The 55,124-nt window shown below is 65.5% G+C and carries 54 protein-coding genes (2 of these 54 only partly in view); 28 read left to right on the top strand and 26 right to left on the bottom strand.

The genetic code is table 11. The annotated features are described in order from the left end of the window. Both N3C64_RS13450 and N3C64_RS13455 read right to left on the bottom strand, forming a co-directional pair. Nucleotides 1–169 carry the 5' portion of an exodeoxyribonuclease III gene (locus tag N3C64_RS13450; RefSeq protein WP_260014848.1) on the bottom strand. 620 nt of this gene lie to the left of the window's left edge, so the window shows 169 of its 789 coding nt (coding positions 1–169); its start codon is at nucleotides 167–169; the stop codon falls past the left edge of the window. A 120-nt stretch (nucleotides 170–289) separates the two neighbouring features. Further along, nucleotides 290–1,726 (bottom strand): aldehyde dehydrogenase family protein, encoded by a 1,437-nt coding sequence (locus N3C64_RS13455; RefSeq protein WP_260014849.1) that lies wholly within the window; start codon nucleotides 1,724–1,726, stop codon nucleotides 290–292. A 155-nt stretch (nucleotides 1,727–1,881) separates the two neighbouring features. Here N3C64_RS13455 and N3C64_RS13460 point away from each other — a divergent pair, with 155 nt between their 5' ends. After that, entirely contained in the window at nucleotides 1,882–2,535 is a 654-nt protein-coding gene (locus tag N3C64_RS13460; protein WP_218630441.1) for a peroxiredoxin, read from the top strand. 158 nt (nucleotides 2,536–2,693) lie between these two features. Beyond that, nucleotides 2,694–3,581 carry a glycosyltransferase family 2 protein gene (locus tag N3C64_RS13465; protein WP_260014850.1) on the top strand — a complete coding sequence of 296 codons (888 nt, stop codon included), beginning with the start codon at nucleotides 2,694–2,696 and terminating at the stop codon, nucleotides 3,579–3,581. Nucleotides 3,582–4,345: 764 nt separating this feature from the next. Here N3C64_RS13465 and N3C64_RS13470 read toward each other — a convergent pair. From N3C64_RS13470 to rbfA, 8 genes are all read right to left on the bottom strand, one after another. Further along, a complete protein-coding gene (locus tag N3C64_RS13470) occupies nucleotides 4,346–5,263 on the bottom strand; it encodes a glycosyltransferase (protein ID WP_375546119.1) in 918 nt (305 codons plus the stop codon). Nucleotides 5,264–5,408: 145 nt separating this feature from the next. Beyond that, a complete protein-coding gene (pnp, locus tag N3C64_RS13475) occupies nucleotides 5,409–7,553 on the bottom strand; it encodes a polyribonucleotide nucleotidyltransferase (RefSeq protein ID WP_218630437.1) in 2,145 nt (714 codons plus the stop codon). Nucleotides 7,554–7,778: 225 nt separating this feature from the next. Further along, nucleotides 7,779–8,540 carry a phytochelatin synthase family protein gene (locus N3C64_RS13480; RefSeq protein ID WP_260014852.1) on the bottom strand — a complete coding sequence of 254 codons (762 nt, stop codon included), beginning with the start codon at nucleotides 8,538–8,540 and terminating at the stop codon, nucleotides 7,779–7,781. Nucleotides 8,541–8,671: 131 nt separating this feature from the next. Continuing rightward, nucleotides 8,672–8,941: a 30S ribosomal protein S15 gene (gene rpsO, locus N3C64_RS13485; protein ID WP_218630435.1), complete on the bottom strand. Its 270-nt coding sequence runs from the start codon at nucleotides 8,939–8,941 to the stop codon at nucleotides 8,672–8,674. Between the two features lie 153 nt (nucleotides 8,942–9,094). Continuing rightward, nucleotides 9,095–10,087 (bottom strand): calcium-binding protein, encoded by a 993-nt coding sequence (locus N3C64_RS13490; RefSeq protein WP_260014853.1) that lies wholly within the window; start codon nucleotides 10,085–10,087, stop codon nucleotides 9,095–9,097. Nucleotides 10,088–10,183: 96 nt separating this feature from the next. Further along, nucleotides 10,184–10,705 carry a DUF1643 domain-containing protein gene (locus N3C64_RS13495; protein ID WP_260014854.1) on the bottom strand — a complete coding sequence of 174 codons (522 nt, stop codon included), beginning with the start codon at nucleotides 10,703–10,705 and terminating at the stop codon, nucleotides 10,184–10,186. 37 nt (nucleotides 10,706–10,742) lie between these two features. After that, nucleotides 10,743–11,642: a tRNA pseudouridine(55) synthase TruB gene (gene truB / locus N3C64_RS13500; RefSeq protein WP_260014855.1), complete on the bottom strand. Its 900-nt coding sequence runs from the start codon at nucleotides 11,640–11,642 to the stop codon at nucleotides 10,743–10,745. Nucleotides 11,643–11,705: 63 nt separating this feature from the next. Beyond that, nucleotides 11,706–12,140 carry a 30S ribosome-binding factor RbfA gene (gene rbfA / locus N3C64_RS13505; protein WP_218630431.1) on the bottom strand — a complete coding sequence of 145 codons (435 nt, stop codon included), beginning with the start codon at nucleotides 12,138–12,140 and terminating at the stop codon, nucleotides 11,706–11,708. Nucleotides 12,141–12,240: 100 nt separating this feature from the next. On the opposite strand from rbfA, the gene dapB reads away from it, so the two are divergent. Further along, nucleotides 12,241–13,050 (top strand): 4-hydroxy-tetrahydrodipicolinate reductase, encoded by an 810-nt coding sequence (dapB, locus tag N3C64_RS13510; protein ID WP_260014856.1) that lies wholly within the window; start codon nucleotides 12,241–12,243, stop codon nucleotides 13,048–13,050. 62 nt (nucleotides 13,051–13,112) lie between these two features. Here the strand turns inward: dapB and N3C64_RS13515 are convergent, their stop codons facing one another. After that, nucleotides 13,113–13,292 (bottom strand): DUF1674 domain-containing protein, encoded by a 180-nt coding sequence (locus tag N3C64_RS13515; RefSeq protein WP_260014857.1) that lies wholly within the window; start codon nucleotides 13,290–13,292, stop codon nucleotides 13,113–13,115. Between the two features lie 75 nt (nucleotides 13,293–13,367). Here N3C64_RS13515 and N3C64_RS13520 point away from each other — a divergent pair, with 75 nt between their 5' ends. The 10 genes from N3C64_RS13520 to N3C64_RS13565 all read left to right on the top strand — a co-directional run bounded on the left by N3C64_RS13520 (nucleotide 13,368) and on the right by N3C64_RS13565 (nucleotide 25,448). Further along, entirely contained in the window at nucleotides 13,368–14,633 is a 1,266-nt protein-coding gene (locus N3C64_RS13520) for an RsmB/NOP family class I SAM-dependent RNA methyltransferase (protein ID WP_260014858.1), read from the top strand. A 93-nt stretch (nucleotides 14,634–14,726) separates the two neighbouring features. Beyond that, on the top strand, nucleotides 14,727–16,481 hold the full coding sequence (locus N3C64_RS13525; RefSeq protein ID WP_218630427.1) for a heparinase II/III family protein: 1,755 nt from the start codon (nucleotides 14,727–14,729) through the stop codon (nucleotides 16,479–16,481). A 16-nt stretch (nucleotides 16,482–16,497) separates the two neighbouring features. After that, nucleotides 16,498–18,084: a bifunctional phosphoribosylaminoimidazolecarboxamide formyltransferase/IMP cyclohydrolase gene (purH, locus tag N3C64_RS13530; protein ID WP_260014859.1), complete on the top strand. Its 1,587-nt coding sequence runs from the start codon at nucleotides 16,498–16,500 to the stop codon at nucleotides 18,082–18,084. A gap of 69 nt (nucleotides 18,085–18,153) precedes the next feature. Further along, nucleotides 18,154–18,633, top strand: a complete 480-nt coding sequence (gene lspA / locus N3C64_RS13535) for a signal peptidase II (RefSeq protein WP_218630425.1) — start codon at nucleotides 18,154–18,156, stop codon at nucleotides 18,631–18,633. Nucleotides 18,634–18,702: 69 nt separating this feature from the next. Continuing rightward, nucleotides 18,703–19,257: a DUF3035 domain-containing protein gene (locus N3C64_RS13540; RefSeq protein WP_218630424.1), complete on the top strand. Its 555-nt coding sequence runs from the start codon at nucleotides 18,703–18,705 to the stop codon at nucleotides 19,255–19,257. 74 nt (nucleotides 19,258–19,331) lie between these two features. Next, a complete protein-coding gene (locus N3C64_RS13545; protein ID WP_260014860.1) occupies nucleotides 19,332–20,666 on the top strand; it encodes a M16 family metallopeptidase in 1,335 nt (444 codons plus the stop codon). Further along, nucleotides 20,663–21,979: a M16 family metallopeptidase gene (locus N3C64_RS13550; protein WP_218630422.1), complete on the top strand. Its 1,317-nt coding sequence runs from the start codon at nucleotides 20,663–20,665 to the stop codon at nucleotides 21,977–21,979. Before N3C64_RS13545 ends, N3C64_RS13550 begins: the two co-directional genes overlap by 4 nt. Nucleotides 21,980–22,030: 51 nt before the next feature. Then, complete coding sequence (gene mutL, locus N3C64_RS13555; RefSeq protein WP_260014861.1) at nucleotides 22,031–23,890, top strand: DNA mismatch repair endonuclease MutL; 1,860 nt, start codon at nucleotides 22,031–22,033, stop codon at nucleotides 23,888–23,890. After that, nucleotides 23,887–25,044, top strand: a complete 1,158-nt coding sequence (locus tag N3C64_RS13560) for a DNA recombination protein RmuC (RefSeq protein ID WP_260014862.1) — start codon at nucleotides 23,887–23,889, stop codon at nucleotides 25,042–25,044. The genes mutL and N3C64_RS13560 overlap by 4 nt, the downstream gene beginning before the upstream one ends. Before the next feature lie 59 nt (nucleotides 25,045–25,103). Then, entirely contained in the window at nucleotides 25,104–25,448 is a 345-nt protein-coding gene (locus tag N3C64_RS13565; RefSeq protein ID WP_260014863.1) for a DUF3775 domain-containing protein, read from the top strand. 30 nt (nucleotides 25,449–25,478) lie between these two features. Here the strand turns inward: N3C64_RS13565 and N3C64_RS13570 are convergent, their stop codons facing one another. Continuing rightward, nucleotides 25,479–26,165: a response regulator transcription factor gene (locus N3C64_RS13570; protein WP_218630418.1), complete on the bottom strand. Its 687-nt coding sequence runs from the start codon at nucleotides 26,163–26,165 to the stop codon at nucleotides 25,479–25,481. Nucleotides 26,166–26,315: 150 nt separating this feature from the next. On the opposite strand from N3C64_RS13570, the gene ribA reads away from it, so the two are divergent. Both ribA and N3C64_RS13580 read left to right on the top strand, forming a co-directional pair. Continuing rightward, nucleotides 26,316–27,395, top strand: a complete 1,080-nt coding sequence (gene ribA, locus N3C64_RS13575; protein ID WP_260014864.1) for a GTP cyclohydrolase II — start codon at nucleotides 26,316–26,318, stop codon at nucleotides 27,393–27,395. Beyond that, nucleotides 27,395–27,952: a L,D-transpeptidase family protein gene (locus N3C64_RS13580; protein WP_260014865.1), complete on the top strand. Its 558-nt coding sequence runs from the start codon at nucleotides 27,395–27,397 to the stop codon at nucleotides 27,950–27,952. Before ribA ends, N3C64_RS13580 begins: the two co-directional genes overlap by 1 nt. 3 nt (nucleotides 27,953–27,955) lie before the next feature. Here the strand turns inward: N3C64_RS13580 and N3C64_RS13585 are convergent, their stop codons facing one another. The 3 genes from N3C64_RS13585 to N3C64_RS13595 all read right to left on the bottom strand — a co-directional run bounded on the left by N3C64_RS13585 (nucleotide 27,956) and on the right by N3C64_RS13595 (nucleotide 30,676). Next, nucleotides 27,956–28,615 (bottom strand): YggS family pyridoxal phosphate-dependent enzyme, encoded by a 660-nt coding sequence (locus tag N3C64_RS13585; RefSeq protein ID WP_260014866.1) that lies wholly within the window; start codon nucleotides 28,613–28,615, stop codon nucleotides 27,956–27,958. Nucleotides 28,616–28,706: 91 nt separating this feature from the next. After that, a complete protein-coding gene (locus tag N3C64_RS13590; protein ID WP_260014867.1) occupies nucleotides 28,707–29,564 on the bottom strand; it encodes a porin in 858 nt (285 codons plus the stop codon). Between the two features lie 203 nt (nucleotides 29,565–29,767). After that, nucleotides 29,768–30,676, bottom strand: coding sequence for a porin (locus N3C64_RS13595; protein WP_260014868.1), 909 nt, complete (start codon nucleotides 30,674–30,676; stop codon nucleotides 29,768–29,770). Nucleotides 30,677–30,957: 281 nt separating this feature from the next. Between N3C64_RS13595 and N3C64_RS13600 the strand changes: the two genes are divergently transcribed. The 6 genes from N3C64_RS13600 (at nucleotide 30,958) to N3C64_RS13625 (ending at nucleotide 38,204) form a co-directional block, all read left to right on the top strand. Next, nucleotides 30,958–31,455, top strand: coding sequence for a DUF3576 domain-containing protein (locus N3C64_RS13600; protein WP_218630412.1), 498 nt, complete (start codon nucleotides 30,958–30,960; stop codon nucleotides 31,453–31,455). 140 nt (nucleotides 31,456–31,595) lie between these two features. Beyond that, a complete protein-coding gene (leuS, locus tag N3C64_RS13605; protein WP_260014869.1) occupies nucleotides 31,596–34,163 on the top strand; it encodes a leucine--tRNA ligase in 2,568 nt (855 codons plus the stop codon). Beyond that, nucleotides 34,150–34,644, top strand: coding sequence for an LPS assembly lipoprotein LptE (gene lptE, locus N3C64_RS13610; RefSeq protein WP_260014870.1), 495 nt, complete (start codon nucleotides 34,150–34,152; stop codon nucleotides 34,642–34,644). Before leuS ends, lptE begins: the two co-directional genes overlap by 14 nt. Continuing rightward, on the top strand, nucleotides 34,641–35,663 hold the full coding sequence (gene holA, locus N3C64_RS13615) for a DNA polymerase III subunit delta (protein WP_260014871.1): 1,023 nt from the start codon (nucleotides 34,641–34,643) through the stop codon (nucleotides 35,661–35,663). The genes lptE and holA overlap by 4 nt, the downstream gene beginning before the upstream one ends. A 61-nt stretch (nucleotides 35,664–35,724) precedes the next feature. After that, nucleotides 35,725–37,038 carry a mechanosensitive ion channel family protein gene (locus N3C64_RS13620; RefSeq protein ID WP_260014872.1) on the top strand — a complete coding sequence of 438 codons (1,314 nt, stop codon included), beginning with the start codon at nucleotides 35,725–35,727 and terminating at the stop codon, nucleotides 37,036–37,038. Beyond that, nucleotides 37,035–38,204 (top strand): TIGR03862 family flavoprotein, encoded by a 1,170-nt coding sequence (locus N3C64_RS13625; protein WP_260014873.1) that lies wholly within the window; start codon nucleotides 37,035–37,037, stop codon nucleotides 38,202–38,204. Before N3C64_RS13620 ends, N3C64_RS13625 begins: the two co-directional genes overlap by 4 nt. Nucleotides 38,205–38,213: 9 nt before the next feature. Here N3C64_RS13625 and lpxK read toward each other — a convergent pair whose 3' ends face one another. From lpxK to N3C64_RS13640, 3 genes are read right to left on the bottom strand one after another with little or no spacing between them, the layout of a single operon-like run. Next, a complete protein-coding gene (gene lpxK, locus N3C64_RS13630) occupies nucleotides 38,214–39,206 on the bottom strand; it encodes a tetraacyldisaccharide 4'-kinase (RefSeq protein ID WP_260014874.1) in 993 nt (330 codons plus the stop codon). Then, a complete protein-coding gene (locus tag N3C64_RS13635) occupies nucleotides 39,206–40,438 on the bottom strand; it encodes a 3-deoxy-D-manno-octulosonic acid transferase (RefSeq protein WP_260014875.1) in 1,233 nt (410 codons plus the stop codon). The genes lpxK and N3C64_RS13635 overlap by 1 nt, the downstream gene beginning before the upstream one ends. 16 nt (nucleotides 40,439–40,454) lie before the next feature. After that, the gene (locus N3C64_RS13640; protein ID WP_260014876.1) at nucleotides 40,455–40,712 is read right to left on the bottom strand and encodes a DUF4170 domain-containing protein; all 258 of its coding nucleotides are present in this window, start codon (nucleotides 40,710–40,712) and stop codon (nucleotides 40,455–40,457) included. Nucleotides 40,713–40,855: 143 nt separating this feature from the next. Between N3C64_RS13640 and zapE the strand changes: the two genes are divergently transcribed. Then, nucleotides 40,856–41,935, top strand: coding sequence for a cell division protein ZapE (zapE, locus tag N3C64_RS13645; RefSeq protein ID WP_260014877.1), 1,080 nt, complete (start codon nucleotides 40,856–40,858; stop codon nucleotides 41,933–41,935). Here the strand turns inward: zapE and N3C64_RS13650 are convergent. The 5 genes from N3C64_RS13650 to N3C64_RS13670 all read right to left on the bottom strand — a co-directional run bounded on the left by N3C64_RS13650 (nucleotide 41,932) and on the right by N3C64_RS13670 (nucleotide 47,022). Further along, nucleotides 41,932–42,951, bottom strand: a complete 1,020-nt coding sequence (locus tag N3C64_RS13650) for an LLM class flavin-dependent oxidoreductase (protein WP_260014878.1) — start codon at nucleotides 42,949–42,951, stop codon at nucleotides 41,932–41,934. The two genes, zapE and N3C64_RS13650, sit on opposite strands and share 4 nt — an antisense overlap. Before the next feature lie 97 nt (nucleotides 42,952–43,048). Then, nucleotides 43,049–44,323: a bifunctional folylpolyglutamate synthase/dihydrofolate synthase gene (locus N3C64_RS13655; RefSeq protein ID WP_260014879.1), complete on the bottom strand. Its 1,275-nt coding sequence runs from the start codon at nucleotides 44,321–44,323 to the stop codon at nucleotides 43,049–43,051. 72 nt (nucleotides 44,324–44,395) lie between these two features. Beyond that, complete coding sequence (accD, locus tag N3C64_RS13660; protein ID WP_218630400.1) at nucleotides 44,396–45,304, bottom strand: acetyl-CoA carboxylase, carboxyltransferase subunit beta; 909 nt, start codon at nucleotides 45,302–45,304, stop codon at nucleotides 44,396–44,398. Between the two features lie 72 nt (nucleotides 45,305–45,376). Continuing rightward, a complete protein-coding gene (locus N3C64_RS13665) occupies nucleotides 45,377–46,267 on the bottom strand; it encodes a CPBP family intramembrane glutamic endopeptidase (RefSeq protein ID WP_260014880.1) in 891 nt (296 codons plus the stop codon). Further along, a complete protein-coding gene (locus N3C64_RS13670) occupies nucleotides 46,264–47,022 on the bottom strand; it encodes a sulfotransferase family 2 domain-containing protein (RefSeq protein WP_260014881.1) in 759 nt (252 codons plus the stop codon). The genes N3C64_RS13665 and N3C64_RS13670 overlap by 4 nt, the downstream gene beginning before the upstream one ends. A gap of 122 nt (nucleotides 47,023–47,144) precedes the next feature. On the opposite strand from N3C64_RS13670, the gene N3C64_RS13675 reads away from it, so the two are divergent. Then, complete coding sequence (locus N3C64_RS13675) at nucleotides 47,145–47,903, top strand: TSUP family transporter (RefSeq protein WP_218630499.1); 759 nt, start codon at nucleotides 47,145–47,147, stop codon at nucleotides 47,901–47,903. Here the strand turns inward: N3C64_RS13675 and N3C64_RS13680 are convergent. Further along, the gene (locus N3C64_RS13680) at nucleotides 47,900–48,889 is read right to left on the bottom strand and encodes an asparaginase (protein WP_260014882.1); all 990 of its coding nucleotides are present in this window, start codon (nucleotides 48,887–48,889) and stop codon (nucleotides 47,900–47,902) included. The genes N3C64_RS13675 and N3C64_RS13680 overlap by 4 nt on opposite strands. A 169-nt stretch (nucleotides 48,890–49,058) precedes the next feature. Here N3C64_RS13680 and N3C64_RS13685 point away from each other — a divergent pair, with 169 nt between their 5' ends. After that, nucleotides 49,059–49,583: an invasion associated locus B family protein gene (locus N3C64_RS13685; RefSeq protein ID WP_218630396.1), complete on the top strand. Its 525-nt coding sequence runs from the start codon at nucleotides 49,059–49,061 to the stop codon at nucleotides 49,581–49,583. A gap of 109 nt (nucleotides 49,584–49,692) precedes the next feature. Further along, nucleotides 49,693–50,874 (top strand): dual-specificity RNA methyltransferase RlmN, encoded by a 1,182-nt coding sequence (gene rlmN, locus N3C64_RS13690; RefSeq protein ID WP_260014883.1) that lies wholly within the window; start codon nucleotides 49,693–49,695, stop codon nucleotides 50,872–50,874. An 89-nt stretch (nucleotides 50,875–50,963) separates the two neighbouring features. Here rlmN and N3C64_RS13695 read toward each other — a convergent pair whose 3' ends face one another. Beyond that, a complete protein-coding gene (locus N3C64_RS13695) occupies nucleotides 50,964–51,770 on the bottom strand; it encodes an LOG family protein (protein ID WP_218630394.1) in 807 nt (268 codons plus the stop codon). Between the two features lie 117 nt (nucleotides 51,771–51,887). Between N3C64_RS13695 and dapD the strand changes: the two genes are divergently transcribed. The 3 genes from dapD (at nucleotide 51,888) to N3C64_RS13710 (ending at nucleotide 54,540) form a co-directional block, all read left to right on the top strand. Next, on the top strand, nucleotides 51,888–52,715 hold the full coding sequence (gene dapD, locus N3C64_RS13700; protein WP_218630393.1) for a 2,3,4,5-tetrahydropyridine-2,6-dicarboxylate N-succinyltransferase: 828 nt from the start codon (nucleotides 51,888–51,890) through the stop codon (nucleotides 52,713–52,715). A 124-nt stretch (nucleotides 52,716–52,839) separates the two neighbouring features. Then, nucleotides 52,840–53,193, top strand: a complete 354-nt coding sequence (locus N3C64_RS13705) for a DUF8846 family protein (RefSeq protein ID WP_218630392.1) — start codon at nucleotides 52,840–52,842, stop codon at nucleotides 53,191–53,193. A gap of 78 nt (nucleotides 53,194–53,271) precedes the next feature. Further along, nucleotides 53,272–54,540, top strand: a complete 1,269-nt coding sequence (locus N3C64_RS13710; RefSeq protein ID WP_218630391.1) for a lytic murein transglycosylase — start codon at nucleotides 53,272–53,274, stop codon at nucleotides 54,538–54,540. Here the strand turns inward: N3C64_RS13710 and N3C64_RS13715 are convergent. Then, a protein-coding gene (locus N3C64_RS13715; protein ID WP_218630390.1) for an NnrU family protein crosses the window boundary here: on the bottom strand, nucleotides 54,537–55,124 show its 3' portion. It continues 99 nt past the right edge of the window; only the last 588 of its 687 coding nucleotides appear in the window; its start codon lies off the right edge, out of view — the gene reads right to left on this strand; the stop codon is at nucleotides 54,537–54,539. The genes N3C64_RS13710 and N3C64_RS13715 overlap by 4 nt on opposite strands.

A 55,124-nucleotide genomic window follows, 5' to 3' on the forward strand; every position in this document is an offset into this window, starting at 1 on the left:
TCCAGTTGTAGCCAAGCGCGCGGAACCGCTCGAGCGGGATCTTCTCGACCGGGCTCTTGCATTCCTGAAGGCAAAGGACGTCGGGCGCCTCCTCTTCCATCAGCTTGCACACCAGCGACTCGCGCAGGCGGACCGAGTTGATGTTCCAGGTGGCGAGGGTGAAGGTCATGGGCGTCTCCTTTGATCGGCGCGATACTGGCCCGGCCCCCGCCAAAGGGCAACCCGAAGCCTGCCCGAAACGAAAACGGCGGTGGAGCCTGCCACCGCCGTTTCAAGGTTTTCGGCCTGCTTACTCGGCCCAACCGCCGATCGACTTGACGCAGCAGAACTCTTCGATGCCCCAGCGGCCACCCTCGCGCGCAAGGCCCGAGGCGCCGATGCCGCCGAAGGGCGCGCCCGCGCCACGGCTTTTTCCGTTCATCTGCACCATACCGGCATTGAGCGACCGCGCCAGACGGTTGCGGCGCGCACCGTCCATGCTCTGGACATAGTTCGTCAGACCGTAAGGCGTGTCATTGGCCAGCGCGACGGCCTCTTCCTCATTGTCGAAAGGCATGATCGACAGCACCGGACCAAAGATTTCCTCGCGCACGATGGTCATCTCGGGGGTGCAATCGGCGAAGATCGTCGGGCGGACGTAGTAGCCCTTGTTCAGCCCCTCGGGGCGGCCAAGACCGCCCGCGATCAGCCGCGCACCTTCTTTGATACCGGACTCGATCAGGCCCTGGATCTTTTCGAACTGCGCCTTGTTGATCACCGGGCCGATGTGGCGGCCTTCCTCGCGCGGGTTGGCCACGCGGGTCTCGGCAGCGGTCTGCGCGGCGATCTCAAGCGCCTTCTCGTAATAGCTGCGCTCGACCAGCATCCGGCTCGGGGCGTTGCACGACTGCCCGGTGTTCTCGAACATGTGGCGCACACCGCGCTTGACGGCCTTTTCGTCGCAATCGGCGAAAATCAGGTTCGCACCCTTGCCCCCCAGTTCAAGACAGACGCGCTTGAGCGTCTCGGCGGCGGCAACCGAGATCGCCTTGCCCGCGCGGGTCGAGCCGGTGAAGGAGATCATCGCGATATCGGGGTGCGACGAAAGCTGCGAGCCCACGCCCATGCCGTCGCCATTCACCAGATTGAACACGCCTGCGGGCACGCCCGCCTGATCGATGAACTCGGCAAACAGCATCGAGGACAGCGGCGCCTCTTCCGAGGGCTTGAGCACCATCGTGCAGCCCGCGATCAGCGCCGGAATGACCTTGAGCGTGACCTGGTTCATCGGCCAGTTCCACGGCGTGATCAGGCCGACAACACCAATCGGCTCATAGGCGATCATCGCGCCGGGGGTGCCATCGCCGAGCGGGTGAACCCATTCGAAATCCTTCGCCGCCTTGATGAAGTTCGAGACGTGCCAAGTGCCGGAGGAGGCCTGCTCCTTGCGGGCCAGATCAATGGGTGCGCCCATCTCAAGGCTGATGGCCTGGGCCATTTCCTCGAACCGCTCCTCGTAGATCGCGAGGATCTTCTCGACATAGGCCAGACGGGTCTCGGGCGCGGTCGCGCGCCAGGCGGGAAGGGCAGCTTTGGCGGCGGCAACCGCCGCCTCGGTGTCGGCGCGCGCGCCTAGCGAGATCACCGCGCAGGGATCTTCGGTGGCCGGGTCGATGACCTGATAGTCACGTGCCGCAGCCGGGGCGACCCATGCGCCGTTGATGTAGAAATCGCGCTTTTCGATCATGGAAACCTCCTGTTGGCGCGCAGCGTGGCATCGTGCTGCGGTAAGGGCAAGGCGACGCATTGGAAAAGCCCTGCGCAAAATGGCGCACCCGTCTGGCAAGGCCTGACCAAAGCGCCTATATGGCTGATCGACATAGTTACCGACCGGAGAATGAAATGGCCCTGCGCATTAACGATATTGCCCCGAATTTTACCGCTGACTCCACTGCCGGCGAGCTGAACTTCCACGACTGGATCGGCGACAGCTACGCGATCCTGTTTTCGCACCCGAAAGACTTTACCCCGGTCTGCACCACCGAATTCGGCGCCGTCGCGCAGCTTGCCGCCGAGTTCGAGAAGCGCAACACCAAGGTCATCGGCGTGTCGGTGGACTCGGTCGAAGAGCACGTGAAATGGAAAGCCGATATCGAGGCTTTCGCGGGCGCTCCGGCGAACTTCCCGATCATCGACGATACCTCGCTCGCCGTGTCCAAAGCCTATGACATGCTGCCCGCCGACGCCTATCTGCCCGATGGCCGCACCCCGGCAGACTCGGCCACCGTGCGCACCGTGTTCATCGTCGGCCCCGACAAGAAGATCCGCCTGATGATGATCTACCCGATGTCGGTGGGCCGCAACTTCGCCGAGATCCTGCGTGCGCTCGACGCCGTTCAGGCGACCGATGGCGTGCCCTTCGCCACCCCGGCCAACTGGGTCCCGGGCCAGGATGTCATCGTCGCGCTCTCGCTCTCGACCGACGACGCCAAGGCGAAATTCGGCGAGGTGGACGTCAAACTGCCCTACCTGCGTTTTGTGAAGCGGTCTGCCTGACAGGGGCACTGCCCGCCATGAATTGCAAAGCCCGGCCATTTGGCCGGGCTTTCGTTTTGCGCAGACGGGCGAAGATTCACGTTCACGCGCTTTGCGATTGACCGTTCCGGGCACAAGGCACAAGTTCCGTTCCATATTTTTCGCATTCGCAACGAGCCATGACCCCGACAATCGTTACCCTGAGTTCGATCCCCCCGCGCTTTTCCGAGTTGGGCGAAACGCTGGAATCGCTTCTGACCCAAAGCCTGCCGGTGCAGGAGATCCGGCTTCACATCCCCGAGCGCTACCGCCGCTTTCCCGACTGGGACGGGACGCTGCCTCAGGTTCCAGCGGGCGTGACGATCCATCGCTGCGCCGAAGATCTGGGCCCGGCCACAAAGATCCTGCCCGCCGTTCGAGTGCTCAGGGGACACGAGGTCGACCTTCTGCTTTGCGATGACGACAAGATCTATGACCGCGACTGGCATCGTCGCTTCAAGGAGCAGGCGCGCAAAAGGCCGGGCACCTGCATCGTGGAGGTCGGCGAGACCTTTCCCGATATCGCCGAGACGCACCGCGCCCCTGACCGCCTGCCGCGCGGGCGCCGGCTCGCACGCAAGGGGATCGGCTATCGCCTCAAGCGGCTGCTCAGTCTTGGGTGGTACAAGCCCCATTTCTTCACTCAGAGCGGCTATGTCGACCAACTTTCGGGCTATGCAGGTGTTCTGCTGCGCCCCGACTGGTTCGACGAAGCGGTGTTCGACATCCCCGATATTATCTGGACGGTCGATGATCCCTGGCTTTCGGGTCACCTGGAGCGGCGCGGCATCCCGATATGGCTGAACGCCAAAGGCAGGTTCCCGCTAATGCGCGAGAGCGGCAATCGTCATGCCCTGCTCGATCTGGTCGAGCAGGGGCATGATCGCGTCATGGCCGACCTAGCCGCAATCGACTACTTCCGTCAGACCTATGGCATCTGGCAGCCTGGCGGCGCGGTTGAGCCCACCAATCCGCGTATGACCACCTCGATGATCGAATTGCGGCGCCGCGCGCTGGCTAAGGGCTGAGGGGCGTGGGAACCCGATAGCGCGCGATCCTCGCGGCGATGACAAGGTCGTTGCGGCCCCGCCCCAACGTTATGCAGCTTCAGCGCCTCGCCCTGCGTGCCGGGCCATTTCACGATTCGTCCTCGGCGCCCGAGCAGACACGGAGCGCTACCGTTCAGCCGGTGCATCCAGCAGAGCCAGACTTCATCCGCATCGGGCTACAGTCGTCAGAACGCGCGCATCACAGAGTGCCCCTAGGGCGGAAACAGCCGCGCAGAGCAATCCTCGGGGCTAATCATGATCCGGTGCGCCCGATGACAAACCACCGCGTCTGGGTACAGCTCAAGCGTCGGAATGATGTTCCTGAACGAGCGGGTATCGTCGGTCTCTCGGATGACAAGTCCGAACCGCTCCAGATTCAGCACCTCGTCCCGCAGGGTCGCGCGATCCCCCCATGCGAGCTACAAGATGATCTCGCCGCGGGACAACGCTTGAAACAAGAGGCACTACAAATCCGCGCAGGCGTTTCGAAGCGCTTTGGATAGCTGGTCAGTGAGACAACAAGGCGACGGTTCAACCCATGCGACGACAGCCGAGAAGCTCCGATTGCGACGCGACGGCGTAACTCGGATCGTGCCCGTAATAGCCGAAGCCTAAGCTTCCAGTTCTACCAATACCGCGACAGCGCGGGTAGGCGCCGCATCACACAACCCCTTCTCTAAGCTAACTTTGCAACACCTTGCTTCCGTTTACGGTACGGCACAAAGGCCGCGACACTGCAGTGCTCAGTGGCCCGTAGTATTGAAATAATGCTTGGAACGCCGCCCCATCAGCGCCCCCAACCGCCCTGCAATCCAGCCCGCGGTCCGCGCGAATTCCAGCAGCGTTCCACCGCGCGTGAGCGGAAGCGCAACCGCCAGAATCAACGCGCCGACCATCTTCGCAGGAACCGACACGAGCAGCCCCCAACGCTTCGTCGGCTGCTCCTCGATCTTGCGAACGAAGTGGGTGATCGCCTGATCCCGGGCACGGCCATATTGATAGCCGAACGTCAGCCGCGCCTTCGGCACGGTCTCATAAACATAGGCATCCTTGACCCAGCCCGTCCTGAAGTCTTTCTGCCGCACTTCGTCGTAGAATTTCGAATCCTCACCCCCGGAGTAGCGCGTTGCCTCGTCGAACCAGATTCCTTCGCGGGAAAACAGCGACGTTTCGCCCAACCAGTTATTCGTGACAATCGTAGTGCCATTCGTCGCGTGCAGCGTCGCGCGGGCGGCTGCGCGCTCCTCTTTCTTACGGTAGCGTGCGCCGACATTGTCGTGCATCAGCCGCTCCCAGAAGCTAAGCCCCTCGACTGACGGATCGATCCTTAGCGGCGCGCCCAGCAAGACAGCCTCGCTACGCCGATAGCCGTCGATCATTCGCACGAGCCAATCCCGCGCCACCGTCTCGTCATCGTCCACGAAAGCCAGTAGATCGGCGCCCTGCGCGATCGCTTCTCGTGCGGCGCGGTTGCGCCCGAACGGAATGCCGGGTTCGGTTTCAAGGACGTAATCGATCCGCGCACCATTCCCGAGCGGTTCGGCCGCCTCCACAACCCCACGCGAAGCGGGCTGAGAATCATTCTCGACGATCAGGAACCGGACATCGCAGTTTTCCGGCAGGTCCATCTGCCCCCAGGAACGAATCAGTTCGGCGAGCATCCGTGGCCGACCACGCGTCAATGAGGCGACAACAACCTTAAGATGTGCATCGCGAGTCCGCATACCCACCCAAACTCCCATGGCGCACAACAACAAAAAACCGCCCCGCTATGATAGCGGGGCGGTTTGCAGGGTCCAGAGAGACTTACTCTGCCTTTTCGTCTTTCTTCTCGGGCGCGATTTCCTCGCCCGTTTCCTGATCGACCATCTTCATGCCGAGGCGCACCTTGCCGCGGTCGTCGAAGCCGAGCAGCTTGACCTTCACTTCCTGACCTTCCTTGAGCACCTCGTTGGGGTGGTTCAGGCGTTTGTTGGCGATCTGGGACACGTGGACCAGACCGTCACGCTTGCCGAAGAAGTTCACGAAGGCGCCGAAATCGACCAGCTTCACCACCTTACCGGTGTAGATCTTGCCCTCTTCCGGTTCGGCCACGATCGAGTAGATCATGTCGTAGGCCTTCTTGATCGAGTCGCCATTGGCCGACGCGATCTTGATGATGCCGTCGTCGTTGATGTCGACCTTGGCACCCGAAACCTCGACGATCTCGCGGATGACCTTGCCGCCCGAGCCGATCACTTCGCGGATCTTGTCGGTCGGGATCTGCATGGTCTCGATGCGCGGGGCATGGGCCGAGAACTCCTGGCGGCCGGCCGAGAGGGCCTTGGCCATTTCACCCAGGATGTGCATCCGGCCGTCCTTGGCTTGCGCCAGGGCCTGCTCCATGATCGCGGGCGTGATGCCGGCAACCTTGATGTCCATCTGCAGCGAGGTGATGCCCGCTTCGGTGCCCGCAACCTTGAAGTCCATGTCGCCGAGGTGATCCTCGTCGCCAAGGATGTCGGTCAGAACGGCGTATTTGCCGTCGTCTTCCAGGATCAGACCCATGGCGACACCCGCCACCGGAGCCTTCAGCGGAACGCCCGCATCCATCATCGACAGCGAACCGCCGCAGACCGAGGCCATCGAGGACGAACCGTTCGACTCGGTGATCTCCGAGACGACGCGGATCGTGTAGGGGAAGTCGGTCGCCGCCGGCAGAACCGCCTGCAGCGCGCGCCATGCCAGCTTGCCGTGGCCGATCTCGCGACGGCCGGGCGAACCCACGCGGCCCACTTCGCCGACCGAGTAGGGCGGGAAGTTGTAGTGCAGCAGGAAGTTCGAGCGGTAGTTGCCGTTCAGCGCGTCGATGATCTGTTCGTCATCGCCGGTGCCAAGCGTGGTAACCACGAGGCCCTGCGTCTCGCCACGGGTGAACAGCGCCGAGCCGTGGGTGCGCGGCAGAAAGCCCACTTCCGACACGATCGGACGCACGGTCTTGGTGTCGCGGCCGTCGATACGGGCACCACCGTTGATGATGTCACCGCGCAGGATGCTCGATTCAAGCTTCTTGAACGCCGAGCCGAGGTTGGCATCGGCCAGATCTTCTTCGGTCAGCTTCGACTTGATCAGGTCACGGGCAGCTGAGATCGCATTGGTGCGCTCTTGCTTGTCCTTGATCGCGAAGGCGGCGCGCATTTCGGCCTCGCCCGCGGCTTTGACCTTGCCATACAGCTCCGAGTAATCCGGGGCCGAGAAGTCGAAAGGCTCTTTGGCGGCGTCTTCGGCCAGCGCGATGATCAGGTCGATGACCGGCTGCATCTGCTCGTGACCGAATTTCACCGCGCCCAGCATCTCGGCCTCGGTCAGCTCGTAGGCTTCCGATTCCACCATCATCACGGCGTCCTTGGTGCCAGCGACGACGAGGTCAAGGCGCTGCTCGGGGTTGTCGCGCAGCTTGGTCATGTCGTCCATGGCCGGGTTCAGCACGTATTCGCCATCGACGAAGCCGACGCGCGCCGCACCGATCGGGCCCATGAACGGAACGCCCGAGATGGTCAGCGCCGCCGAGGCCGCGATCATCGCAACGACATCGGGGTCATTGACCAGATCGCACGACAGCACGGTCGCCATGACCAGAACTTCATGCTTGAAGCCCGGAACGAAGAGCGGACGGCACGGGCGGTCGATCAGACGCGAGGTCAGCGTCTCTTTTTCCGACGGGCGCGCCTCGCGCTTGAAGAAGCCGCCCGGGATCTTGCCGGCGGCGTAGTATTTTTCTTGGTAGTGCACGGTCAGCGGGAAGAAGTCCTGCCCCGGCTTCGCTTCCTTGGCGAAGGTCACGTTGGCCATGACCGAGGTCTCGCCCAGAGTGGCGATGACCGAGCCGTCCGCCTGGCGGGCAACCTTGCCCGTTTCCAGGGTCAGCGTCTCTTCGCCCCACTGGATCGATTTTTTCGTAACGTTGAACATCAGCGTATCCTATCTGGGAGCACCCACGGGCCCTTCCCGTGTCTCCCGTTTGCGTGGCGGCCCCATTGCCGCCGCCCCTATCCTTTGCATGTGGCCCGGGGCACGGCCTCACGTCGCAGATGCGCGGGCCATACAGGAAACACGCCCATTTGGAAAGCGTTCTGTGCAAGGCCAAACCCCGCCCGAAACGCTTTCGGGCGGGGTTTGGCTACCTCGTGGCGCGCATCAGCGCGTGATATGCACAAATCCGCCGGTCTCGCCCTCAAGCGGGCCATGTTCGGCGGAGGTGGGCTTGAGCATCGCCTCAAGCAGGACGGGCGTCGGCGTCCAGTAGGGCACATACCATTCCTGATCGACCTCAAGGATCAGGACGCGATCCTGCGCCGCGTCATAGGCCCCGATCAGCGAGACATGCGGGCCATCCCAGTCGCCGGTGACCACACCCTGGTTGAAGTAGAGCAGAAGCGCATCCGAGGCGCTTTCCTCGTTTGCCGCAAGCATCTGGCGCACCGCGTCAAGCGATGCGGCGGAGTTGTCGGCGGGCTTGAAGGTCTCGACCGTCGCGCCCTCAAGCCCCGCCGCAGTAACGGCGGCCTGCGTGAACTCGGCCAGCTGGTCGAACTTGACCCCGTCCCCGCCCTCAGCTGAAAGCGCCGACCAGTCCGCGCTCGCGACAAGATCAAGCATCTCGGGCTGCGTGGTCACGGTGTCCTCCGAATTCGCCGGAAGCCCGCGCAACCCGTTCACCGCAGCCGTCACCGCCGCGATCGAACAGGCCGAGGTGGTAAACTGCGGCTTCACGAAGGGCGCAAAAGCCCAGTAGTCGGGCGCCGGGGCGGTGCGCAAAAAGGCGTAATCCTCGGTCACCGAGACCGCGTCGGGGCCAAGCTTGGGAAGCGGCGCCTCGTCCGCAACGGCAGCTCCTGCCAAGGTGAAGGCCGCGCCGAGTACCGCCGCCGCAGAAACAACAATACGTGTGGGTGTCATTTGAATACCTGAATGGATGATACCCAGTCACGCTACCTAACGGCATCCATCTGTCAATCGTGACACGAGGGCAGCCAAAACAAAACGCCCGCCTCTTGCGAGACGGGCGTCTTCATCCCTTGCGGGAATTCTTAGCGGCGGATGCCGAGGCGCTGGATCAGCGACTGGTAACGCGCTTCTTCTTTCTTCTTCAGGTAGTCCAGCAGCTTGCGGCGCTGAGCGACCAGCATCAGAAGGCCACGACGCGAGTGGTTGTCCTTCTTGTGCTCTTTGAAGTGCTCGGTGAGGTTCGAGATACGCTTGGTCAGGATCGCAACCTGGACTTCCGGCGAACCGGTGTCGCCTTCCTTGGTCGCGTATTCCTTGATCAGGGCGTTCTTGTCTTCAACGGTGATCGACATCGGGATCTCCTTTGGTCAAAGGGTTGGGGCCGTAGCCGGGATGTCGTCCAGCAAGGTCCATAGGTCTCCGCCAGATTCGGCAGATGCGCGCATATACGGAAAATCGACCCTGAAGGGAAGCCAAAATTGGCCGCACTGGCCGCGCGAGGCCCTTTAAAGATTGGCGAATTCCTCGGGGCTGAGCAGCAAGATATCAGCGGGCGAGAGGCCCTCGGCGTTCAGCACCTCGGCCAGTCGCTGCGCGCCCAGGTAAATCGCAACCGCACCGGGCGTGTCCTGCGAGGGCTCGATACGCAGCTCGGCCTCGTCGTCATCGGGGTCGCGCAACAGGGCGATCCGGTCGAGGCCGGGTTCAAAATCCGCCAGAACGGCAGGGTTCTCCGGGTCGATCCAGTCGCCAAGCGCGAAGAGATCGCCCTCTTCATTGCCCGACACCCAATCGCCCGAGCCTGCCAGCAACCGATCCTCCCCGGAGCCGCCATTCAGATAGTCGGTCTCCGCGTCGCGCCCGTCGAGCAGGTCGCTGCCCGCCCCGCCGAACAGCTCGTCCTGGCCTGCGCCGCCGATCAGCACATCGTTGCCATCGCAGCCCTCAAGCGCATCATCCCCTGCGCCGCCAAGCAGCAGGTCCTGACCCGCACCACCGATCAGCCGGTCGGCGCCCTCCGCCCCCGCAAGCGTATCGTCCCCAAAACCGCCCGCCAGCACGTCGTTCCCCGCGCCACCGTCGAGCCGGTCATCGCCGTCCTCGCCCGCCAGCACATCGTCGCCCGTGCCGCCCTCCAACTGGTCGGCGCCCGTGCCGCCGGTCAAACGGTCGTCGCCTTCGCCGCCCAGGATCAGATCGTCGCCCTCATAGCCGTTGATCTGATCGTTGCCGCCCTGGCCGTCGATGACGTCATCCCCCGCTTCGCCCCACAGGATATCGTTGCCCTCCGTGGCCTCGGGCGACGCCGCGCGCTCGGGCGTTTCGACGCCGGGCATCGTGGTGACGGTATCGCCACCTTCCAGCAAATCGGCCCCGGCCTCGTCCTCGGCCTCCTCGGGCGACTCGTCCTCATCCTCATCCGAGGTCACATCGTCGGGCAGCAGCGCAAAGGACGCGCCGGCGACCAGCAGCCCCATGATTCCAGTCAGAAACAGCATGACGTGCCCCCTTCATTCACAGGGACTGCTTAGCGCAAAATTCCCTGCAAAAGCGCCAACGCCGCCAGCTATTTTGTCAGTTGGTTAACACCGCGATTACAGCGCCCAGGGCTCGGGCTGGCGGTCGTAACCGATGTAAAGCGGGTGCTTCGGCGCGCCCGATTTGGTCAGCCCAAGGTGATGCAGATCGCGACCCGACGCCCGCAGCAGGCGCTCGACCGCCGCCCCGCGGTCAAGATGCGCGCCATGGCTGCCCCACGCACAAATCACCCGATCCCCCACCCCCGAGGCCCAATCGAGGCTCTCGCGAATCGCGGCGTCATTGCCCGGCCCCACCGGATCGGGTTGCGCGCGCATCACCTTGGGGTCAGTCGCGCGATAGGCAAAGATATTGGTCACCCGGAAGCCGCCAAAGCCAAGCGCCCGTGCGCGCCGCTCGCACCGCTCGACGGTCGGGTCGTTCTGCACCTCGGTCGCGGTCGAGGGGTTGAGCATGATGAACAGCGCCTTCGGCGCGCCCTCCTGCCAGATGCGGGTCAGCAGGTAACGGTATTTCTCGCAATCAGAATAGACCGCGACGGATTGGGCATCGCCCTTGAGATGCGAACGGCTGATCATGACCCCTCCCCCGGACAGGCGCAGAGTAGCGGCGGGCCTAAAGATTGAACACCCGGCTCGGGTGCAGCTCGCTGCCCATCAGGCGGCCGACGGCGACGGGCTGGCCGTCGAAACTCGCCCAGACCTCGCTGCCATACTCGGCACTGCCGATGACCATGCCGGGGTTTCCATGGCGCAGACGCACCGCACCCTCCGCCGTCGCGCGCACCTCAGGCAGATCGGCCAGCCCCATCTCGAGCGGCTTGATGCAGGCTTCAAGTTCCGGCGTGCGGGCCATGCGGTCGATATCCTCAAGGCTCAGCCCCTCGCCCGCCTCGAACGGACCCGACCATTCCCGCCGCAGCCAGAGCACATGCCCAAGGCAGCCCAGCTTCTCGCCCAGATCCCGCGCGATCGAACGCACATAGCCGCCCTTGCCGCAGACCATCTCGAGCTCGACCGTATCGGCATCGGGGCGCGCGATCAGCGTCAGGCTTTCGACGAACAGCGGGCGCGCGGCCAGTTCCATCACCTCGCCCTCGCGCGCCAGATCATAGGCGCGCTCACCCTCGACCTTCACGGCGGAAAACTGCGGCGGCACCTGCATGATGTCGCCCTCAAAGACGGTCAGCGCGGTCGCGATCTCGGCATCGCTCGGACGCGTATCGCGGGTGGCGATCACCTCACCCTCGGCATCGTCGGTATTGGTCGCAGCCCCCAGACGTACCTGGAAGCGGTAACACTTCATCGCATCGGTGATGTAGGGCACGGTCTTCGTGGCCTCGCCAAGCGCGATCGCCAGCACCCCCGTCGCCGCCGGATCGAGCGTGCCCGCGTGGCCCGCCTTCTTCGCATCCAGCGCCCAGCGGACCTTGCCCACCACGGCGGTCGAGGTCACGCCCGCGGGCTTGTCCACGATGATCCAGCCGGAAATGTCGCGTCCCTTCTTGCGGGCCATGCCTGCCTCCTTCGTGCGAGAGCGCGCCTGCTAGCAAAGCCGCGCGGACAGGTCAACGCGCGCTTACGCCTCGTCGTCTTCACCGTCGTCGCGATGCGCGATATCGCGCTGCACGGTCTCGTCCGAGAACATCCGCCGCGTCTCGTCGAGACGATCGAAGGTCTCGTCGATGCGAAACCGCAGCTCGGGCGCGAATTTCAGCGTGAGTTCACGCGACACCAGATGGCGCAGCTCGGCCGTGTTGCGGCGCAGCGCCTTCAGCATGACCTCGGCATCCTCGCCACCCAGCGTCCCGCCAAGCGGCGCGACATAGACGGTGGCGACCTTCAGATCGGGCGAGGTGCGCACTTCGCCCACGGTGATATACATCCGGCCCAGGTCCGGATCATGCACATCTCCCCGGATCAGCACATCCGAAAGGGTGCGCCGGATCAGCTCGCCGACGCGCAGCTGACGTTGCGAAGGGCCATCGCCCGAATGAAAGCGGTTCTTTGCCATGGCCCGCACATAGTGCTTTGCCGCGCGCCGCGCAACCGAGGCTTTGCCAAGCCGCCCGTCCCGCTGTAAGAAACCGCCATTAAAGATTGGGAGCGATGACATGACCGACCTGCCGGGAATCGTGATTACCGGGGCCTCGGGCCGCATGGGCCAGATGCTGTGCGCAACCGTGGCGGCCTCCGAGAAGGCACGTCTGGTCGGCGCGGTCGAGCGTTCGGGCCACCCCTGGATCGGCCGCGATCTGGGCGAGGTCTCGGGCGGCCAGCCCAATGGCGTCATCGTCACCGACGACCCGCTCGATGCGTTTTCCAAGGCGCAGGCAGTGATTGACTTCACCGCACCCTCGGCCACCGTCGAGTTCGCCCGCATCGCCGCCCAGGCCCGCTGCGTACATGTCATCGGCACAACCGGCTTCGAGAAAACCCATCTCGACGCACTCGAGCCCTGTGCCCGCCATGCGGTGATCGTGCGCGCGGGCAACATGAGCCTCGGCGTCAACCTGCTCACCCAGCTCACCCGCAAGGTCGCCCAGGCGCTCGATGCCGACTGGGACATCGAGGTGATCGAGGCCCATCACAACAAGAAAGTCGATGCCCCCTCTGGCACCGCGCTCATGCTCGGCCGCGCCGCCGCCGAGGGCCGCGGGATTGATCTTGAGGAAAACACCGAATCGGGCCGCGACGGCATCACCGGCGCACGCAAGCACGGCGCCATCGGCTTCTCGGCCATTCGTGGCGGCGACATCGTGGGCGAACATGACGTGCTCTTCGCCACGGCGGGCGAGCGGATCGTGCTGCGTCACATCGCCACCGACCGTGCCATCTTCGCGCGCGGCGCGCTCAAGGCCGCGCTCTGGGGTCAGGACAAGAAGCCTGGCCAATATGACATGATGGACGTGCTCGGGCTCTGAACCCGCCTTTTCTTCTTGGCAAAAATGCCTCGGGGGTCCGGGGGCAGCGCCCCCGGCTTCACTCAGAAGTCAATGGCGATGCCCTTTTTCTCCCAATCGCCGAACCGCACGGGCTCGGGGCCATCGCGCCCACCCAGTTCCACCGGCAGGTCTTCCGCTTTCGCGGCGCGGCGGCGTTCCTCGGCCTCGGCCAGCGCGCGTTGCGCGGCGGGGGGCAGGTCTTTGCGGATCTCTTCGGACATGGCGCTTTCCTTGTCTCGGGTCAGGGCATGATATAGGCCGCAAGGGAATTCGGAACAAGACGAAGGGCCGCAGGCATGAGCAACCCCGATCCGGCACGACGCGCAGCTCTCGGGCTGATCACCGGCGTTACCGAGGCGCGCGAGTCGCTCGCCGACCAGATCAACGCCGGGGCGCTGATCGAACTGCCGCCCTCCGACCGCGCCCGCGCGCAGCGGCTGGCCACGCAGACCCTGCGCCACCTTGCCCGCGCCGATGCGATGCTCAAGCCCCATCTGCGCAAACGCCCGCCGGGGGATGTGCTGGCGCTCCTGCGCCTCGCCACGGTCGAGCTTTGCGAGGATCACGGCGCCGCGCATGGCGTGGTCAATGCCGCCGTCACCCTGATCCGCTCGGGCGGCCGCAAGACCGAGACCTTCGCGGGCCTCGTCAACGCCGTGCTGCGCAAGGTCGCGGCCGAGACCGAACGCTGGCCCACCCTGCCCGCGCCCGAGCTTCCGGGCTGGCTGCGCGGGCGGCTCATGTCGGCCTGGGGCAAGGCCTCGGTGCAAAAGATGGAGGCCGCGCATCTCGCGGGCGCGCCCATCGACCTGTCGATCAAGGGCGCACCCGCCGACTGGGCCGAGAGGCTTGGCGCAGAAGCCCTCCCCACCGGTTCGCTGCGCCTGCCCACGGGCGCCCATGTCTCGGAACTGGCAGGCTTCACTGAGGGCGCATGGTGGGTGCAGGACGCCGCCGCCGCGCTGGCGGCCCGCCTGCTTGCCCCCGCGACCGGCGAAAAGGTGCTCGACCTCTGCGCGGCACCCGGCGGCAAGACGCTGCAACTGGCGGCTGCGGGCGCCGATGTGACCGCGCTCGACATCTCGGAAAACCGCGCGGCGCGGATCGAGGAGAACCTTGCCCGCACCGGTCTGAAGGCGCGAATCGTCGTGGCCGATGCGCTCGACTGGCAACCCGAGGCGCCCTTCGACGCGATCCTGCTCGACGCTCCCTGCTCGGCCACCGGCACAATCCGTCGCCACCCCGACCTGCCGCAGATCAAGGACGCCCAAAGCATCAAGGAACTGTTCGGCCTGCAAGCCGCGCTCCTCGACCGGGCGCTCGGCTGGCTCAAGCCCGGCGGGCGGCTGGTGTTTTGCACATGCTCGCTCCTGCCGGAAGAGGGCGAAGCGCAGATCCGCGCCGCACTGGAACGTCACCCCGGCCTGCGCACCATCCCGCCGCACCTCGACGGCATCGATTCGGGCTGGATCACCCCCGAGGGCGGGCTGCGCCTGCGCCCCGATTACTGGCCCGAGCGCGGCGGAATGGACGGGTTCTACATGGCCACCCTGACCGCCTGAGCCGAAATCGGGCGGTGACAGCGCCGCCCCCCTTCACTATGTTGCCCGCAAAACCGGGCGGGCGGGTCGGTGACCCGAAAATCGGGCAGGCAGATGACAGGACGAGCGGCAAAAGGCCAGAAACGGGCTCGATTGGGCGTTGCGCTCAATCGCCTCGCGGCCCTGCGCGCCGCCCGCGCCCGCCCCGCTACCGGATTCGTCAGCCAGCCCGAGCCGCGCACCATCGGATCGTTCGCACGCGGTCGCCAGTTGATCGCCGGCAACTTCCTGTTCGCGGGCTTCCTGATCGAGGGCCCCGGGGTGGCGATCTGGGATCTGCCGATGCCCGACCCGGCCTTCGAAGAGGCGCTGCACGGCTGCATCTGGCTTGATGACCTTGCCGCCGTGGGCGATCGCGCCGCGCGCGAGCGGGCGCAGGACTGGGTCTTTGGCTGGATCGCGCGCTACGGAGCGGGCTCGGGGCCGGGCTGGACGCCCGATCTGACCGGACGCCGCCTGATCCGCTGGATCAACCACGCGATCTTGCTGCTCAACGGGCAAGAGCGCGCCGCCGCCGACGGGTTCTTCCGCTCGCTCGGGCAGCAAACGCTGTTCCTGTCGAAACGCTGGCGCTCGGCCTCGCCGGGGCTGCCGCGCTTCGAGGCGCTGACCGGGCTGATCTACGCGGGCCTCTCGCTGACCGGGATGGAGCGTCTGGCCAGCGGCGCGACCGAGGCCTTGGCGCGCGAATGCGCCGAGCAGATCGACGCCGAGGGCGGCATTCCCACCCGCAACCCCGAAGAGCTGCTTGACGTTCTGACCCTGCTGACCTGGGCCAAGGCCGCGCTGGAGGCCGCCGGGCGCAAGGCCGCCCCCGAGCATATCGCCGCGATCGAGCGTATCGTGCCCACGCTGCGCGCACTGCGCCATTCCGACGGGGGGCTTGCGCGCTTTCACGGCGGCGGACGCGGGCTTGAAGGGCGGCTCGATCAGGCGCTGGCGGCCTCGGCGGTGCGCGGCCCGATGCCCGAGGGGCTGGCGATGGGTTTCGCGCGGATGCATGGCGGCCGCACCAGCGTGATCCTCGATGCCGCGCGCCCGCCGCTTGGGCCTGCCTCTGCCAATGGCCATGCCGCGACCCTGGCCTTCGAGCTGACCTCGGGCCGCCGCCCGCTGGTGGTCAGTTGCGGCTCGGGCGCGATCTTCGGACGCGAGTGGCACCGCGCCGGGCGCGCCACCGCCAGCCACTCGACCCTCGCGATCGAGGGGTTCTCCTCCTCGCGCCTTGCGCCCGCGCCGGTTCTGGGCCGCGTGCCCTCGCTCTGGCTTGACGAAACTCCGGCCGAGGTCTGGGCCCGCCGCGATGGTGATGAGGGCGACCACGTCATGGCCGGACACAACGGCTACGCCCCGACCCATGGCATGACCCATGTACGCGAGCTGACCCTGTCGCCCGATGGCGCGGTGCTGAAGGGGCAGGACACGCTTGGCGCCATGACCCCGGAGGACCGCCGCCGCTTCGAGACGATCTTCGCCCGCGTCGGCCTGCGCGGCATCCCGTTCCAGATCCGCTTCCACCTGCACCCCGAGGCCGACGCCACGCTCGACCTTGGCGGCACCGCCGTGTCGGTCGCGCTGAAATCGGGCGAGATCTGGATCTTCCGCCACGACGGCGTCGCGGAAATGACGCTGGAGCCCTCGGTCTATCTGGAATCGGGCCGTTTGCGCCCGCGCCCAAGCCAGCAAATCGTGCTTTCTGCCCGTGTTCTGGACTATGCGTGCCAGATTGGCTGGACCTTCTCCAAAGCACAGGATACCCCCGCGTCAATCCGGGATACCGACCCGGATCGCCCCGAATCCGACCTCTGACAAAGGACTGCCAGCCGTGACCAGACCCGTCCCCCTCCTCCGCGCCCTGATCTCTGTTTCCGACAAGACCGGGCTGATCGACTTTGCCCGCTCGCTCTCGGCGCGCGGTGTCGAGCTGCTCTCGACGGGCGGCACGGCGAAGGCGCTGCGCGAGGCCGGGCTGAGCGTGCGCGACGTGGCCGAGGTGACCGGCTTCCCCGAGATGATGGATGGCCGCGTCAAGACTCTGCACCCCAAGGTCCATGGCGGCCTGCTGGCGCTGCGCGACAATGACGAGCATCTGGTGGCCATGGCCGCCCATGGGATCGAGCCGATCGACCTGCTGGTGGTGAACCTCTACCCGTTCGAGGCCACCGTCGCGAAAGGCGCCGATCACGAGGATTGCATCGAGAATATCGACATCGGCGGCCCGGCGATGATCCGCGCGGCCTCGAAGAACCACGCCTTCGTGGCGACGGTGGTCGATGTGGAGGATTACGGCGCGGTTCTGGCGGAACTCGACGCCAATGACGGCGCGACCACCTATGCTTTCCGCCAGCGTCTTGCGCAGATCGCCTATGCCCGCACCGCGGCCTATGACGCGGCTGTCTCGACCTGGATGGCGCAGGCCATCGGCGAGGAAACCCCGCGCCGCCGCGCTTTCGCCGGCACACTGGCCCAGACCCTGCGCTACGGCGAGAACCCGCACCAGTCGGCGGCCTTCTACCTTGACGGCTCGAACCGCCCCGGCGTTTCGACGGCCAAGCAGCATCAGGGCAAGGAGCTGTCCTACAACAACATCAACGACACCGACGCGGCCTTCGAGCTGGTGGCCGAATTCGGCACCGACAAGCCCGCCTGCGCGATCATCAAGCACGCCAACCCTTGCGGCGTGGCCTCGGGCGCGAGCCTGACCGAAGCCTACGGCCGCGCCTTCGACTGCGACCGCACCTCGGCCTTCGGCGGCATCATCGCACTGAACCAGACGCTGGACGGTGCCACCGCCGAAGAGATCTGCAAGATCTTCACCGAGGTTGTCATCGCCCCCGAGGCGACCGACGAGGCCAAGGCGATCTTTGCCGCCAAGAAAAACCTGCGCCTGCTGACCACCGGCGCGCTGCCCGATCCGAAATCGACCATCACCACCTATCGTCAGGTCGCCGGTGGCTTCCTCGTGCAGGGCAAGGACAATGGCGCGATCTCGATGGACGACCTCAAGGTCGTGACCGAGCGCCAGCCGACCGAGCAGGAACTGCGCGATCTGCTGTTTGCCTGGAAGGTCGCCAAGCACGTCAAGTCGAACGCGATCATCTACGTCAAGGATGGCGCCACCGTGGGCGTCGGCGCGGGCCAGATGAGCCGCGTCGATTCGACCCGCATCGCGGCGCGCAAGGCGCAGGACATGGCCGAGGTCATGGGTCTGGCCGAGCCGCTGACCAAGGGCTCGGTCGTGGCGTCGGACGCCTTCTTCCCCTTCGCGGACGGGCTGATCACCGCAGCCGAGGCGGGCGCGACGGCAATCATCCAGCCCGGCGGCTCGATGCGTGACCAGGAGGTCATCGACGCGGCGAATGAACGCGGCCTCGCAATGGTCTTTACGGGGATGCGTCACTTCCGTCATTAATAGCTCGAGCGGCCCGCGTCACGGGCGCGGGCCGCTCTACGATTTTTTTATGTTTGTTTAGGGGTTGGGATGCGGCTGACCGTCAAGATTGCGGCAATCATCCTGATGCTCGACCAGATGACCAAATACCTGGTCGTGCATTATCTCGAACTCGACCGCGTCGGCGCGATCGATGTGCTTCCGCCATGGCTCAATCTTCGGATGGCCTGGAACCAGGGCATCAACTTCGGCCTGTTCTCGGGCGAGGCAAGCTGGTCGCGGTGGGTTCTGATCGCCGTGGCGCTGGCGATCTCGGCCTGGGTCTGGATCTGGATCGCGCGCGACCAGCATTCGGCGCAGGTCAAGATTTCGGCCGGTCTGCTGATCGGCGGGGCGCTTGGCAACGTGATCGACCGTGTGGCCTATGGCGCGGTGGCCGACTTTCTGAACATGTCGCTGCCGATCTGGAGGAATCCCTATTCGTTCAACGTCGCCGATATCGCGGTTTTCCTTGGCGCGGCCGGGCTGATGCTGTTCACCGGCAACGACTCGGCTCAGCAAAAGTCCTGACGCCTTTCTGGCGTGACGCGGCCAAAGCGATAGGCTAAGAGGATGGGGAAACAGGTGAGGGAGTGGCCCATGCAGGCAACCATCGGCAAGCTCGGGATCGCATTTGCGACCGTCCTCGTGCTGTCGGCCTGTGGCGGCGGCGATGATGAGCCCCGGCTGATGCATCTGCGTTCGGCCACGCAGGGCCCGGACGAATTCGGCATCCTGCCGACCAAACCGCTGCAGATGCCGCAAGACCTCGCCGCGCTGCCCGCACCCACGCCGGGCGGCACCAACATTACCGACCCGACGCCCGGAGCGGACGCCATTGCCGCCCTCGGCGGCAACCCCGCGCGCCTCAAGGCAGGCGGCATCCCGGCCTCGGACAGCGCACTTGTTGCCCAAGCGGCGCGTTTTGGCACCTCGGCCAATATCCGCGAGCAGCTGGCCGCCGAAGACCTTGAGTATCGCCGCGCCAATGACGGTCGCCTGCTCGAACGCCTGTTCAGCGTGAACGTCTATTACCATGCCTACGAACCCATGAGCCTCGATCAGGAGGCCGAGTTGGAGCGTTGGCGCAAGCTGGGCCTGCGCACCCCGGCGGCCCCGCCCGGCGGCATCGCCCAAGCGGCATCGGGTAACTGATCAATATCCCGTCAGGCGGGTTGCCACCGGCCACCCAGCCCGTAAGTTGATCCCACATAACGGAGGGATCATTGGTGCGCGCCTTTTTCGCTGCGGCTGTTGCATGGCTGGCTGCCTGGCCCGTCTGGGCCGAAAACGTCACCCATTTCACGCTCGACAACGGCCTTGAGGCCGTGGTGATCGAAGATCACCGCGCCCCGGTCGTGGTGCATATGGTCTGGTACAAGGCCGGATCGGCGGATGAACGGCGCGGCAAGTCGGGAATCGCCCATTACCTTGAGCACCTGATGTTCAAGGGCACCGACTCGATGGCCGCGGGGGAGTTGTCGAAAACCGTCTCGGCCAATGGCGGGTCGGACAATGCATTCACCTCCTATGACTATACCGCCTATTACCAGCGCATCGCCGCCGACCGGCTGGAGCTGGTGATGAAGATGGAAGCCGACCGGATGCGGCATCTCAAGATCTCGCCCGACGACTGGCAGACCGAGCGCGACGTGATCCTTGAAGAGCGCGCGCAACGCACCGACAGCGACCCCGGCGCTCTCTTCGGCGAACAACGCAACGCCGCGCAATATCTCAACCATCCCTATGGCACGCCGGTCATCGGCTGGCGGCAGGAGATGGAGGCCCTGACCCGCGACGATGCGCTGGAATGGTATCGCCGCTATTACGCGCCCAACAATGCCGTTCTGGTGGTGGCGGGCGATGTGACCCCCGAGCAGGTCAAGGCGCTGGCGCAGACCTATTACGGCCCGCTTGAACCCTCGGCCGACATTCCGCCCCGTGTCCGCCCGCAAGAGCCGCCGCAACTGGCCGAACGGCGCCTCGTGTTCCCCGATCCGCGCGTGGCACAGCCCTATGTCTCGCGCAGCTACCTCGCGCCCGAGCGTGACCCCGGCAATCAGAAAGAGGCCGCCGCGCTGACGATTCTGGCCGAGGTTCTGGGCGGCAATCCGCAGACCTCTGTGCTGGCGCGCAAGCTGGTCTATGGCAGCGGCACGGCGATCTATGTCTCGGCCTTCTACGATGGCATGGCGATCGACGACACGACCTTTGGCCTCGCCGCGATCCCCGCCGCCGACATGTCGCTCGAAGAAACCGAGGCCGCGATCGACACCGCGTTGGCCGAGTTCCTGCACGAGGGCATCGACCCCGCACAGTTCGAGCGTATCCGCACCCAGATCCGCGCCTCGGAAATCTACGCGCAGGACAACACGCAGGCGCTCGCCCGCCGTTATGGCGAGGCGCTGACCTCGGGCTTTTCGGTCGAAGATGTCCAAAGCTGGCCCGATGTGCTGATGTCCGTCACCGAGGAAGAGGTGATGCAGGCCGCCCGTTCCGTCTTTGACCGCCGTCAGGCCGTGACCGGATACCTGACCCGCCCCGCCGTGGAGGCCACCCAATGATCCGCTTCGTTCTGGCCACCCTGACCGTGCTTAGCCTGACGCTGCCCGCCCGCGCGCTCGATATTCAGCAGGTCACCTCGCCCGGCGGGCTCAATGCCTGGCTGGTCGAGGCCCATGACATCCCCTTCACCGCGCTCGAGATCCGCTTTCGCGGCGGCGCAAGCCTTGATGCGCCGGAAAAGCGCGGCGCGATCACCCTGATGGCCGCGACGCTTGAAGAGGGCGCGGGCCAGATGGATGCGCAGGCCTTCGCCGAGGCGACCGAGTCGCTGGCCGCGCAGTTCAGCTTCGACGTGGATGACGACACGCTGAAGATCTCGGCGCGGATGCTGACCGAGAATCGCGACAAGGCGGTCGACCTGCTGCGCGAGGCGCTGACCAACCCGCGCTTCGATCAGGTGGCGGTGGACCGCGTGCGCGGGCAGGTGCTGTCGATCATCGCCTCGGATGAGGAAGATCCCAACGCCATCGCCGGGCGGACCTTTCGCCAGCTGGCCTATGGCGATCATCCCTATGGCTCCTCGCTCAACGGCACGGCGGAAAGCGTCAAGGCCCTCTCGCGTGAGGATATCTTCGACGCGAAAGCCCGCGTGATGGCGCGCGACCGGTTGGTGATCTCGGCCGTGGGCGACATCACGCCGGCGGAACTGGGCGTGCTGCTTGACCATCTGCTGGGGGACCTGCCCGAAACAGGCGCACCGATGCCGCCGCGGGCCGAGCTTGGCCTGGCCGGGGGCGTGAGCGTGGTCGATTACGACACGCCGCAATCGGTGGTGATCTTCGGTCAGCAAGGGCTGCCGATGGATGACCCGGATTTCTTCGCGGCCTATGTGATCAACCAGATCCTGGGCGAGGGCGGCTTTGCCTCGCGCCTGATGGAAGAGGTGCGCGAGAAGCGCGGCCTGACCTACGGGATCTATACCTACCTCGCGCCCAAGGATCTGGCCGAGACCTGGCAGGGCTCGTTCGCCTCGGCCAATGGCAAGGTCGCCGAGGCCATCGCCGTGACCCGCGCCGAATGGGCGCGCATGGCGACGGGCGAGGTCACCGATCAGGAACTGAACGACGCCAAGACCTACCTGACCGGCGCCTATCCGCTGCGCTTCGACGGCAACGGGCAGATCGCCGGGATTCTGGCGGGGATGCAGCTCAATCACATGCCGATCGACTATGTGAACACCCGCAATGCCAAGGTCGAGGCGGTCACCAAGGAAGACATCAAACGCGTCGCGCAGCGGTTGCTCGATGCCGATGCGCTGCGCTTTGTCGTGGTTGGCAAGCCCGAGGGGCTCGACACGAGCGCCTCGAACTAAGCGATCCCGAATCTGTTGGGCTTGGCCGAGGGCTGTGCTATCCCTTGTAGGATGAATGCACAGCCCCCCAATATAGGCGCAAATCGCCCCGTCATCCGGCAACTTGACGATGCCGCCGCCAACCGCATCGCGGCGGGCGAGGTGGTGGAGCGTCCGGCCTCGGCGGTGAAAGAGCTGATCGAGAACGCGCTTGATGCCGGGGCCTCGCGCATCGAGATCGCCTATGCCGATGGCGGCAAAACGCTGATCCGCATCACCGACGACGGCTGCGGCATGACCGCCGAGGATCTGCCGCTGGCGATGAGCCGCCATGCCACCTCGAAGATCGACGGATCGGACCTGCTCAACATCCACACCTTCGGCTTTCGCGGCGAGGCGCTGCCCTCGCTTGGCGCGGTCGGGCGGCTGACCATCACCTCGCGCGCCGAAGGGTTCGACGCCGCGCAAATCACCGTTGCGGGCGGGCAGATCGGGCCGGTCAAACCCGCCGCGCTCAACCGGGGCACCGTGGTCGAGCTGCGCGATCTGTTCTACGCGACGCCCGCGCGGCTCAAGTTCCTGCGCACCGACCGCGCCGAGGCGCAGGCCATCGCTGATGTGGTCAAGCGTCTCGCCATGGCCGAGCCCTATGTCAGCTTTCGCCTGATCGACACCTCGGGCGGCAATGAGCGCGAGATCTTCCGCGCCGATGCCGAACAGGGCGAGCTGTTCGGTGCGCTGTCGGGGCGGCTCGCGCGTGTGCTTGGCCGCGACTTCGCCGACAACGCCCTGCCCATCGACGCCGAGCGCGAGGGCATCCGCCTGACCGGATACGCCGCCCTGCCCACCTATTCGCGCGGCGCTGCGGTCGAGCAGTTCCTCTTCGTGAACGGCCGCCCGGTGCGCGACAAGATGCTGATCGGGGCCCTGCGCGCGGCCTATATGGATTTCCTCTCGCGCGACCGGCACCCTGCAGCGGTGCTGTTCCTCAGCTGCGAACCCGAGCGCGTGGACGTCAACGTCCACCCCGCCAAGGCCGAGGTGCGCTTTCGCGAATCCGGCGTGGCGCGCGGGCTGATCGTGGGTGGGCTGCGCCATGCGCTGTCGCAGGCGGGGCATCGGGCCTCAAGCACCGTGGCGAGCGCGACGCTTGGCGCAATGCGCCCCGAGGAACCCGTGTCCCCGCGCATCTACCAGATGGACCGCCCGAGCCTTGGCGCGATCCGCAGCGCCTATAGCGCGCAGGCCCCACTGAACCAGCCAAGCTTCGCCGAGGCCTCGCCGGTGTTCGACGCGCCCATTGCCCCCTCGGCCCGCGTGGCAGACCCGGCGCCGCAGCCCGAACTGACGGCCAAGCCCTTGGGTGCCGCCCGCGCACAGGTGCATGAGAATTACATCATCGCCCAGACCGAGACCGGGATCGTCATCGTCGATCAGCACGCGGCACATGAGCGGCTGGTTTATGAGCGCCTCAAGCGGCAGATGGCCGAAAAGGGCGTCGCCGCACAGGCGCTGCTGATCCCCGAGATCGTTGAACTCTCGCCCGGCGATGCCGCGCGACTGCTGGATCTGGCCGACGATCTCGCGCGTCTCGGCCTTGGCATCGAGCCCTTCGGCGGCGGCACCGTCGCGGTGCGCGAAACCCCGGCGATATTGGGCGAGATCAACGCTGCGGCGCTTCTGCGCGATGTGCTGGATGAGCTTGCGGACCTTGGCGACAGCCAGCTTGTGCAGGCCCGCATCGAAGCGGTGCTGAGCCGTATGGCCTGCCATGGCTCGATCCGCTCGGGCCGTCAGATGCGCGTCGAAGAGATGAACGCCCTCCTGCGCGAGATGGAGGCCACCCCCCATTCCGGCCAGTGCAACCACGGCCGCCCCACCTATGTCGAGCTACGGCTTGGCGATATCGAACGGCTTTTCGGACGGACATGATCACCATCGGCACCCATCAGATCGACCTTGGCGACCCGCTTGTTCTGGCGCTGCTGATCGGCGGCGGGCTGATCGTGCTTTTGCTGATCATGGTGCTGCGCGCGGCGGGGCGTTCAGCCCAGGCGATCGACCCGCTGGCGGGCCATATGGTGCAGCTTTCGCAGCGTGTGCAGGCGCTCTCGGACGGGCAGCACCAGCTTGCCGGGGGGCTGCATCACGTCTCCGAGGCGCAGGCCATGAGCCAGACCAAGGTGCTGGCCCTGATGGAGCAGCGCCTGGCCGATGTGAACCGCTCGATGACCGAAAGCCTGCACGGCACCGCCACGCGCACGGCACGCTCGCTAGGCGATCTGCACCAGCGGCTTGAGGCCATCGACAAGGCTCAGGCCAATATCGAGAAGCTCTCGGGCGATGTGCTGGGGCTGCAGGACATCCTGTCGAACAAGCAGACCCGTGGCGCCTTTGGCGAGATCCAGCTCAATGACATCGTGCACAAGGCGCTGCCCTCGGACAGCTACACGATGCAGGCGACGCTTTCAAACGGACGGCGGGCGGACTGTCTGATCCATCTGCCCAACCCGCCCGGCCCCATCGTGATCGACTCGAAATTCCCGCTGGAGGCCTATGAGGCCCTGCGCCGCGCCGAGAACCAGAGCCAGCTGATCGAGGCGCAGCGGATGATGCGTATTGCCGTACGCAGCCATATCAAGGCGATTTCTGAGAAATACATCCTTGAGGGCGAAACCGCCGACGGGGCGCTGATGTTCCTGCCCTCCGAGGCCGTCTATGCCGAGTTGCACGCCAATTTCCCGGAACTGGTGCGCGAAGGCTTCACCGCCAAGGTCTGGATCGTCAGCCCCACGACCTGCATGGCCACGCTCAACACCATGCGCGCCGTGCTGAAAGACGCGCGGATGCGCGAGCAGGCCGGGGCGATCCGCAAGGAGCTGGCCGCGCTTTACCAGGACGTCGATCGTTTGGGCACCCGTGTGGGCAATCTTGACCGGCATTTCACCCAGGCCGCCAAGGATATCGAGGAAATCAAGATCTCGGCCGAGAAGGCCGGTAAGCGCGCGCATCGCCTTGATAATTTCGATTTCGAGGAACTTACCCCCGAACCCGACGACCCGCGCATCGTCCAGATCAAACCCTGAGCGATTGCGCTTGCGCAGGGCCGTAACTGGCGCGAAACTGGCGCCATACGGAGGACGTTATGCTACCGATCAGCCCCGCCAAAGTCGCCCATGTCATCGTTCGCGCCCGCAAGTTCGACGCCGATCTGCCGGGCTCGGGGCAAGGCCGCGAATTGCGCGCCTTTATCGCCGCGTTGAACGAGGAAGAGCAGGCCGCGCTGACCGCGATCATGTGGGTCGGGCGCGAAACCTTTGATGCGAGCGAATTCGACGAGGCCTTCAACACCGCCCGCGCCGAGGCTACGGCCCCGACCGAGGATTACCTCATGGGTGTGCCGATGCTGGCCGATTACCTCGAAGACGGGCTGAGCGCGCTTGGCATAGACCCCGAAGACGCCGAGCAGGAGGCCTATCCCTCGGTATGAAAAAGGCGGCCCTGAGGCCGCCTTTCCAATTCACGCCACCAGACGGTAGCCGCCGGATTCGGTCACCAGCAACCGCGCGTTCGAGGGATCGGGCTCGATCTTCTGGCGCAGGCGGTAGATGTGCGTTTCCAGCGTATGCGTGGTAACGCCCGCATTGTAGCCCCAGACCTCATGCAGCAGCACGTCGCGCGGCACCACGCCATCGGTCGCGCGATAAAGGAACTTGAGGATGTTGGTTTCCTTCTCGGTCAGCCGGATCTTGCGCTCTTTCGCGTCGATCAGCATCTTCATCGCGGGCTTGAACGTATACGGCCCAAGCTGGAACACCGCGTCCTCGGATTGCTCATGGGTGCGCAGCTGCGCGCGCAGACGCGCCAGAAGGACCGGGAACTTGAACGGCTTGGTGATGTAGTCGTTCGCCCCCGAGTCGAGCCCCAGGATCGTGTCGGCATCGGTATCATGGCCGGTCAACATGACGATCGGGCATTTCACGCCCAGCTTGCGCAGCTTCTTGCACAGCTCACGCCCGTCGGTATCGGGCAGACCGACGTCAAGAACCACGAGGTCGTATAGTGCGACCTTCGCCTTCTCTACCCCTTCCACGCCCGAGCCTGCCTCGAACACTTCGAAATCGTCGGTGGCGATCAGTTGCTCGGCCAGCGCCTCGCGCAGATCGGTATCGTCGTCAACCAGAAGGATCTTTTTCAGACCAGCCATGGGTGCCTCCCTTTCGTCAGCTCTGTTCGTTGGGGCCAAGCTGAGGCCCGATCACGTGCACGGCAAGGGGTGTGAAATCTTTCTCACGCGGAGGTGACGCCAGCGCGGGATATGTTTCAATTTGTTGCACAAACGATTATGTCACGAGCTATGGATACCGCCCTTTCCCTTGGCCCGACCCCTGCCGAACGGCTCAACCGCGCGCGCGCCGATCTGCGCATGGGGCTGCCTGTTGTGCTGTCCGACAGCTGCCTTGCGGTCGCCGTCGAGACGCTCAGCCCCGCGCGGCTTGCGGCGCTGCGTACCCTCGGGCCACTGGTACTGGTGCTGACCGCGCGCCGCGCCGAGACGCTGAAGGCGCGGATCTATGATACCGATCTGGCCCGCATCCGCGTGCCCGCCGATGCCGAGCTTGACTGGCTTCAGGCATTGGCCGACCCGGCGGACGATCTGGCCATGCCGATGAAAGGCCCGCTCAGCGCCGAGCGGGGCGGAGACGCAACCCTTGCCCGGGCCGCCATTGCGCTGACGAAATCCGCGCATCTGCTGCCCGCCGCGATCCTCGCACCGCTGCCCTCGCCCCCGACCGAGGGGCTGACGGCGCTCGACGCCAATGATGCGCTGCGCGAGATCGCCGCCGAGACGGTCCTCGCCCCCGTTGCCGCCGCCCGTGTGCCGATGCGCGCAGCAGAGAAGGGCCGACTGCACATCTTTCGCCCCGATGACGGCGGCGAGGAACACTACGCCATCGAGATCGGCTCCCCCGCGCGCGACAAACCCGTGTTGGCGCGGCTGCACTCGGCCTGCTTCACCGGCGATGTGCTTGGGTCGCTGAAATGTGACTGCGGGCCGCAGCTTGACGCCGCGCTGACGCAGATGGGGCATGAAGGCACAGGCATCCTGCTCTACCTCAACCAGGAGGGGCGCGGCATCGGCCTGGCCAACAAGATGCGCGCCTATTCGCTGCAAGATCAGGGCTTCGATACGGTCGAGGCGAACCACCGCCTCGGCTTCGAGGATGACGAGCGTGACTTCCGCATCGGCGCGGCCCTGCTGAAGAAACTCGGCTTTCACGCCGTGCGCCTGCTGACCAACAATCCCGCCAAGGTGCGGATGCTTGAGGCAAACGGGATCAAGGTCATCGAGCGCGTGCCGCTGCGTGTCGGTGTCAGCCGTCATAACGCGGCCTACCTTGCCACCAAGGCGGAAAAATCGGGGCATATCCTGTGATGCGCCTCACGCCCACCGGGCTGCGGGTCGGCAACCGGACGCTCCCCCTCGAGATCGGCCGCGGCGGTCTGCGGCGCGACAAACGCGAAGGCGACGGCGCAACCCCGATCGGTCGCCTGCGCATCCTCGAAATGTTCTGGCGCGCAGACCGCCTGCCCCGCCCCGCGCCCTGGGCACGCCCGATCGGTCCACATGATCTGTGGTGCGATGCCGTCGATCACCCACACTACAACCAACGCGTCCGCGCACCATTCCACGCCAGCCACGAAACCCTGCGCCGCGCAGACCCGCTCTACGACATCGTCCTCGTCACCGACTGGAACTATCCGACGGCGATGCCCGACCATGGCTCGGCCATCTTCCTGCATCAGCGCCGACGCGCGGGCTACCCGACCGCAGGCTGCCTCGCGTTCAGACGCGCGGATCTGCTCTGGCTCGCCCAACGCCTTGAACCCGGCGCCGAGATCGAGATCCCGCCGCTCGCCTGCTTTCTCCTGGAGCAAAATACCTCGGGGTCCGGGGCAGCGCCCCGGGGCCTGCCGCATGACAAGGTTTAAGCCCTACCGCGCACCGTAATCCCGCGCGCCGAAGATGGCCGAACCCACGCGCACATGCGTCGCCCCGGCGGCAATCGCCGCCTCGAAATCACTGCTCATTCCCATCGACAAGCCGCTTAGCCCGTTCCGCGCCGCCATCTGCGCAAGCATCTGAAAATGCGGCGCGGCGTCCTCGTCTTCGGGCGGAATGCACATCAGGCCCACGACCGGCAGATCCATCGCGCGCGCCTCGGCCACGAAAGCATCCACCCCGTCCGGCAGCACGCCCGCCTTCTGAGGCTCGGCGCCGGTGTTGACCTGAACGAATAACTCGGGGCTCGTGCCGCGCGCCTGCGCAAGATTGGCCAGCTTGACGGCAAGAGAGGGGCGATCGAGCGTGTGGATCGCCTCGAACAACTCCACCGCCAGCTTGGCCTTGTTGGTCTGCAAAGGGCCAATCATATGAACCTGCGCACCCGGAAAGGCCGCACGCCATGCGGGCCACTTGCCTGCGGCCTCCTGCACGTAATTCTCACCAAAGAGGCGATGCCCCTCGCGCAGAACTGCCTCGACCCGCTCGGCCGGTTGTACCTTGGAGACGGCAATCAGCGCGACAGCCCCCGCAGCGCGACCCGCTGCCGCCTCAGCCTGCGCAATCTTCGCAGTGATCTCGCTCAATCCCATGGAACCATCCTTTTGGCACAAGACACCACGTCAGCGCATAAAAGAAAAGAGCGGGCCAAGGCCCGCTCTCGCATCGTACTGTCCGTTGGGATCAGAACGAGAAGGTCACACCGAGATCGGCAACGGTGTCGCTATCGATCGCGCCGATACCACCCGCCAGCTGGGCGCCGCCGCCGAGCTCGTATTTCGCGCCGATACCGTAAGCATCCACGCCGGGCGCGGTGAGCGAATCGTCATCCGCCTTGGCGTAGGCGGCTTCGAACAGCCACGGGCCGGTCACGTAGGAGCCGTAGATGCCATAGGAAGTGCCATTATCGGTGGCATCGGTGACATAGATATGGCCGGCAAAGCCATTCGCCTCATAGCCAAGCAGCAGCGAGGTCGTGTTCACGTCGAACGAGCCGTCCTCGTAGTGATCGTAGGTCAGGCCGAAGTTGAACGCGCCCTGATCGTAGCCGACACCCAGACCGTAATCTTCATAGATGGTGTGCACCGAAACGCCGAAGGTGAAGTCGCCGGTCGCGTAATCCCAACGCACATCGGCCTCACCGAGGAAGCCAGCGTCTTCGGCGATGTCGTCGATGCCGATTCCGTCGAAACCGATATCCTGAAGGCCGTAATCGTCTGCGATCGGGTCGATCACACCAACCGAGATGGTGCCGAACGCGCCCGACGCGAAAACCACGCCGCTATAGTCCTGATTGTCGCCGTCTTCGTAGTCCGACTCGAGGGTCACCGAGGCACCGAACGTCAGGCCCGTATCCGTCTCCATCGTACCGGTGATATCGAGTTCAATAGAATACCAGCCAGCGGTTTTCTTGTCCGCATAGTCAAGACCAAACTCGCTGTATTTGAAGCCCATGTTGGCTTCGCCGCTCATGGTCACTTCGGCCGCCGCAAAGCCCGCCGAGAAAACCAGCGCGGTGGTCGCAAGAAGAACGTTCTTCATAATCTGCCCCTTCATTCGAGAACGGCGATGAAACCTCGCCGTGTGCTGAGGAGACAATGCGCGCAAACGAGGGCCGCTTCAATCGAGCCGGTAACAGCGCACGATCTTTCCGCGCAACTGCGGCATCGGCGCTACAAAAAAACCGCCAGAAAACGAAAAGAGCGGGCCGAAGCCCGCTCTTCCGTCATTCAGATCCGTAAGGATTAGAACGAGAAGGTCACACCGAGGTCGGCAACGGTGTTGCCTTCGATGTCGCCGATACCGCCAGCAACCTTGGCACCGCCGCCGAGGTCGTACTTGGCGCCGAGACCCCAAGCGTCGCCGCTGCCGCCGCCGAACGAGTTGTCCAGCTCAGCTTTCGAGTACGCGGCTTCCAGCATCAGAGCGCCGGTCTTGTACGAACCGTAGACGCCGTACGAGTCGGCCAGGTCGCTGGTGGCGTAGAAGAACTCACCGCCAAAGCCGTTCTGCGAACCGCTCAGCTTGAACTGGGTCGAGTCGTAGCCGCTCAGATCGTCTTTCGAGTAGGCCAGAGCCGCTTTGACGACGCCGAAGTCATAGGCGGCAGCGATCGAGTAGTCTTCGTTGATGGTGTCGATCGAGGCGCCGAGGGTGATGGCGCCAACCGAGTAGTCCCAGCGAGCGTCAGCGGTCACACCCCAGTCAACATCGCCGAAGTCGATGCCGGTCAGGCCTTCGAGCGTCGTCAGACCGAACGAGTAGTTGCCGATTTCGGCGACGTCATCGATACCGATGCCGTCGAAGCCGATGTCGGACATGCCGTAGTCGTCAGCGACCGGGTCAACCATGCCGACGGTGAAGGTGCCGAAGGCGCCCGAGGCGAACACGGTGCCGCCGTAGTCCTGGTTGTCGTTGCCGTAGACCGAGTCCAGATCGACGGTAGCGCCGAAGGTCAGGCCAGCGTCCGATTCCATGGTGCCGGTGACGGTCATGTCGATTTCGTACCAGCCGGCGGTGTCCTTGCCAGCGTAGCCGAGGCCGGCTTCGTTGTACTTGAAGCCCATGTTGGCCGAGCCAGCGATGGTGACTTCAGCGGCAGCGTAGCCAGCCGAGAACACCAGAGCGGTCGTCGCGAGAAGAACCTTTTTCATCGTTTTCCCTCATTGTGTCAAAGGTAAACCCCAACTCGGGTCACTCCGATTTGGGTATGGTGCTATTTCACGCCTTGGCCCCTGCAATGCAACGCAAACCTCCCCCTTCCCGGAATTGCCGCCGTGCATGGTGCACTCTTGCCACAGTCTGCAAACCGGCCAGCGCGGCGAAGCACGATGTAATACGCGGGAAAATCCTTGTCGGGCTTGGGGCCTTGGGCTAGAGACAGGCATAGTACGGGCACAAGTCTGAAAACCTAGGCGGACGGAGGCAGTAGCCGATGAACATGCGTGACTTTCTGCGCGCCAGCGCGATTTGCGGCCTCGTGCTTGCGGTCTCGGGCTGCGGCGGCATCAGCAGCGGCAACCTGTTCGGCGACAATACCGGCCCCGATGCCCAGGTCGCCCCGCAGGTCGAGGAAGGTCGCGACAAGACCGATACGATCTGGGAGCTGTTCGGGAATGCCGACGACCCGAACGTGACGGTCGAGGTCAACAAATATCTGTGGCAGGCATCGCTTGAAGTGCTGAACTTCCTGCCGATTCAATCGGTCGACCCCTTCTCGGGCGTGATCGTGACGGGCTACGGCACCCCGCCCGGCGGCGGCCGCGCCTATAAGGCCACCGTTTACGTCACCGACCCGGCGCTGGATGCGCGCAGCCTCAAGGTCTCGCTCGAAAGCCGCGGCGGCGTTGTCTCGGCCGAGACGGTGCGCGCGGTCGAGGATGCGATTCTCACCCGCGCCCGGCAGATCCGGATCCGCGACGCCAACCTCTAAGGCGCCGCAGACAGGCAAGATGCGCTCCCGCCCCGGTCTCCGCGGCGGGAGTATTTTTTGCCTTGCTCCCTTGGCAGTCTGGACGTTGTCGCCCCTCACGGTGTAGCTACGGCACGCAGAATTCCGCATGAGGGGCCGAAATGTCGCGCTACGAACCGAGCCAGACCGAACAGAAATGGCAAGCCGCCTGGGATGAGGCCGGCGTCTTCACCGCCAAGCGCGACCCGGCCAAGCCGAAATACTACGTGCTCGAGATGTTCCCCTACCCCTCGGGCCGCATCCACATGGGCCATGTGCGCAACTACACGATGGGCGACGTGGTCGCGCGCTACAAGATGGCGCAGGGCTTCTCGGTGCTGCACCCGATGGGCTGGGACGCCTTCGGGATGCCCGCCGAAAACGCCGCGATGGAGCGGGGCGGCCACCCCAAGGACTGGACCTACGGCAATATCGCCGACATGCGCGGGCAGATGAAGCCGCTTGGCCTGTCGATCGACTGGAGCCGCGAATTCGCGACCTGCGACCCGGAGTACTACGGCCAGCAGCAGGCGATGTTCATCGACATGCTCGACGCGGGGCTCGTGTATCGCAAGAACGCCGTGGTGAACTGGGACCCGGTCGACATGACCGTTCTGGCCAACGAGCAGGTGATCGACGGGCGCGGCTGGCGCTCGGGCGCGCTGGTCGAGCGCAAGGAACTCACGCAGTGGTTCTTCCGCATCTCGGATTTCGCCGGTGAGCTGTTGGGCGCTCTCGACGGCCTCAAGGACTGGCCCGAGAAGGTGCGCCTCATGCAGGCGAACTGGATCGGCCAGTCGCGCGGTCTGCAATTTGCCTTCTCGACCATCGACGCGCCGGAAGGTTTCGACCGGATCGAGGTCTATACGACCCGCCCCGACACGCTGATGGGCGCCAGTTTTGCCGCGATCTCGCCCGATCACCCGCTGGCCAAGCATCTTGAGCGTCACAACCCCGAGATCGCCGCTTTTGTCGCCGAATGCCGCAAGGGTGGCACCACCGAAGAGGCCATCGAAACCGCCGAGAAACTGGGCATGGACACCGGCATCCGCGTGCGTCACCCGCTCGACGAGGCCTGGGAGATGCCGGTCTATATCGCCAACTTCATCTTGATGGATTACGGCACCGGCGCGATCTTCGGCTGCCCGGCCCATGACGCGCGCGACTTTGAATTCGCCACCAAATACGAGTTGCCGATCCACTCGGTCTTCCGCCCCGAGGCGGACGACACCGCCGAGGCCGATCTTGTGCCCACCGAGGAATTCGTGCCGCTCAAGTCCGAGCGCGTGCGCTATATCCGCGGCTTCGCGGGCGAGACCGTGCAGACCGGCGAAGAGGCTGTCGCCGCGGCCATCGCATTCTGCGAGGAAAACGGCATCGGCCGGGGCGTGACGAACTATCGCCTGCGCGACTGGGGCCTGTCGCGCCAGCGCTACTGGGGCTGCCCGATTCCGGTCGTCCATTGCGCGACCTGCGGCGTGGTGCCCGAGAAGAAGGAAAACCTGCCCGTCCAGCTGCCCGATGACGTGTCCTTCGACAAGCCGGGCAACCCGCTCGACCGGCATCCGACCTGGCGCGATTGCACCTGCCCAAGCTGCGGCGCGCCCGCCAAGCGCGAAACCGACACTATGGATACCTTCGTCGATTCGTCGTGGTATTACGCGCGCTTCACCGCGCCCCACGCCGCCACGCCGACCGTGGCCGAGGATGTCGATTACTGGATGAACGTCGATCAGTATATCGGCGGCATCGAGCACGCGATTCTGCACCTGCTCTACTCGCGCTTCTTCGCCCGCGCGATGCACCGCACCGGCCACCTACCCGCCAAGGCGATCGAGCCGTTCAACGCGCTCTTCACCCAGGGCATGGTCACGCATGAGATCTACATGACGCGCGACAGCGCGGGCCGACCGGTCTACCACCTGCCCGAAGACATCGACCGCGAGGCCGGCGTGGTGAAGGCCACGGGCGAAAAGCTCGAGATCATCCCCTCGGCCAAGATGTCGAAATCCAAGAAGAATGTCGTTGATCCGATGAATATCATCGCCTCCTTCGGGGCCGATACGGCGCGCTTCTTCGTGATGTCCGACAGCCCGCCCGAGCGCGACGTGGAATGGACCGCCTCGGGCGCCGAAGCGACGGCCAAGTTCCTTGCCCGCGTCTGGCGCATCGCCGCCGAGATCGCGGAAGGCGTGGGCGGTGCAGGCGGGGCCGAGGATGAGGCGCTTTTGCGCGCCGCCCACAAGGCGGTCGACGAGATCACCCGCTCGATCGAGGGCTTTGCCTTCAACAAGGCGGTCGCAGCACTTTACGGCCTGACCAACACGCTGTCGAAATCGGGTGCCTCGAACCCGGTCAAGCGCGAGGCGATGAAGCTGATGGCGCAGCTGATGGGGCCGATGGTGCCGCACCTGGCCGAGGACATCTGGGCCGCGCTTGGCGGCGAGGGTTTCGTTGTTACCGCGCCCTGGCCCAAGGCCGATCCCGCGCTCTTGGCCGAGGATTCGGTGACCCTGCCGATCCAGATCAACGGCAAGCGCCGCGGCGAGATCACCGTTCCCAAGGAGATGCCGAAGGAAGAGGTTGAAAAGCTGGTGCTGGCGGACGAAGCTGTGCTCAAGGCGCTGGCCGGTGGTCAGCCGAAGAAACTCATCGTCGTGCCGGGGCGCATCGTCAATGTGGTCATCTGACCGTCGGAAATTTCTTGTGCTTGCGGGGGCCCTGGCCCTCGGCGCCTGCGGTTTCACCCCGGCCTACGGGCCGCAGGGTGGTGGCACGGCGCTTCTCGGCGGGGTCGAGGCCGATGCCCCCAAGACCCGCGACGAATTCGCGCTGGTGCGGCGGCTGAGCGAACGGCTTGGTCCGGCGGGCGCGGCGCGCTACCGGCTGGCCTACAAGCTCAACACCGAAACCATCGGCCAGGCGATTACGCCCGACAACGCGACCACACGCTATTCGCTGACCGGCTCGACGGAATACCGGCTGCATGATCGCGCCTCGGATGCGGTGCTGCTGACCGGGCGGGTAAGCTCCTTCACCTCCTGGTCTGCGACGGGCTCGATCGTCTCGACCCAGGCCGCCGAAATCGATGCGCATGAGCGCCTGATGCGGATGCTGGCGGACCAGATCGTGACCCGGTTGCTCGCGCAGGCCGGATCGCTGCCGCAATGAAGCTGGCCGGTGTCGCAGCGACCCGTTACTTCGCGCGCCCCGACGCTGATCGCACCGGCCTTCTGATCTTCGGCGCCGACGCGATGCGCGTGGCCCTGCGCCGGCAAGAGGTGATCGCCGCCCTGATCGGCCCTGAGGGCGAGGCCGAAATGCGCCTGACCCGCATTCCCGCGGCCGAGCTGCGCAAGGACGGCGCGGCGCTGATGGATGCGATGAAGGCCGTGGGCTTTTTCCCCGGCCCGCGCGTGGCCTTTGTCGAGGATGCGACCGACACACTCGCCCCGGTTATCGCCGAAGCCGTCAAGGACTGGCGCGAGGGCGATGCCCAGATCGTCGTCACCGCAGGCTCGCTGACCGCGAAATCCGCGCTTCGCAAGATTTTCGAGGGCCATTCCAACGCCTATGCCATTGGCATCTATGACGATCCGCCGTCGCGCGAAGAGATCGAGGATACGCTCAAGCGCGCCGGTCTGCACCATATCGCGCCCGAGGCGATGACCGATCTGCTTGCACTGGCCAAGGCGCTCGATCCCGGCGATTTCCGCCAGACGGTCGAGAAGATCGCGCTGTACAAGTTCGGCGACACGACCCCGCTGGCCCCGGCCGATGTTGCCGCCTGCGCCCCCGCCACGATCGAGGCCGAGGTGGATGACGTGCTCAATATCGTGGCCGAGGGCCGCACCGGTGAACTCGGCCAGACCATGCGCCGGATCGAGGGGCAGGGCGTCCAGCCCGTTCAGATGGCCATTGCCGCGCTGCGCCATTTCCGGGCGCTGCATTTCGCCGCCTCCGACCCCGGCGGGCCGGGCGCGGGGCTGCAACGGATGCGCCCGCCGGTCTTCGGGCCGCGCCGCGACCGGATGCAGCGGCAGGCACAGGCCTGGGGCATGTTCCGGCTCGAAGAGGCGCTCAAGCTGCTGATCGAGACCGACCTGACGCTGCGCTCGACCTCGAAGGCGCCGCAAATGGCGGTGATGGAGCGCGCGCTGCTGCGTCTGGCGATGATGGCGCGACGCTAGGCGCAGCTTGTGATGCCGGGCCTGCCATGCGATCTGTGGCCAAACCCGACCGGATGAGATCATGGAACAGCTAAGCCCGCTTATCGACTCATTGCAGGACCGTCTCGCGCCCTGGCTCGCAACGGCGCAGGACTGGGCGGCCAGCCCCGCCGCATGGTCGCAATTCGTGCTGCTCGGCATGGCCTGGGTGATGGCGCATCTGCTCGGGCGGCGGTTCCGCACGCAACTCAGCGCGCTGATCACCCCGCCCGAGGGCGCCAGCGGCCCCTTCGCGATGATCCGGCGCTGGTCGCTTCTGCTTTTGCCGCTGCTGGTGCCATTGCTGGCCTACGGGCTGACGGCGGTGGGCGAGGCCTTCACCCGCTCGCTCTTTGGCTCCGGCGCGGTGATCGCCTTTGGCAAGCGCGTGTTTCTGTTCATGGCCGCCCGCGCCTTTGCGCAAGACATCCTGCGCGAGCCCTTCCTACGCCTTCTGGGGCGCTACGTTCTGGTACCCGCCGCCGCGCTTTACGCGCTTGGCGCGCTTGGGCCGATCGTCACCTGGCTGGAAAGCCTGACGATCGAGTTGGGCAATATTCATTTCTCGGTCATGGCGCTGATCCGCGGGGTGATCGCGGGCAGCCTTCTGTTCTGGATGGGCGCCTGGTCGAACCGGCAGAGCGCGAGCTACATCAAGGCCCAGAAAGACCTGCGCCCGGCCACGCGCGAGCTTGCCGCCAAAGCGACCGAGATCGCCATTTTCGGCGCGGCCTTCCTGCTTTTGATGTCGATCATGGGTATCAACCTGACCGCCGTGGCGGTTCTGGGCGGCGCGCTTGGCGTTGGTGTCGGGCTTGGCCTGCAACAGATCGCGGCCAACTTCGTCTCGGGGATCATCCTGCTGATCGAGGGCCAGACCACCGTTGGCGACTATGTCGAGCTGGACGGCGGAGAGAAGGGCACCATCGTGCGCATGACCGCGCGTGCCTGCATTCTGGAGACCTTCGACGGCAAGTGGATCGTCGTCCCGAACGAGCATTTCATCACCTCGCGCGTGGTGAACTACTCGGATCAGGGCTCGGCCAACCGCTACGAAGTCAGCTTTCAGGTCACCTATGAGACGGATCTGGAGCGCGTGGCCGATGTTGTCGTGCCCGCCGTCGCGGCGCTGCCCTTTGTGCTGAAGGCGCCCGAGGGCCCAGATTGCGAGCTTGCGGGATTTGGCGAAAGCGGGGTCGATTTCAGCCTGGAGTACTGGGTGAACGGCATCGACGACGGCAAGAACAAATACGCAAGCCAGGTCCGGATGGAGGTCTGGCGCGCGCTGACCGCCGCCGGGATCGCCATGCCCTACCCCCATCGCGTGGTCGAGATCCGGGGCACGTTGCCGGCATGACCCTCGACGCGCTTGTCATCGGCGGCGGTCCGGCGGGCCTTATGGCGGCGGAACAGATCGGGCGGGCGGGCTATCGCGTGCACTTGGCCGAGGCCAAGCCGACGCTGGCGCGCAAGTTCCTGATGGCGGGCAAGTCGGGGCTGAACCTGACCAAGGTCGAGGCGGATTTCACCGCCGCCTATCGCGACGACTGGATCACAGGCTACGTCGATGCCTTTGGCCCCGAGGCGGTGCAGGATTTCGCGCGCGGCCTGGGGATCGAACTTTTCACCGGCTCGACCGGGCGGGTCTTTCCCGTTGGCATGAAGGCCTCGCCCATGCTGCGCGCCTGGATCGGGCGCCTTGTGGGTCTGGGCGTCGAGATCCGCACCCGCTGGCGCTGGAGCGGCTTTGCGGGCGATGATTTCCTCTTCGACACGCCGCAGGGGCAGACCACCCTGCGCCCGCGCGTCACCGTTCTGGCGCTCGGCGGGGCAAGCTGGCCGCGCTTGGGCTCGGACGCGGCATGGGTGCCGTGGCTGGCGGACAAGGGCGTGCAGATCGCCCCGTTCCGCCCCGCGAATATGGGTTTTGTGGTGCACTGGTCGCCCCATATGCAGCGCCATTTCGGCACGCCCGTGAAAGGTGCTGCGCTGATCACCGACAGCGGCGTGACGCGGGGCGAGTTCGTCATCTCGGCGCGCGGGATCGAGGGCGGGGGGATCTATGCCGTCTCGGCGGAGATGCGCGATGGCAGCCCGCTTGCGCTCGACCTCGCGCCGGATCTGGGCGCGGATCAGATCGCCGAGCGTCTGGCCCGGCTGCCCGCCAAGGACAGCCTGACGAACCGGCTGCGCAAGGCGCTGCATTTCGACGCGCTGCGCATCGCGCTGCTGAACGAATGGGGCCGCCCGCTGCCGCAAGACCCTGCCGCGCTGGCGGCGCTGATCAAATTGCTGCCCGTTCACCACGCCGGGCCGCGCCCGATTGCCGAAGCGATTTCTTCCGCCGGGGGTATCGCCCGCGCCGCGCTGAGCCCCGATCTGGAACTGCGCGCCCTGCCCGGCGTCTTTGCGGCGGGTGAGATGCTGGATTGGGAGGCCCCGACGGGGGGCTATCTGCTGACCGCCTGCCTTGCCACCGGGCATCATGCCGGGCTGGCGGCCGCGCGCCATCTGGCCGCTTAGGCGCGGCGTTTACAGCCCAAGCCGCGCCAGTGCCGCATCCAGCGGAGCGGTATCGGCAATCTCAAGCCGCACGGGAAGCGCCAGCACATTGGGGCGGAAGGCCGCGGGCAGGCGCACGGCGTCCTTTTCGGTCGTGACCATCTGCGCACCAAGCAGCCGCGCCTCGGTCTCAAGCCGGGTCAGCAGGCGCGGGGTGAAGGGCTGGTGATCTTCCAGCGCCTCGCCCCGGATCACCTCGGCGCCAAGGCCGCGCAGGGTGGCAAAGAATTTCTCGGGGTGACCGATGCCCGCAAAAGCCAGAACGCGCAGCCCCTCCCAGTCCATCCCGGTCTGCAGGGGCGCGAGTGCGCCGGTCAGATGCTGAACGCTGATCTTGCCCCCCCCCAAACTTGCTGCGAAAGCCTCCTGCGCGGCGGGCGGGCCGATAGACAGCAACAGATCAGCGCGGCTCAGCCCCGCCTCGACCGGCTCGCGCAACGGGCCTGCGGGCAGGCAGCGGCCATTGCCGAAGCCCTTGACCGCATCGACCACGACGATCGACAGATCCTTGATCAGCGCCGGGTTCTGGTGCCCGTCATCCAGAACGATGGCCTGCGCCCCGGCCGCAACGGCCGCCCGCGCCCCCGCCGCACGGTCCTTGGCGACCCAGGTCGGCGCGAAGGCGGAAATCAGAAGCGGCTCATCCCCGGTTCCATCTGCGGCATGGGTGCGTTCATCCACGCGCACGGGGCCGGTCAGACTGCCGCCATGGCCACGGCTGACGACATGCGCGACAATCCCGCGCGCGGCGAGGTGCTGCACCAGCGCGATGACCGTGGGCGTCTTGCCGGTGCCGCCCGCGTTGATATTGCCCACGCAGATCACCGGCACGCCGACCGCCTGCCCGGTCTGCCGCAACCGCCGCGCGGTCGCCGCTGCATAAAGCCGCCCAAGCGGCGCCAGCAGCCGTGCCAGCGGCGCGGGGGTGTCGGGAGACGTGAACCAAAACAGCGGCGCGCCCATCAAACGACCCTCGCAATGGCGGCGCGGTCAAGCTCGGTCACGATGGCGCGCGCGGTGGCCTCCACGGCCCCTGCCCCGCCCGAGGTCACGGCCCAGGCGTTATGCGCCAGAATCGCGGCACGATCGGGGGCGATCAGCTCGGCCACGGCCTCGCCAAGCTGGCCGGGCGCCATCACGGCGCGCGCGGCACGGGCCTCGCTCAACCGGGCGAATTCGGCGGCATGGGGGGCGGTTTTCGGACCATGCACGATGGCGGAGCCAAGCGCCGCGGGCTCCAGCGGCGAGCGCGGCGCCTGCGCCCCCTCGCCAAGCGTGCCGCCCATATAGGTGACTGGCGCCAGCCGATACCACAGCCCGTAATCGCCCGCATCGTCGGCTAGGAAAATCTGCATCTCTTCGTCCGGCTCACCCTCAAGCGAGCGGCGCCCGACCACCCAGCCCTCGGCGTCCAGCTTGTCGGCCAGCTCGGTCGCGTCCCCAGTCGCATCGGGCGCCAGGATCAGCAGCATCCGATGCGCAAGGCGCAGCGCATGGGCATGGGCTGCAATGACGGTGGCAATCTCATCCTCGGGGACGCTGGCCGCCAGCCAGATCGGGCGCGCGCGCATCTGCTGCGCGATCGAGGACCGCTCGGCATCGGAACAGGGCAGCGGATCGGGCGGGTCCGAGATCACCCCGCCAATCTCGACGCGCGCCTGATCGACGCCAAGTGCCAGAAGCGTCGCGGAGGTTTCGGAGTCGCGCACCAGAACCCGCCGCACCCGCCGCAAGAGCGAACGCGCCTCATTGCGCAGCAACGGGTTGCGGATGGTGCCACCGGCCAGATGCACATCGACGAGCAGGATCGGCACGCTGCGCGCAGCACAGATCAGCGCGGCGGGCAGGTCATTGCCGATCAGCACGATCAGATCGGGGCGCCAGCCATCCAGCACCATGCGCATTGAGGCGGGGGTGTTTTCCGGCATCGCCTCAATCCGGGTGCGCTGCGGCCAGGTGATGCTGTCCGCGATGGGGCCTCGGGTCGTGACGATCAGGTTCAGCTGCGGGCGCAGCCGGTTCAGACGGCGCGCCAGAAGCGCCGCATCGGCGGCCGCCTCGGCGCTGTCGTTCAGGACCAGCCAGATCAGCGCGCCTTCCGGGCGCGTCTCGGCGGCGATGCGGCGCGCTTCCGGCCCCGGCCGGCGCAAACCGGCCAGCGCAAGGCGTAGCCAGAGCAGGAAAGAGCGCTGCATGACCGGCGTTCGGCTATTAGTTGCCGAGTTCTTCGGTCGAGGACGCGGCGGCTTCCTCGTCGCGCAGGCGGTGCAGGTGCGCGATGAAGTAGCGGGTATGGGCGTCATCGACGGTGCGCTGCGCCTCGGCCTTCCAGGCGGCATAGGCACTGGCGTAGTTCGGGAAGATACCGACGACGTGGATCTTGTCCACATCCTTGAATTCGCTGCGCTGCGGATCGACCAGTTCACCGCCGAAAACGAGGTGAAGGCGCTGAGGGCTCGGTTTGGACATGGGGCCTCCTGTCGGGTAATGCTGCGCTGCGGGACACTAGTGCAAGGGCAGCAATGTCACAAGCGCCGCGTTGCGGCGACTGGTTACGAAAACCGCGCAAACGCCTTCTTTTCAAAGCCCGCGCCACGCGATACCTAGTCCAGATGAAACAGACGCTGACCGAAATCTACGACGCGCGGGTCGCCGCCGGAACGCTTCATGCCGATGCGGCGCAGCGCGCGGTGCTGCCCATGCTCGAACAGGTACGCGAGCAACTGGAGGCCCCGGCCAAGAAGGCGGGGATCTTCGGGCTCTTTGCCAAGCCGCCCGAGGCGGTGCGCGGCCTTTACCTCTGGGGCGGGGTCGGGCGCGGCAAGTCGATGCTGATGGATCTGTTTTGCGACGCGGTCGATGTGCCCAAGCGGCGCGTCCACTTCCACGCCTTCATGCAGGAGGTTCAGGCCAAGATCGACGTCGCCCGCCGCGCCAAGGTGGAAGACGCGCTGATGCCCGCGGCCAAGGAGATCGCGGCCTCGCTGCGGCTGTTGTGCTTTGACGAGATGCAGATCACCGATATCGCCGATGCGATGATCGTGGGCCGCCTGTTCGAGACGCTGTTCAATCTGGGCGTCACCGTGGTGACCACCTCGAACCGGGTGCCCGAGGATCTGTACAAGAACGGCCTCAACCGCGAGCTCTTCCTGCCCTTCATCGGCGTCCTGCGCACCCAGCTTGACGTGCATGAGATCGAAAGCGAGACCGACTATCGCCAGCACCGGCTGGCGGGTGCAGAGGTTTATTTCCAGCCGCTCGGCCAGACCGCGCGCACCCGGATGGATGCGCTGTGGGATGAGTTGACCGGCCATGACGAGGCTTCGCGCCTTGTGCTGACCGTCAAGGGCCGTCAGGTGGTGATCGAGCATTTCCACAACGGCGTCGGGCGCGCGTCCTTCTGGGATCTGTGCGCCGCGATGCTGGGGCCTGCCGACTACCTCGCCATCGGCGAAGCGGTGCGGGTGCTGATGATCGACGATATCCCGCTGCTATCCGCCTCGAACTTCAACGAGGCCAAACGCTTCGTCATCCTGATCGACGCGCTTTATGAGGCCAAGGTGCGCCTGATCTGCTCGGCCGCCGATGTGCCCGAGCGGCTTTATATCGAGGGCGAGGGCACCTTTGAATTCGAGCGCACCGCCAGCCGCCTGCGCGAGATGCAGGGCGCCGACTGGGGCGCCGAGGCCTAGGCCAGCAACTCGCGCACCATGGGCGCGACGCGGGTGCCGTAAAGCTCGATCGTCTTGAGCAGGTTTTCCGGCGCCTGCGGGCCTGCGCTGTATTTCAGCGTGAAGCGCGCAAGGCCAAGCGTCTTGACTGTATTGGCGATCTTGCGCGCCACCGTCTCGGGCGAGCCGACATAGAGCGAGCCATGCGCGATCTCGGATTCGAAGGCCTCGCGGGTCAGGCGCGGCCAGCCGCGCGTGCGCCCTATCAGGTCATGCATCTCGGCATAGGCGGGGAAGAACTCTTCCTTGGCCTCGGTATCGGTATGGGCGACATGACCGGGCGAATGCACGCCGATGGGCTGCACGGGCGTGCCGATCTGCGCATGCGCACGGTGATAAAGATCAACCAGCGGCGCGAAACGCGAGGGGCTGCCTCCGATGATCGCCATCACCAGCGGCATATTCATCGCCGCGGCCTCGACCACCGATTGCGGGCTGCCGCCCACGCCGCGCCAGACGCGCAGCGGTTGTTCGGGGCGCGGATAGACGGTCACGCCGCGCAGATCGGGCAGGTGATTGCCCTGATAGGTCACCTTGTCCTGCGTCGTCAGCAGGTGCAGAAGTTGGGATTTCTCCTCGAACAACGTCTCGTAATCATCAAGCTTGTAGCCGAAAAGCGGGAAGCTTTCCGTGAACGAGCCGCGCCCGATGGTGATCTCGGCCCGGCCCGGAGCGATGGCGTCGAGCGTGGCGAATCGCTGAAAGAGGCGAATGGGATCATCCGACGAGAGCACCGTGACCGAGGTGCCCGCCTTGATCCGTTCGGTTCGGGCAAGGATCGCCGCCAGGATCGGCTCGGGCGAGGAAATCGCGAAATCGGGGCGGTGATGTTCGCCCAGACCGAAATAATCGAGGCCCACCTGATCGGCCAGGATCCCCTCGGCCAGGGTGTCGCGGATGACCTGCGCGCCCGAGCGGTTGCCGCCCGAATCGCGGGTAATGTCGCCAAAGGTGTCGAGGCCGAATTCAAGGCTCATGATGCGCTCCTGCTGTTGCGATGCAGGATAGGGTCAGCGCGCAGGCGCGTATAGCGCACATTACGCACAATGCTTGCTACATGGGCGCGCGGAAGGCCTAGCCGTTGTCGCGCAGAACCTGCCCGGCAAGGTAGAGCGAGCCGCAGATCAGCACGCGGGCCTGCGCGTCCTGCGCGGCGATTGCCGCAAGCGCCTCGGCCACCGACGCCGCCATGCCGCTGCGCGCGAAACCCGCGCGGGCGGCGGCCTCGGCCGTGGTTTCGGCAGGCAGGGTGTTCGGCTCACCGGGGATCGCGACGGCGGTCAGGCTTTGCGCATGCGCCGCCAGCGGGCGCATGTAGCCCGCGACATCCTTGGTATTGAGCATCCCGCAGATCAGATGCGTGGGGCGCGCGGGCATACGCGCCAGCGTCGCGGCCACGGCCTCACCCCCCGCCGGGTTGTGCCCGCCGTCGAGCCAAAGCTCGATCCCCGGGGCCTGTTCGACCAGCGGGCCACGGCGCAGGCGCTGCATCCGCGCGGGCCATTTGGCGCGGGTCACGGCGGCCTCGCAGGCGGTCTCACCATAGCCGAGCGTGCGCAAAGCCGCGATGGCCGCGCCCGCATTCTGGATCTGATGCGGCCCCGGCAGGTTCGGCAATGGCAGGTCCATCAGGCCGTTCTCGTCTTGATAGATCAGGCGGCCGCGCTCCTCGAAAGCGTGCCAGTGCTGGCCGTAAGCGAAAATCGGTGCGCCGAGGCGCTCGGCACGCGCCTCGATCACGGCCAGGCCTTCGGGGTTTTGCGGGCCGACCACCACAGGCACGCCGCGCTTGATGATCCCGGCTTTCTCGCCCGCGATCTCGGGCAGAGTTTCGCCCAGGAATTGCTGATGGTCGATCGAGACCGGGGTGATGATGCTGAGCGCGGGGCGGTCGATCACGTTCGTTGCATCAAGTCGCCCGCCAAGGCCGACCTCGAGCAAGGTGAAATCGGCCGGGGTGCGGGCAAAGGCCAGGAAGGCCGCCGCCGTGGTGATCTCGAAAAAGGTGATCTGAACGCCGCCGTTCTTGGCTTCACATTCATCGAGCAGCGCAGCGAGCGCAGGTTCCGAAATCAGATCGCCCGCAAGCCGGATACGTTCATGGAAGCGCGCGAGGTGGGGCGAGGTATAGGCGTGGACGCGCTTGCCCTCGGCCTCGAGCCCCGCGCGGATCATCGCCTGGGTCGAACCCTTGCCATTCGTGCCCGCGATATGGATCGCGGGAGGGATGGCGCGCTCGGGGTGGTCGAGCGCGGCGAGGATGCGGTGCATCCGGTCAAGCGTGAGGTCGATCACCTTGGGATGCAGCGACATCAGCCGCGTCAGGATCTGGTCGGAGGGCTGGGTCATCTGGGTCACCCGATCGAGCCGGGCCGGGGGCGCTGCCCCCGGACCCCCGGGATATTTATGCCACGTTGAAGATCAGGCCTTGGTCGTTTCGGCCGATTTGCCCGGTGCCGGAAGATCGCCCGCGACGGCTGGAGGCAGCCCCATCAGCATGCGCAGGATGGTGATCAGTTCCTCGCGCAGTTTCATCCGGTGGGTCACGCGGTCGAGCATGCCGTGATCGAGCAGGTATTCGGCGCGCTGGAAGCCTTCGGGGAGTTTCTCGCGGATGGTCTGTTCGATGACGCGCGGGCCGGCAAAGCAGATCAGCGCATTGGGTTCAGCGATCTGCACATCGCCCAGCATCGCGTAGGAGGCCGTCACCCCGCCCGTGGTCGGGTGGGTCAGCACGACGATATAGGGCAGGTTGGCTTCCTTGAGCATCTGCACCGCGACCGTGGTGCGCGGCATCTGCATGAGCGACAGGATGCCTTCTTGCATCCGCGCGCCGCCAGCAGCCGAGAACAGCACGAGCGGGCGCTTGAGTTTCACCGCACGTTCGGCCGCCGCGATGATCGCGTTGCCGACATACATGCCCATCGAGCCGCCCATGAACGAAAAGTCCTGTGCGGCGGCGACGATCGGGGTGCGGCCGATCTCGCCCTCGGCGACCAGCATGGCTTCTTTCTCGCCCGTCGATTTCTGCGCGGATTTCATCCGGTCGGGGTATTTCTTCTGATCCTTGAACTGCAGCGGATCGGTGATCGGATCGGGGACCTTGACCTCGGAGAAGATGCCGCCGTCAAAAAGCGCGGTGAAGCGCTCGCGCGGGGTGATCGCCATGTGGTGATCGCAGTTCGTGCAGACGTTCTGATTGTCCGCCAGTTCGCGATGGAACAGCATGGTTCCGCATTCGGGGCATTTGGTCCAAAGGTTCTCAGGCACCTCACGGCGCGAGAACAGCGAGTTGATCTTGGGTCGGACGTAGTTCGAGATCCAGTTCATCTGCCTGTGTCCTTCTGCAATGCGCCTTCCGTCACGTCCGCCCCAGATAAGCCCGACGCGCGGGAAATGCAATCAGACGCGCAGCATCAGCCGCGCCAGAAGCCACGAGACGAGCATCGCGGCGAAGTCGGTTGCAAGATAGGGGGCGAGCGAGGCGAAGTCCCGGCTGTTGATCACCAGCGTATAGAGCGCCAGACCGTCGAGATTGCCGTAAAGCCCCACGAGGAAGATCGACGAGAAATTCGTGGCGAAATGCATTGCCAGCGCCGCGCCAAGGTTTCCGGTGCGCGCCGTCAGATCGGCAGCAAGGCAGCCGAAGACAAAGGCCCAGAGCGCGGGCCAGATGGCATTCGCCCCGAAATCGCCCGGCGCGTAATGCAGCACCCCGAACAGAACCGAGGGAAGCACCATCCAGGCCAGCGGACGCGTGCTGCGCGCACCGAGTTGCTGCAGCAGGTAGCCGCGAAAGACGACCTCTTCAGCGGTGATCTGAAGCAGCAGGAGCGGCAACGCCGCCGGAAGCCAGCGCAGCAGAACCGAGAATGGTGTCGCCGCACCCACGTCGGGGTTGAGCAGCGACAGCGGCATCATCAGGAATACCAGCAACAAAAGGGGCGCGGAGACCCGCAGGAAGTCATGCAGCGCCCCGCGCCCGATCAGCGTAGAGAAGTCACGCCCATGCAAGATCTTGGCCACGAGCAACGCCGCCATCAGCATCGGGATGAAGGTGGCAAGCGTCATCGACAGCCCGATCGGGGTCGAGGCGCCGACCATGCCCGCCACGAGGCGTGCGAATTCGAACTCGCTCATCATCTTGGCGATGGCGCTGAGCGCGCCAAAGACGAAGGCCATGTAGAGCACCGCGATGCCGATCACACCGGCGAAGGTGCGCCAGATCTCGGCGCTGTCGCGGGCCGGGGCGCTGAACTGGGAAAGGCGCGGATAGGGGGCCACAGGGATCACTGCATCTGTCCGAGGAATCTGAGATCGTCGTGATAGAGCCGCGCGATGCGGGCCCGCAGATCGGGTGTCAGAAGCTGCCCGCGCGTGGTCTGCGGCGTCTGTGTCGGGTTCTTGCGTGGGAGCGTCTTCAACAACGCCAACTCTGCCGTGTCGAAGCCAAGGTCTTGCAGCGTCGGGATCAGCGCCGCATCGAGCGTCTCAAGCATCAGCACGCGATCATATCGAATCAGCTCGTGCCCAACGGTCTGGCCCTGCGGACGGAAATGCGAATCCCATTCGGTACCGTGCCGCTCCATCCCCGAGACAAACTGCTCGAACGGGATCAGTTTGCGGATGTGGCGGTTCGCCTGCTCGATATGGGGCCAGGCGCGCGGGCCGCTCAGGGCCTGGCGTAGCTTGCCCCACAGATAGGCACGGCGGGCAAATCGCTTGGCATAGCGGTTGATCTTGCTGAAATACCCCGAGACGAAACGCTCGGTCGGGTCGCGCAGGACGGTCAGGAAACGATAGCCGGGATCGCGCTGCTGCATCTGCGCCAGCTCCTCGAACCGGACGGGCCGTACCTCCAACCCGGCGGCGTGCATCTGCGCCCTGCCCTCATCCGAGCGAATGAAGTTGCGCGCGGTTGGAACATGCGCGCCAAGGCCCGCAAGGGTCAGGAACGCCGCGATCATTGTCGTCGATCCGCATTTGGGAACGAGAACCACGACCAGCTTGGCGGGGGCATAGTGGATGATCGTGGTCGAGCGTTGCATTGGCCTTGGGTCCCCGCAGGTGCCGAACGGTAATACGCGCACCTCAGCGCCGCAAGCAATCGGCTCTCTTTACTTTGGGAGGAGGGCAGCCGATGAAAGACAGTCTGACCCCTTGGTGCCGCATGTTCGAAGTCTCGCTGGAGCTTGCCCTGATGCTGATTGCCGCGGCTTTTGCTGCGGGCTTTGTGGACAGTATCGCAGGGGGAGGCGGGCTGATCACCCTGCCCGTGCTGCTGCTGGCCGGTGCCACGCCCCTGCAGGCGCTTTCAACCAACAAGGTGCAGGGCTCATTCGGGGCGGCCACGGCGGCGCTGTCCTATGCGGCCTCGGGGCATGTGAACCTGCGCCGCCAGATCCGCGCCGCGGGGCTGGCCTTTGTCGCGGGTTTGGTGGGCGCGCTTCTGGTATCCGTCATCCCGACCGAGGGGTTGCGGCTTGCGCTGCCCGTCGTGCTGATCGGGATCGCGGCGTTTTTCGCGCTCAAGAAAGGCCTCGATGACACCGACCGGGCCGAGCGGATTCGCCCTGCGACATTCACCGCCTTCGTGGTGCCGCTGATCGGGTTCTATGACGGGCTGATCGGCCCCGGTGCGGGGGCCTTCTACATGATCGGCTTTGTCTCGCTGGCGGGTTACGGCGTGCTGCGCGCGACCGCGCATACGAAACTGCTGAACTTCGCCTCGAATATCGGGGGGCTCGTAGCCTTTGCGGCCGTGGGTGCGCCCTGGTGGGTTACCGGGCTCGCCATGGGGCTGGCGCAGGTCGCGGGCGCGCGGCTTGGCTCGCGCCTTGCGATGCGGGTGGGCGCCAAGGTGATCAAGCCGCTTCTGGTCGTGACCTCGACGGCGCTTGCGCTGCGGCTGATCTGGCAGATGATTTAAGCGAAACCTGGCGCCAGGCGCATCTCGCCCACCACCAGCCCGCGCCGATTGGTCATGGCGCGCGGGATATACTGCTCAACCACCGGATCTGCGGCATCGAGCGCCCCGATCCGCACCAAAAGCGCGGTGATCGCAGCTTCGGCCGCGCGGGTCGCGCCATCGGCAATCTTGACGGCAATGCCCCGACGCTGCTCTGGCAGGATGGCGACGAAGACGCCCTCGGCCCCGGTCTTGACCGCACCCTTGCCGTTCAGCGCACGCATGAGCGCGGTGCAGGCCCGACCCTCGCCCGCGACCAGCTCGGGGAAGGCCATCATCGCGCGGGTCAGGCGCGCAGCAGCAGCCTCGCGTATCGGGCCTTCGGGGTTTGCGGCGGCAAAGAACTGCATGGAGCGTGCAAGCCCGGAGATCGTGCAGGCGAAGTTAGGGGCCGAACAGCCGTCGATCCCGAAGCGCGGAGAGGCCTCTTGCGTTACCTCTTCGAAGGCGGCCCTGACCGCGCGCTGCACGGGGTGGTCAATCTCGACATACTCGGGGCCCGCGCCCAGATGACGGCCAAGCGTCAGGAAACCCGCATGCTTGCCCGAGCAGTTGTTATGCAACTGGCAGGGCGCGCTCTCCGAACAGATCACCTGCTTCATCTCGGCACGGTCGCGCGGCATCTGCGGGCCGCAGCGCAGGTCAGGCTCGGCCAAGCCAAGCGTCGCAAGCCACGCCTGCACACCTTGCACATGCATGGCGCCCCCCGAATGCGAGGCGCAGGACAGCGCCAGTTGCCGATCGGTCAGACCCGCCGCATGGGCCGCGCCGCTCTCGATCAGCGGCAGCGCCTGCACCATCTTGCACGACGAGCGCGGATAGATCACCGCAGCCGGGTCTCCCCAGGCGGCCTCGATCCCGCCGGGACCAAAGATAACAGCATGGCCCGCATGCGCCGATTCCAGCATCCCGCCGCGCCACAACTCGATCATCGGTACTGCCGTCATCACCCTCTCCCGTTCACGCATGCGCGAATTCCCGCCATTGGGGCTTTCCCCGATTGGCACTTTTACGTTATCTGTGGGATATCGAGTTGAAATCACTTCCGCCATTGGAAAAAAGGGCTGAAAGCCCGCTTGGCGGGGCAGAGGCATCTGGCAGCTGGAGGCTGTAACCATGAAGAATTCCGTTCTGCGCGGCGCTGCGATCCTTTCCGCTTCGGTCCTGTTCCACGGCGCGGCGCAGGCTCAGGCTACCAGCAACCGCGTCGCCGCGAACACCGACTGGAGCGTTTTCGTCGAAGAAAGCCCGAAAGAGTGCTGGGGCGTCTCGGCCCCCACCGAGACGGTGAACACCAAGGACGGCAAGAAGGTCGAGGTTCGCCGCGGCGATATCCTGCTGTTCGTGACCTTCCGCCCGGGCAAGCCGGGTGAGATCTCGTTCATGGGCGGCTACCCGTTCGCGACCGACTCCAAGGTCGAGATGTCGGTCAACAACGGTCAGAAGTTCTCGCTCTTCACCAGCGGCGAAGGTGCCTGGGCGGGCTCGGCCGAGGAAGACGCCAAGATCATCGCAGCCCTCAAGGGTGGCGCCGATGTAACCGTGACGGGCCGTTCGGGTCGCGGCACACAGACGCAAGACAAGTTCTCGCTGATGGGGTTCACCGCCGCGATGGACGAAGCCGCCAAGCGCTGCAAGTAAACCCCGCGCATCGCGCCAGGGCCCCGGCTTGGCCGGGGCTTTTGCATTTGCACTACACGTTTGGCAGCGAATCCCCTATATGAGGCGCTTGCCCAGCCAGGATACCGCAATGAACACGCCCTCCGCACCCATCACGCAAGACGTGCATACGATCCCGCGCAAGCTGCCCGAGGGCGGCAAGGTCAACCTTGTGGGTCTGACCCGCGAGCAGTTGCGCGATGCGCTGATCGAGGCGGGCACGCCCGAAAAGCAGGCCAAGATGCGCGTGGGTCAGATCTGGCAATGGGTCTATCACTGGGGCGTGCGCGACTTCGCGCAGATGACGAACCTGGCCAAGGATTACCGCGCCCTGCTGGACGAGAAGTTCGAGATCTCGGTCCCCGAGGTGGTGACCAAGCAGGTCTCGATGGACGGCACCCGCAAGTACCTGCTGCGCATCGCGGGCGGGCATGAGGTCGAGGTCGTCTATATCCCCGAGGAAAACCGCGGCACGCTGTGCATCAGCTCGCAGGTGGGCTGCACGCTGACCTGCTCGTTCTGTCACACCGGCACGCAGAAGCTGGTGCGCAACCTGACGGCGGGCGAGATCGTCGGCCAGGTCATGGTCGCGCGCGACGATCTGGACGAGTGGCCCCAACAGGGCGCACCCAAGGACGAAACCCGCCTTGTGTCGAACGTCGTGCTGATGGGCATGGGCGAGCCGCTTTACAATTTCGACAACGTCCGCGACGCGATGAAAGTGGTGATGGATGGCGAGGGGATCTCTCTCTCGCGCCGCCGCATCACCCTGTCTACCTCGGGCATCGTCCCCGAGATCGCCAAGACAGCCGAAGAAATCGGCTGCCTGCTGGCGATCAGCTTCCACGCCACCACCGACGAGGTGCGCGACAGACTGGTGCCGGTGAACAAGAAGTGGAACATCGAGACGCTCTTGAACACGCTGCGCGACTATCCGCGGCTGTCGAACTCCGAGCGCATCACGTTCGAATACGTCATGCTCAAGGACGTCAATGACAGCGACGCCGACGCCAAGCGCCTGGTCAAGCTGATCCGTGGCATTCCGGCCAAGATCAACCTGATCCCGTTCAACGAATGGCCCGGCGCGCCCTATCAGCGCTCGGACTGGGAGCGGATCGAGGCTTTCGCCGACATCATCTACAAAGCGGGCTATGCCAGCCCGATCCGCACGCCGCGTGGCGAGGATATCATGGCCGCCTGCGGTCAGCTGAAATCCGCAACCGAGCGCGCACGCAAGTCAAAGGCCCAGATCGCCTCGGAGGCGGGGCTCTAAGCCCGCCTCACCCGGTGCTGCATTTGCACTGACACCAATCGGCGGTGCAGAAATTGGCGTGCTTCGCCCCCGGGGCCGAGGGCCCCGTTTCAGTCGCAGCCATACTCCCAGCCGTCGATGATCTCGAGCGCCTCCTCGGCGCTATCGACAAAGCTGATCAGGTCCAGATCCTCGGGCGAGATGGTCCCGGCATTGGCCAGAGCCCGCCAGTTCACGACCTCTTCCCAGAAGGCGCGACCGAAGAGGATGAACGGGATCTTCCGCATGCGCCCGGTCTGAATCAGCGTGAGGCTTTCGAACATCTCGTCAAGCGTGCCGAAGCCGCCGGGGAAGATGCAGATCGCCTTGGCGCGCATCAGGAAATGCATCTTGCGGATCGCGAAGTAGTGAAAGTTGAAGCACAGGTCGGGCGTCACATAGGGGTTCGGCGCCTGCTCGTGCGGCAGTACGATATTGAGGCCGATGGAATGCCCGCCCGCCTCATGCGCGCCGCGGTTCCCCGCCTCCATGATGCCCGGCCCGCCACCGGTCACCACGACATCCTCGCGGCCATAGGTCTTCATGCTGCGCTCGGTGATCAGCCGCGCGAGATTGCGCGCCTCCTCGTACCAGTTCGACAGCGCGGCGGCCTTACCCTCGGCGCCCGGCTCTGGGATGCGCGCCGAGCCCATCAGCACCACGGTCGAGTTCACACCGCGCTCATCAAGGATCATCTGCGGCTTGAGGAGTTCCAGCTGCAACCGCACCGGACGCAGCTCTTCGCGCATCATGAAATCGGTGTCGCTGAAGGCCAGCCGATAGGCCGGAGCGCGGGTTTGCGCCGTATCGGGAACGAGTTTCGCCGCCTTGGCGTCCTGGAGGCTATGACGAAACGGATGGCTGCGTGCGTCGTCCATCGGAATGATCCTTTCGCGCGTTGATCCAAGCGCTGCATTGCGCGGGGGCTGCCTTCCAACTATAGGCTGTTCCCTGACAAGACCATAGACAACGCGCCAATCTGCAAAGGGGACACCATGTCGAACGCCGCCCTGGAAACCGCCATCGAAGCCGCCTGGGAGGCGCGCGATACGATCACCCCGCACACCAAGGGCGAGGTCCGCGACGCGATCGAGTCGACGCTGCATGCGCTTGACCAGGGCCAGCTGCGCGTGGCCGAGCGTCAGGCCGATGGCAACTGGCACGTCAACCAATGGGCCAAGAAGGCCGTTCTGCTCGGCTTCCGCCTGAAGGACATGGAAGTGCAGACGGGCGGCCCGCAGGGCGGTTCGTGGTGGGACAAGGTCGACAGCAAGTTCGCCCATTGGGGCGAGGCGCAGTGGAAGGCCGCGGGCTTCCGCGCCGTGCCGAACTGCATCGTGCGCCGCTCGGCCTATATCGGCAAGGGCGTGGTGCTGATGCCCTCGTTCGTGAACCTCGGTGCCTTCGTCGATGAAGGCACCATGGTCGACACCTGGGCCACCGTGGGTTCCTGCGCGCAGATCGGCAAGAACGTCCACCTGTCGGGCGGCGTCGGCATCGGCGGCGTGCTTGAGCCCATGCAGGCGGGCCCCACCATCATCGAGGACAACTGCTTCATCGGCGCGCGCTCCGAGGTGGTCGAGGGCTGCATCGTCCGCGAAGGCTCAGTCCTGGGGATGGGCGTCTATATCGGCCAGTCCACCAAGATCGTCGACCGCGAGACCGGCGAGGTCATGTATGGCGAGGTTCCGGCCGGTTCGGTCGTCGTCTCGGGCTCGATGCCCTCGAAGAACGGCATCAACCTTTACTGCGCAGTGATCGTGAAGCGCGTCGACGCTAAGACCCGCTCGAAAACCTCGATCAACGAGCTGCTGCGCGACTGATCACAGATCGCGCCCTGTGCAAGGCCCGCCCTCGCGGCGGGCCTTTTGCGTGAAGGGCGCGGAAGAACTTGACATGACCGGCCCGGCGGGTGACCCCGGACAGGCAGAACCCCCGGAGACCGCCATGACCGACACGCCCGAAAAACCCGTCAAGGAAAAGCGCCCGCAGCAGGTCTACACGCTGCTGGTCGAGGTTGGCCGCAAGGCGGGCGATGGTCTGCCCAAGGGCGCGACCGGTGCGGGCATCCTGTGCTACGCCTCGGGCGTAGACGAGGCCGAGGCCGTGCGCGAGACCGTGGCGATCCTCAAGCTGGCCGACATGGCACCGCTCGATGTCACCGGCTACGGCACGCTGGCCGAGCGCGAAAAACAGGGCGACGAGATCGACCCCGAGGAACGCGCCCTGATGGATCGCGCGCTTGAGGAAAACTCGGTCATCGTCGTGCAGATGACGCCCTTCTACGGCGAGAACGAATAGGCGGTTTGCCGCGAAGCCGATTTGCGCCTGCCGCGGCATTTGCTAGACTGCCTGAAAACAACCAATAGCAGGCAGGCCATGAAACGAGCAGTCAATCTTGCCACCGTCACCGCTTTGGCCTTCAGCACCCTGTCGGCCTGTGCCGGCCCGCTGGAGACCTCGCCCCGCCCGGCGATGCGCGCAGGAGCCCAGATGATCGACGAGATCCCCCCCGTTGACCCCGCCGTGCAGCGCGGTTTCGAAAACTGGCTGGAGGGGTTCAAACCCCGCGCAAAGGCGGCGGGTATCTCAGACGCAACATGGGCGCGCGCCACGCAAGACATCCGCTACAATCCCAAGGTCATCGAACGCGACCGCAATCAGGCCGAGTTCACCAAGACGATCTGGGAATATCTCGACAGCGCGGTCTCGGACACGCGCATCGAGAACGGCCGTGCGGCTCTGGCCGAAAACGCAGCGCTGCTGCGCCAGATCGAGGCGCGCTACGGCGTCGAGAAGGAGGTCGTCGTTGCGGTCTGGGGGATGGAATCGAACTTCGGCAAGAACCGGGGCAGCACGCTGATCATCCCGGCGCTGGCGACGCTGGCCTATGACGGGCGGCGCGGGAATTTCTTTGCGCAGCAGTTCATCGCGGCACTGCAGATCATCCAGTCGGGCGACACCGACGCGCGGCGCATGACCGGCTCCTGGGCCGGGGCGATGGGCCATACCCAGTTCATCCCCACGTCCTACCTTGCCTTCGCAGTCGATTTCACCGGCGACGGCAAGCGCGATATCTGGTCGGAGAACCCGGCCGATGCGCTGGCCTCGACCGCCGCCTATCTCGCGCGGTCGGGCTGGTCGAAAGGGCAGCCTTGGGGGGTCGAGGTGCGCCTGCCGCAGGGCTTCAACTACAACCTCGCGGGCAAGACGGTGAAGAAATCGCCCGACGAATGGGCGGCGCTTGGGGTGCGGTCTGTGAATGGCGGACGGGTGCCGAATTACGGGTCGGCCTCAATCCTGCTGCCTGCGGGCGCGCAGGGGCCGGCGCTGATGATCTTTGGCAATTTCACCGCGATCTCGCGCTACAACAACGCCAATGCCTATGTGATCGGCGTGGGCCATCTGTCGGACCGGCTGAAGGGCCACGGCCCCTTCGCACAGGCCTGGCCGCGCGACGGGCGCGCGCTAAACGCGGCCGAGCGGCAGGAGCTGCAAGAGCGTCTGACCGCGCGCGGCTTCGATACGCAGGGCACCGATGGCAAGATCGGCCCCAACACCATCGCCGCGATCATGGCCTGGCAGCGTGCCAATGGCAAAGCGCCCGACGGTTACGCCTCGATGGAGGTGCTGCTCGCCCTGCGTTAAGGCAGCGGCGAGAACCCGATGACCGGCGCGTGCAGGTGAAAGATCCCCGCCCAGAGCACCACGGCCAGCCCAAGACGCATGAGCGACGGCCCCCGCCGGGGCCGCCAGCGCCCCGCGATCAGCGCCTGAAACGGCCAGTCGGAGGTGTTTGCCGCCAGCCGCGCCCACTCGGCCTCACCCCAAAGGCGGCGCTTGCGGGCCTCCATCGCGCGCATGCCCATCAGCGAGAAGGCCAGGAACACGCCAAACAGGATCGCATGGGACAGATCGCCATTGGCGATCAGATGCGCGCCCGACCACAGGATCAGCGCCCACAAAAGCGGCTGGCGCACCACGCCCGCGATGCCGGGGCGGTCAGGGTCGAAGCCATCGGCCCGCCCCTCGAACGCAAAGGGGTTGGGCGCGGCAACGCCGAATGTTCCCAGCACGACCGCAAGCGGCATGGCGATGTTGAGCAACCAACGCATCCAGCCCGCCTGCGGCCAAAGCTCGACAAACGGCGCGCGACCGGCGGCGAAGATCACCCAGAACAAAAGCCCGGTCGAGAGCAGGCTGAATCCCCAGACCCAACCGCGCGGGCCCAG

It is taken from the genome of Sedimentimonas flavescens, assembly GCF_025154035.1.
GTDB lineage: Bacteria > Pseudomonadota > Alphaproteobacteria > Rhodobacterales > Rhodobacteraceae > Rhodobacter > Rhodobacter flavescens.

Bases quoted from the DNA above. Each gene is read 5' to 3' on its own strand.
- dapB (WP_260014856.1), top strand. From the start codon at position 12,241: ATGACCGACCTGCCGGGAATCGTGATTACCGGGGCCTCGGGCCGCATG.
- holA (WP_260014871.1), top strand. From the start codon at position 34,641: ATGAAGCTGGCCGGTGTCGCAGCGACCCGTTACTTCGCGCGCCCCGAC.
- N3C64_RS13650 (WP_260014878.1), bottom strand. From the start codon at position 42,951: ATGAGCCTTGAATTCGGCCTCGACACCTTTGGCGACATTACCCGCGAT.
- N3C64_RS13560 (WP_260014862.1), top strand. From the start codon at position 23,887: ATGATCACCATCGGCACCCATCAGATCGACCTTGGCGACCCGCTTGTT.
- lspA (WP_218630425.1), top strand. From the start codon at position 18,154: ATGCGGCTGACCGTCAAGATTGCGGCAATCATCCTGATGCTCGACCAG.
- N3C64_RS13675 (WP_218630499.1), top strand. From the start codon at position 47,145: ATGTTCGAAGTCTCGCTGGAGCTTGCCCTGATGCTGATTGCCGCGGCT.
- rbfA (WP_218630431.1), bottom strand. From the start codon at position 12,140: ATGGCAAAGAACCGCTTTCATTCGGGCGATGGCCCTTCGCAACGTCAG.
- N3C64_RS13520 (WP_260014858.1), top strand. From the start codon at position 13,368: ATGAGCAACCCCGATCCGGCACGACGCGCAGCTCTCGGGCTGATCACC.
- N3C64_RS13620 (WP_260014872.1), top strand. From the start codon at position 35,725: ATGGAACAGCTAAGCCCGCTTATCGACTCATTGCAGGACCGTCTCGCG.
- N3C64_RS13595 (WP_260014868.1), bottom strand. From the start codon at position 30,676: ATGAAAAAGGTTCTTCTCGCGACGACCGCTCTGGTGTTCTCGGCTGGC.
- rlmN (WP_260014883.1), top strand. From the start codon at position 49,693: ATGAACACGCCCTCCGCACCCATCACGCAAGACGTGCATACGATCCCG.
- N3C64_RS13565 (WP_260014863.1), top strand. From the start codon at position 25,104: ATGCTACCGATCAGCCCCGCCAAAGTCGCCCATGTCATCGTTCGCGCC.
- N3C64_RS13655 (WP_260014879.1), bottom strand. From the start codon at position 44,323: ATGACCCAGCCCTCCGACCAGATCCTGACGCGGCTGATGTCGCTGCAT.
- lptE (WP_260014870.1), top strand. From the start codon at position 34,150: ATGTGGTCATCTGACCGTCGGAAATTTCTTGTGCTTGCGGGGGCCCTG.
- N3C64_RS13540 (WP_218630424.1), top strand. From the start codon at position 18,703: ATGCAGGCAACCATCGGCAAGCTCGGGATCGCATTTGCGACCGTCCTC.
- ribA (WP_260014864.1), top strand. From the start codon at position 26,316: ATGGATACCGCCCTTTCCCTTGGCCCGACCCCTGCCGAACGGCTCAAC.
- N3C64_RS13460 (WP_218630441.1), top strand. From the start codon at position 1,882: ATGGCCCTGCGCATTAACGATATTGCCCCGAATTTTACCGCTGACTCC.
- N3C64_RS13640 (WP_260014876.1), bottom strand. From the start codon at position 40,712: ATGTCCAAACCGAGCCCTCAGCGCCTTCACCTCGTTTTCGGCGGTGAA.
- truB (WP_260014855.1), bottom strand. From the start codon at position 11,642: ATGGCCCGCAAGAAGGGACGCGACATTTCCGGCTGGATCATCGTGGAC.
- N3C64_RS13635 (WP_260014875.1), bottom strand. From the start codon at position 40,438: ATGCAGCGCTCTTTCCTGCTCTGGCTACGCCTTGCGCTGGCCGGTTTG.
- lpxK (WP_260014874.1), bottom strand. From the start codon at position 39,206: ATGGGCGCGCCGCTGTTTTGGTTCACGTCTCCCGACACCCCCGCGCCG.
- N3C64_RS13600 (WP_218630412.1), top strand. From the start codon at position 30,958: ATGAACATGCGTGACTTTCTGCGCGCCAGCGCGATTTGCGGCCTCGTG.
- N3C64_RS13515 (WP_260014857.1), bottom strand. From the start codon at position 13,292: ATGTCCGAAGAGATCCGCAAAGACCTGCCCCCCGCCGCGCAACGCGCG.
- N3C64_RS13695 (WP_218630394.1), bottom strand. From the start codon at position 51,770: ATGGACGACGCACGCAGCCATCCGTTTCGTCATAGCCTCCAGGACGCC.
- N3C64_RS13455 (WP_260014849.1), bottom strand. From the start codon at position 1,726: ATGATCGAAAAGCGCGATTTCTACATCAACGGCGCATGGGTCGCCCCG.
- N3C64_RS13680 (WP_260014882.1), bottom strand. From the start codon at position 48,889: ATGACGGCAGTACCGATGATCGAGTTGTGGCGCGGCGGGATGCTGGAA.
- N3C64_RS13525 (WP_218630427.1), top strand. From the start codon at position 14,727: ATGACAGGACGAGCGGCAAAAGGCCAGAAACGGGCTCGATTGGGCGTT.
- N3C64_RS13710 (WP_218630391.1), top strand. From the start codon at position 53,272: ATGAAACGAGCAGTCAATCTTGCCACCGTCACCGCTTTGGCCTTCAGC.
- N3C64_RS13470 (WP_375546119.1), bottom strand. From the start codon at position 5,263: ATGCTCGCCGAACTGATTCGTTCCTGGGGGCAGATGGACCTGCCGGAA.
- mutL (WP_260014861.1), top strand. From the start codon at position 22,031: ATGAATGCACAGCCCCCCAATATAGGCGCAAATCGCCCCGTCATCCGG.
- N3C64_RS13570 (WP_218630418.1), bottom strand. From the start codon at position 26,165: ATGGCTGGTCTGAAAAAGATCCTTCTGGTTGACGACGATACCGATCTG.
- N3C64_RS13480 (WP_260014852.1), bottom strand. From the start codon at position 8,540: ATGACACCCACACGTATTGTTGTTTCTGCGGCGGCGGTACTCGGCGCG.
- N3C64_RS13670 (WP_260014881.1), bottom strand. From the start codon at position 47,022: ATGCAACGCTCGACCACGATCATCCACTATGCCCCCGCCAAGCTGGTC.
- N3C64_RS13495 (WP_260014854.1), bottom strand. From the start codon at position 10,705: ATGATCAGCCGTTCGCATCTCAAGGGCGATGCCCAATCCGTCGCGGTC.
- N3C64_RS13585 (WP_260014866.1), bottom strand. From the start codon at position 28,615: ATGGGATTGAGCGAGATCACTGCGAAGATTGCGCAGGCTGAGGCGGCA.
- accD (WP_218630400.1), bottom strand. From the start codon at position 45,304: ATGAACTGGATCTCGAACTACGTCCGACCCAAGATCAACTCGCTGTTC.
- rpsO (WP_218630435.1), bottom strand. From the start codon at position 8,941: ATGTCGATCACCGTTGAAGACAAGAACGCCCTGATCAAGGAATACGCG.
- N3C64_RS13465 (WP_260014850.1), top strand. From the start codon at position 2,694: ATGACCCCGACAATCGTTACCCTGAGTTCGATCCCCCCGCGCTTTTCC.
- N3C64_RS13685 (WP_218630396.1), top strand. From the start codon at position 49,059: ATGAAGAATTCCGTTCTGCGCGGCGCTGCGATCCTTTCCGCTTCGGTC.
- N3C64_RS13590 (WP_260014867.1), bottom strand. From the start codon at position 29,564: ATGAAGAACGTTCTTCTTGCGACCACCGCGCTGGTTTTCTCGGCGGGC.
- N3C64_RS13705 (WP_218630392.1), top strand. From the start codon at position 52,840: ATGACCGACACGCCCGAAAAACCCGTCAAGGAAAAGCGCCCGCAGCAG.
- dapD (WP_218630393.1), top strand. From the start codon at position 51,888: ATGTCGAACGCCGCCCTGGAAACCGCCATCGAAGCCGCCTGGGAGGCG.
- pnp (WP_218630437.1), bottom strand. From the start codon at position 7,553: ATGTTCAACGTTACGAAAAAATCGATCCAGTGGGGCGAAGAGACGCTG.
- zapE (WP_260014877.1), top strand. From the start codon at position 40,856: ATGAAACAGACGCTGACCGAAATCTACGACGCGCGGGTCGCCGCCGGA.
- N3C64_RS13580 (WP_260014865.1), top strand. From the start codon at position 27,395: ATGCGCCTCACGCCCACCGGGCTGCGGGTCGGCAACCGGACGCTCCCC.
- N3C64_RS13625 (WP_260014873.1), top strand. From the start codon at position 37,035: ATGACCCTCGACGCGCTTGTCATCGGCGGCGGTCCGGCGGGCCTTATG.
- N3C64_RS13490 (WP_260014853.1), bottom strand. From the start codon at position 10,087: ATGCTGTTTCTGACTGGAATCATGGGGCTGCTGGTCGCCGGCGCGTCC.
- leuS (WP_260014869.1), top strand. From the start codon at position 31,596: ATGTCGCGCTACGAACCGAGCCAGACCGAACAGAAATGGCAAGCCGCC.
- N3C64_RS13550 (WP_218630422.1), top strand. From the start codon at position 20,663: ATGATCCGCTTCGTTCTGGCCACCCTGACCGTGCTTAGCCTGACGCTG.